This window comes from Gordonia liuliyuniae (assembly GCF_021738805.1).
Classification (GTDB): Bacteria; Actinomycetota; Actinomycetes; order Mycobacteriales; family Mycobacteriaceae; genus Gordonia; species Gordonia liuliyuniae.
The window spans coordinates 1-55,756 of record NZ_JAKKOR010000011.1 but is presented as its reverse complement, the minus strand read 5'-3'; the positions used below and the strand labels follow the sequence as shown (position 1 = coordinate 55,756).

Sequence of the window (55,756 nt, the reverse complement as noted above, 5' to 3'; positions counted from 1 at the left end):
CGGTCAGGAACGCGCTGTCGGTCACGATCCGGCCCATCACCCACGACGGCGAGCCGAGCGCCCGGTCGGCCACCTCGACGTACTCGTCGAGGACCTTCGGGTTCGCTTTGGCCGACAACACCAGCCAGGCGTCGCCGACGCGACCCATGATCGGCATCATCAGACCGAGGCCGACGGCCTTCAACGTCGCCGACTTCTCCGAGCCGTGCAGCTTCCAGAATGCGTAGAGACCGGTGCCGACGAGCCCGAACAGGATGCCGTTGCCGACGGTCCCCGGGTTCCCGACGATCACCCGCTGCAGATTCCAGACGCCTTCGAGCAGGACGACCGCGCCAAGCATCCACCAGCGCAGGCGAGCGGGCATGCAGACGAGGGCGAGCACCAGACCCGCCAACTTGATCTCACCGATGCCCGGGCGACCGACGAAGTCGTGCGCCAGCAGATCGACCGGCCCCCGGATGTCGTACACCTGCGCGACGATCTCGATGACCACGACGAATGCGACGAGTGCGAGCACGACGAGAGACCATCCGCGCGTACCGAGTTCGACACGTCGCGACGTCAGGCGACGTACACGATCGAAGAACCCCGGCTGAAGTTCTTGCAACACGGCTTACAGGTTAATGAACAAACGCTGAATTTCCAGAATCGTGTGACCTGATTGTCATTCGGCCGTGTCGTCTTCGTCGATTCACCGGCGATCACCTCATCGATGCCCGGCGTGCGCGCGGACGCGAGATGATAGTCGCATGAACCTGTGGCAGGGCGAGACCGCCTTCGCGTCGAGACCGGGCAAGATCGTCACGATCGACGGTGCGACCCAACGGAAGACGGTCGGGCGCCGTGCTCTCGGCCGCTGGGATCCGGCACAACGCGGCCATGCCCCGCTCGCGACCGTCCTCGCGCAGAACACCATCCGCGACGCGGGACTCCTCCCCCTGCGGCACGGCCGGATGGCCGCGACCGGGTGGACCTACTACCGCGGGGCGGCAGCGGTGATGGCCGCCGATCTCGCGTCCGCCGCGCACACCGGGATCATGGTGCAGCTGTGCGGCGACGCGCACGTCCTCAACTTCGGCCTCTGGAACACACCGGAACGCAACCTCGCGTTCGACCTCCGCGACTTCGACGAGACTCTGCAGGGCCCCTTCGAGTGGGACGTCAAACGATTCTTGACCAGCCTGGTGGTCCTGGCCAGAGCAGACGGCGTCGCCGACAGCGCGCATACCGCCGTCGCCGCCGGATACTCCGGGTACCGCGAACAGATCAAGAAGTACGCGACCTGGCCCGAGCTCGACATCTGGTACGACTCCGTCAACGCCGGGCAGCTCGTCGACTACACGGCGATCGACGACGACCACCGCCTCGACGCGATCATCGAGAAACGAGCCGCGAAACGATCGAGCAGGGGCGTCTACCAGAAGTTGACCGACGTCGTCGACGGCGAGCGGCGGATCGTCGAAGATCCGCCGTACCGTACGCACGCCCTCGCGAACCATCACGGCGAGCTCGAATCGATCATCCGCCAGTACCAGGAGTCCGTCCCCGACCACATCTCGTCGTTGTGGTCGCGGTACGACCTGGTCGACGCCGTCCAGCAGGTAGTGGGGGTCGGCAGCGTCGGCATGCGCGTGTTTCTGACCCTCAGCGAGGAACGCCGCACCGGCGACCCGATATTCCTGCAGGTGAAGCAGGCCGGGCCGTCGGTGTACGAGCAGTTCCTCGACCCGAGCCCGTACGACAACCACGGATCACGCGTGATTCACGGCCAGCGGTTGATCCAGAGCGCCACCGACGTGTTCGTCGGATGGACGTCGATCTCCGCCCACGACCAGGCCGAGCAGCCGATGGACTTCTACGTCCGCCAGTTCCGCGACGGCAAGGTGATCCCCAAAGGGGAGATCATCGCGCCACGTCTGGCGCAGTTCGCCACCGCGTGCGGACACGTCCTGGCTCGCGCGCACTCACGCGGCGGCGACCCGAAGGCCATCGACGACTACCTCGGATCGTCGCCGAAGGCAGGCGAATCGTTTGCTGCGTTCGCGTTCGCGTACGCCGATCAGAACTACGCCGACCACGCGCAGTTCGCGAGAGCCGTCGACGACGGCGACGTGCCCGCCGTCGAGGGATGGCCGTGACGGTGCTGCCGTCGCCGGCGCGGCCGAGACCTACGAGCTGAGACGACGTTGACGCGCGAACTCGCCGAGCACGACTCCGGCGGCGACCGACGCGTTGAGACTCTCGACGTCACCTGCCATCGGAACTGACAGGATCGAGTCGCAGGTCTCACGGACCAGCCGTGACAGCCCCTTACCTTCGGAGCCGACCACGACGACCACTGGTCCGGTGCCGTCGTACTCGTCGAGGCTGACGTCACCGCCCGCGTCGAGCCCGACGATCTGCGCCCCCGACTTGGCCCAGTCGACCAGCGTGCGCGTCAGATTCGGCGCCTGAGCCACGGGCAGCCGCGCGGCTGCACCCGCACTCGTCCGCCACGCGACAGCCGTCACGCCGGCACTGCGACGCTGCGGGATCAACACCCCGTGCCCGCCGAAGGCGGCCACCGAGCGGATCACCGCACCCAGGTTGCGCGGATCGGTGATGTTATCGAGAGCCACGAGCAGCGGCTGCGTCGACGACGCCCGCGCGTCGGCCATCAGATCGTCCGGGTGCGCGTACCGGTATTCGGGCACCTGCAGCGCGAGACCCTGGTGCAGGCCGTTCGGCGACATCCGGTCGAGTTCGCCCCTGCCGACTTCGAGGATCGAGATGCCGCGGTCGCCCGCGGTGTGCACGGCCTCGCGTACACGATCGTCGGCTTCGACGCCGAGTTGCACGTATAGCGCCGTCGCCGGAACGTCTGCGCGGAGGCATTCGACGACCGGATTGCGGCCGAGCACGTACTCGGGTCCGCCATCGTCCGACTTGCGCGTGTTGCGCGGGCGCCCGCTCGACGCCTTCGCCGCGACCTTCGCCTTCTTGTGTTTCGCGTGGTAGACGCGGTCCTCAGCTTTCGGGGTTGCACCGCGGCCTTCGAGGCCACGGCGACGCTGGCCACCGGAACCGGTGGTCTGCCCCTTCTTGCTGCCCGACTTCCGGACAGCTCCCTTGCGTTGCGAGTTGCCGGCCATCTGCTAGTCCTTCGTCTTGAGCGCCCACTGGGCGCCGTCGGGGGTATCGGTCACTTCGACGCCTGCCTCCGCGAGTCGGTCGCGGACTTCGTCGGCGACCGCCCAGTCCTTCGCCGCGCGTGCAGCGGCACGGCGTTCCAGTTCGGCGCCGATCAGCACGTCCAGTGCCGCGGTCGACGCGTCGTCTGTCCCGTCCGACGTCCAATGCTCGTCGAGCGGGTCAGTGCCGAGGATCGCGGTCATCGCTCGCACCTTCTCCGCGATCGCCAGCGCTGTAGCCGAGTCTCCGGATTCGAGAGCGGTATTGCCTTCGCGGACAGCGTTGTGGACGGCGGCGAGCGCGGCGGGCACGGCGAGATCGTCGTCGAGGGCCGCCGCGAAGTCCGTCGACACCTCGCCGACCGCGACATCGCCGACGCGCTCAGCCACTCGGTGCACGAACGACTCGATGCGTCGGTAACCCGCCGCGGCCTCCGACAGCGCGCCGTCGGAGTACTCGAGCATCGAACGGTAGTGCGCGCTGCCGAGGTAGTAGCGCAGTTCCACTGCGCGCACCTTCTCCAGCATCGCGGGGATCGCGACGACGTTGCCGAGTGATTTGCTCATCTTCTCGCCACTCATCGTCACCCAGCCGTTGTGCAGCCAGTATCGAGCGAACGCGTCGCCGGCACCGTGGCTCTGAGCGATCTCGTTCTCGTGATGCGGGAACACCAGATCCATACCGCCACAATGGATGTCGAACTCGCTACCGAGTAGTGACGTCGCCATCGCCGAGCACTCCAGATGCCAGCCGGGCCGACCGTCGCCCCACGGCGTCGGCCACGACGGCTCCTCAGGCTTGGCCGCCTTCCACAGTGTGAAGTCACGCGGATCGCGTTTACCGGTCCCCGCGCTCTCGCCCTGATGGACGTCGTCGAGTTTGTGTCCGGACAGGCTGCCGTATTCGGGAAGACTCTGCACGTCGAAGTAGACGTTGCCGTCTGCAACGTACGCGTGGCCGCGGTCGATCAGCCGCTGCATGTACTCGACCATCTGGGTGATGAAGCCGGTCGCCCGCGGTTCCACGGACGGCGGCAGGACCCCGAGCGCGGTATACGCCTTGGTGAACGCTCGCTCATGGGTCGCCGCCCACTCCCACCAGGGGCGGCCCGCGTCGGCGGCTTTGCGGAGGATCTTGTCGTCGATGTCGGTGACATTGCGGACGAAGAGCACGTCATAGCCGCGGTAAGCGAGCCAGCGGCGGAGGACGTCGAATGCGATACCGCTGCGGACGTGACCTATGTGCGGAACGCCCTGCACCGTGGCGCCACACAGGTACACGCCGACCGTCCCGGGTTGCAGGGGAACGAATTCGCGGACCTCGCGCGATGCGGTGTCGTACAGGTTGAGCGTCACGGCCTGAAATTCTACTTGAGGCCCAGCAGGGCCGTGGCCACTGCGGCGACACCCTCGCCCCGGCCGGTGAGGCCGAGACCGTCTGTGGTCGTCGCAGATACGGACACGGGTGCGCCGAGCAGTCCCGACAGCACGTCCTGTGCCTGCGCCCGACGCGGACCGATCTTAGGCCGATTCCCGATGACCTGGACGGCGGCGTTGATCGGAGTGAAACCTGCGTCGTCGAGCAGGGACGCGACGTGGGTGAGCATGGCGGCGCCGGTCACGTGCTCCCATTCGGGTCGGTCGACGCCGAACACGACGCCGAGGTCGCCCAATCCACCCGCCGACAGCAACGCGTCACAGAGCGCATGGACGCCGACGTCACCGTCGGAGTGACCGGAGCAGCCATCCGCATCGTCGAAGAGGAGCCCGACCATCCAACAGTCACGGCCCAGTTCTATCGGGTGGACGTCGGTACCGATACCCACGCGCATGAGTTGCGTCCCCTCTTCGTTCTTCTGCCAGCTGCTGTCTCGTGTCAGTTGCCTGCTCGTGCCCGCCACTCAGGCGAGCAACCGCGCCAACCGCAGGTCGAACGGTGTGGTCACCTTGAACGCCATCGCGTCGCCGGGGATCACCTTCACGGTGACACCCGCGGCTTCGACGAGTCCGGCGTCGTCGGTCGCGTCTGCGGACTCCGCGTGCGCGGCCCGCAGCACGTCTGCGGCGAATCCCTGCGGAGTCTGGATGGCGCGCAACACGTTTCGGTCAGGAGTGTCGACAACGCAGTCGCCGGAATCGACCCGTTTGAGCGTGTCGGCGACCGGTATGCCGGGCACTACTGCGCGTGCCCCACTGTGCAATTCCGCTGCGACCGCAGCGAACAGCGCAGGCGGGGTCAACGCGCGGGCCGCGTCGTGTACGAGAATCAATTCGGCGTCGGCGACCGCGAGCGCAGCCCGTACCGAATCGCTGCGCTGCGTCCCGCCCACCACTACACGCGCATCCGGGACGAGCCGTTGCGCGCTGCCTACGAGCGCTTCAGGGACGGCGACGACGATGTCGTCGACCGCCCCGGATTCGCGGGCGGCGGCGACGCTGCGTTCCAGCAGCGTCACTCCGCCGACCTCTACGAACGCCTTGGGCTGGTCTTCACCCAAACGGGTGCCCATACCTGCGGCGGGAATCAATGCGGCCACGCGTGGCCGCCCGTGCTCCGTCAGGACGCTGCAGCCAAGATCTCGTCGAGGATGCTGTCCGCCTTCTTGTCGTCGGTGTTCCGAGCGAGCGAGAGTTCGTCGACCAGTACGCGTCGCGCACGGGTCAGCATCCGCTTCTCACCTGCCGACAATCCGCGATCCTGTTCACGACGCCACAGGTCACGGACGATCTCCGCGACCTTGATGATGTCGCCGGAGTTCAACTTCTCCTGGTTCGCCTTGAAACGACGGGCCCAGTTCGTGGGCTCTTCGACGTTCGGAGCACGCAGAACCTGGAATACCTCACCGAGCCCCTCCTCGCCCACTACGTCACGGACTCCGACGTAATCGAGCTTGCTGGAGGGGATCTGCACCGTCATGTCGCCGTCTGCGACTTTCAGGACCAGGTATTCGACTTCTTCACCCTTGATGGTCCGAACGACGATGTCGTCAATCCGAGCAGCACCATGATGGGGGTACACAACGGTGTCGCCAACTTTGAAATTCAATGTTCCATGCCCCTTCCGAGTGTTACCAGTGTAACACCCACCCACTGACAGCTTTTCCAACGGTGCAGGTCAACACCTATTCGCGGCGGTCGCGCTATAATTCGGAAGATTATCTGCGGACCCGGGGGAACTTTTCCGGGTCGGCACCACTACGCTGCGTAGTGAGCGTTCGCATCCGGCGGACAGCGCGACGACCACCCGGAGGAAAAGGTGTCAGTGCTCAATCGGACCACCGGCCGTCTGGCCAAGGCTGCCGTCGTCGGTGCGCTCGGCGCCGCGATTGCCCTCGGCTCCACGGCCTGCGGCGCAGGCAAGATCTCGCAGACCACCAACCAGCTGCCGGCAGTGAACGGCGCGGGCGGTTCAGTGGCTCTCGACCCGGACGTGCTCGACGGCGATGAACTGCGGAACGGGCAGATCACGGTGCGCAACGCGCAGATCGTGTACCCGGTCGAGAACACGGACAAGACGTTCGCAGACGGTGGCCCGTTCGACATCTCGTTCCTGATCTCCAACGACAGCGTGACCCGCAAGGTCAAGTTCGTCGAAATCATCGGACCCGATGGGTCGTCGGTGTCGCTCACCGACCCGAAGCCTCAGACCGGCGGGACCAAGGCCGATCCGCGCGTGCTCGCCCCCGGCGAGAACCTGCTCGCAGGCGTTCCCGCGAACGTCGACACCTCGGCAGCACAGGCCGCCGACATCGAGCGCTTCACCGTCACGCTGACCAACGCGAAGGCGGTGCGCGCAGGCCTGACCACGCCGCTGACGTTCAAGTTCGACGTGCTCGACCTGGGCGGGAAGAAGATCGGCGAGAAGAGCCTGACGATCACCACCCCGGTCGACGCCGGAGGGCTCAAGCAGCGCGCCGACGTCATCGCTGACGCCGAGGGCGAAGGCGGGGGCCACTGACCTCCCATCTCGACCACCACGAGCGCCTCCCCCGTCTTCTCGGGGGAGGCGCTCGTTCTTCATCCACGGGCTGAGACTGACCGTGGGTATCGATTGACCGTGGGTATCGATTGACCGTGGGTATCGATTGTCAGGGGCTGCACATAGAGTCGGGGCGTGGCGAAAGCGAAGGCGGTCTTCCGGTGTACGGCTTGCGGGCACCAGGTGTCCAAGTGGGTCGGTCGTTGCCCGGAGTGCGGCGAGTGGGGTTCCATCGAGGAGGGCGCTCCGGCGGCCGCCGCCGCAGGCACCACATCGGTCGTCCCGCGAAGTCCGGCACGGCGTATCACCGAGGTCGATGCGGGTACGTCGAGCGCGACGCCCATCGGCATCGCTGAGTTCGACCGGGTACTCGGGAGAGGCATCGTCCCGGGGTCGGTCGTCCTGCTCGCGGGCGAACCGGGTGTCGGCAAGTCGACGCTGTTGTTGGAGACCGTGAAACAGTGGGCTGCCCAGGGGCGCACCGCGCTGTACGTGACCGGCGAGGAGTCAGCGGGGCAGGTCCGGTTGCGGGCCGAACGCACGGGAGCGGTGCACCAGAACGTCTTCCTCGCGGCGGAGACCGATCTGGCGACCGTCCTCGGCCACGTCGACGAGGTGCGTCCCAGCCTGCTGATCGTCGATTCGGTGCAGACGCTCGTCGCGACCGGGGTCGACGGAGTGACCGGCGGCGTAACCCAGATCCGTGCGGTCACCACCGCGCTGGTCTCGCTTGCGAAGACGAGCGGCGTCGCGGTGATCCTGGTCGGTCACGTGACGAAGGACGGGAACGTAGCCGGTCCCCGGTCGTTGGAGCATCTGGTTGACGTGGTCCTCGCCTTCGAGGGCGACAGGCACTCGTCCCTGCGCATGGTGCGCGGAATCAAGAATCGCTTCGGACCGTCCGACGAGGTCGGCTGCTTCGAGCAACGCTCCGACGGAATCCACGAGGTGTCGGATCCGTCCGGCATCTTCGTCCACGAGCATCCGACCGATGTCGCGGGCAGCGTGGCGCTGGTAGCGATGGACGGTCGCCGCGCGATGGTCGGACAGATTCAAGCGCTGCTCAACAAGAGCGAGATGCCGTCGCCGCGCCGAGCCGTATCCGGACTCGACGGCGCCCGCGTCGCGATGATGCTGGCGGTAGCGGAAAAGCATGCGAAAATCTCGACCGGCAAACACGAGGTCTACGCCTCCACTGTCGGCGGCATGAAAGTGACCGAACCCGCCGCCGACCTGGCGATCTTCCTCGCTATCGGCTCATCGGCGTCGGACCGCCCTGTCGCCTCCACGACGGTCGCGATCGGTGAGGTCGGGCTGGCCGGCGAGATCCGTCGCGTCTCGTCGACGGCGCGCCGCGTCGCTGAGGCGAAGCGGCTCGGTTTCCGGCACGCGATCATTCCGGCTGGCACAGACGAGGAACTGCCCACGGGCATCCGCATCACGAAGGTGTCCAACCTCGCCGACGCCGTCGACGCCCTTGAGCGCCGACGCTTGCAACCCGTCGACGCCCCCTTCTGATCCGCAGCCCCGGGTCGGGCCCCTTACAACACCACGCGCTTGTCGAAATGCTCCGCGAAATGCTTCTCGACGTCGATGACGACGAACACCGAGTGCGCGCCGGCAACCGGCGCGTTCGGGTCTCCGAGGTGGGCGATCGCGTCGATGTAGATCTTGCGACGCTCACTGCCGAGGATTCGTGCGTGGAACTGAAGGTCGGAACCGAGTGGGATCGGTTTCGCGAAGTCGACTTCGAGGTGGACGGTGACGACCGGCGCGCCGACGAGAAGCGGGGACGTGCCCATCACCTCGTCGAACGCCGCCGACAGGACGCCGCCGTGGATGACGCCCGGGCCGCCCTGCATCCAGTCTTGGACGGGCATCTGTGCGTCGACGGTGAGTCCTTCGCCCGCCATGACCTTGAGGTGCAATCCGAGCGGGACGTCGTCACCACACCCGAAGCAGGTGCTGTGGTGCAGAGCGATGTGACGCCCGGGCGCCGCGGCCTTCGGGTGGCGAGTCAACGGCTCGAGGTCTGCGGGCGGGACGAAAGCGTGCTTCACGCACAGCTACGCTAGTCGTGGTCCGGTGCCCACCGGTAGCCGACTTCCGCCGACAAATGCGAGGTGCGATGAACGACACATCGGCAAACGATGCGGTCCGTGCCGACATGACGCGGGAGACGTTGCGTCGCGTCGCACCGGGAACGGCACTCCGTGACGGCCTGGAGCGGATCCTGCGCGGCGGCACGGGTGCCCTCGTAGTCCTCGGTTACGACGACGACATGGAGCGGATCTGTGACGGCGGCTTCGACCTGGACGTCGAGTTTGCGCCGACCCGCTTGCGTGAGCTCGCGAAGATGGACGGCGCCGTCGTGCTCTCCGCCGACGGTCGACGGATCGTCCGGGCGAACGTCCAGCTGGTCTCTGACCCGTCGATCCCGACCGAGGAGTCGGGTACGAGGCACCGCGCGGCCGAGCGCACCGCGATCCAGATGAGGGTGCCGGTGATCGCAGTGAGCGCGTCGATGTCCATCGTGAGCGTCTACGCGGACGGTCAGCGTCGAGTGGTCGAGAATCCCGATGCGATCCTCTCGCGCGCGAACGTCGCGTTGTCGACGTTGGAGCGGTACAAGTCGAGGTTGGATGAGGTGAGCGCCCAACTCTCGCGCGCCGAGATCGAAGACTACGTGCTGTTGCGTGACGCGATGAGTGCCGCGCAGCGCATGGAGATGGTGCGCCGAGTGTCGGTGGAGATCGAGGAGTACGTGCTCGAACTCGGCGTGAACGGCCGCCAGGTGGCGCTGCAGTTGGAAGAGTTGATCAGTGACAACGACACGATGCGGGAACTGCTCGTCCGCGACTATCACGCGAGTCCCGAGCCCGCGGGGCCCGAACAGGTCCGTCAGATCTTGGAGACCGTCGAATCGCTTTCGGACGCAGATCTTCTCGATCTCACGATGCTCGCCGGAGCGTTCGGTTATCCGACGACTCTCGAGGCCCAGGACACGTCGATGAGTCCGCGCGGCTACCGTCTGCTCGCCCGGATCTCGCGTCTGCAGTTCGCACACGTCGACCGCCTGGTCCGGCACTTCGGGACCCTGCAGTCGCTGTTGGCCAGCAGCGCCGCCGACCTGGAATCGGTCGAAGGCATCGGCAGCATCTGGGCTCGTCACATCCGTGAAGGACTGTCGAGGCTGGCCGAGAGCAGCCTCGAGCGCTTCGACTGAGATCCCCCTGTCGGCGGGTACGTCGGTCTGCGAGTACGTCGGTCGTTACTGTTGCGCGGGTTTCACCACGTTGAACGTGATGGGCGCGGACTCTTTCTCGCCGACCTTGGCGACCGCCTGGTAGGCCCCTGCCGGGATCTGCACACGCGGTTTCTTGCAGCCGGGGTTGCTCGTGGTGCCCGACCACGTCGTGTCGTCGCTGACCTGCTGGCCCGGTGCGAGCAGCTGGACGTTGACGGCCTTGTCCGGTGCGCAGTCCTGGGCCGACCAGAGAGTGCGGGCTCCGTCGAGCGAGCGAACGATCACGTTCTGTGCATTCTTTCCGACGTCGCGGTTGCAGGCGGCGAGGCTGCCGTTGGTGGTCACGATGGTGAACACCGGCTGGTCGCCTTGCGTGTACGTCGGCTTGTCCGTGTACAGGACCACGGAGAGGCCCTGGTCCGAACAGGGGTTCTCGATCGGCGCGGTCACATCGCTGGTCGGTGCGGGCTCGGACGCCGGGGCGCTGGGGTCGCCGCCTGCGCCGTGTTCGCCGCCCCCGCTGGGCGCTTCACTGCTCGGCGCAGCACTCGTCGACGATTCGGCGGGTGCCGGAGCCTTCGGGGTCGTCGACGCCGACGAGGTCGCGGCGGCGTTCGCCGGATTGCCTTCGTCGTCGGACGAATTCCCCGCCCACACGATGAGTGCGATCACCACAGCGACGGCTACGACCCCGCCGACGATCGCGACGAGTCGACGTCGCCAATACACCTCGGGGGGCAGAGGACCCTGTGGTTCGATCACAGGTGCAACGGTATCGCCGCCACCACGGGATGGACGACGACGTCGTCGGCGTGTCGGAAGTTTATTCTCGCGGGAACCGAGCTATTGTGCTCGCCCGCCGATGTGCGACGTCAGCTCTGCGGCTGCTCGCCGATGTCGCCCACCACCTCGACGAGTTTCACCCGCCCGTCGTCCAGGCGGTAACTGAGGCCGACAATCGCGAGCTCGCCCGCGTCGACTCGGCTGGCGATGATCCGGCTGCGCTGCATGAGGACGTGCACCGTCTCCTGCACGTGGCGGGTGACGAACTCGAAGTACTCGGTGAGTCCTTCGCTGCGGCCGGCGAGGACGCTCGGCGTGACCTTCTCGACGATGTCACGCACGTAACCGCCGGGCAGGTTGAGATTGTCGAGCGCGTCGAGCGTCGCACCGACGGCTCCGCACTGGTCGTGCCCGAGGACGACGATCAACGGGACGTTGAGGAGGTCGGCACCGTATTCGATGGTGCCCATGACGGCCGAGTCGAGGACGTGGCCCGCGGTTCGGACGACGAACATGTCGCCGAGCCCCTGGTCGAAGATGATCTCGGCGGCCAGTCGTGAGTCGCCGCAACCGAACAGGACGACGTGGGGTGTCTGCCCGTTGACGAGTGCCTCACGGTCGGCGATACCCTGGCTCGGGTGAATGGGCTGGCTGTCAACGAAACGCTGATTGCCTTCCTTGAGAACTGTCCACGCTTGAGCCGGGGTGAGATTTTCCATGACTGATATTGTGCCACCGGACACAGTCCTCACCTGGTTCGGGGTCAACCACAGAGAGCTGCCGTGGCGCGAACCCGGCATCAGCGGATGGCAGATTCTGATCAGCGAGATCATGCTGCAGCAGACGCCTGTCTCGCGTGTCGTCGAACCGTGGACCCGCTGGGTGGAGCGTTGGCCGGTGCCATCGAAGATGGCCGCGGAGTCGGCAGGCGAAGTGGTCCGAGCTTGGGGGAAGCTCGGCTATCCGCGACGGGCGATGCGCTTGCACGAATGCTCCAAGGTGCTCGCCGAACAGTTCGACGACGTCGTCCCGCAGAACATCGACACCCTCCTGACACTGCCTGGAATCGGCGATTACACGGCTCGCGCCGTCGCATGTTTCGCGTATGGGCAGTCTGTGCCCGTGGTGGACGTCAACGTGCGTCGCGTCGTCGCGCGTGCCGTCCACGGCCGCCAACATCCGGGCAATCCGGCACGTCGAGACCTCGACGAGACGCAGGCGTTGTTCCCCCTCGCCGCCGACGGCTCACCCGCGCCCGAGACGCCGACGTTCAGCGCCGCGTTGATGGAGTTGGGCGCCCTCGTCTGCACAGCTCGCGAAGCACGCTGCGACGCCTGCCCCCTGGAGTCGACGTGCGAGTGGGTGCGGCTCGGCAAGCCGCCGCACGACGGCCCATCCCGACGTGTCCAGAAGTTCGAAGGCACCGATCGCCAAGCGCGCGGCCGGCTGCTCGATGTGCTCCGCGGCAGGCACGGGCCGGTCGAACGCACCGCTCTCGACCTGGCGTGGGAACGCGATCCCGGCCAGCGGGCTCGCGCCCTCGACTCACTGCTGGTCGACGGCCTCGTCGAAGTCACCGATGACGGACTGTTCTGCCTTGCCGGAGAAGCGAACTGAGCGCTCGGCCCGGACGTGACCGCACTAGACATACTCGCTGAGGAAGGCTTCGACGGCGCCACGGAAGACGCCCGGGGCGTCGTCGTGCAGGAGATGCCCGGCACCGTCCACACGAAGGTGCACCGATCCCTGTCGACGACGGGCCATCTCGGCCATCTGCCCGGGCGGCGTCACCGAGAAACCGGCCTCCAGCAGCAGCGCAGGCACCTCGACGGCATCCCACTCGTCCCAGAAGTGGCGGCCACCCCACTCTTCGGCGATGTCGGCCCACACAGGGATCGAACCGTGCAGACGGCCGTCGTCGAACGCCTCGTAGAAGTACCGGCCGGCGATCTCGCCGAACATCTCCACCGCGGCGGACTCATCGGGGAACTGGTCGGGCCACGTACTGAACCACGGCGTCCACGCGCCCGTCGTCCGACCACGGAAGTCCGGAGCCATGTCTTCGACGACGAGAGCCGACACCAGTTCCGGATACGCCGCCGCCGTGCACCACGAATGCAGCCCGCCCATCGAGTGCCCGATGAGGACTGCGGGCCCCCGGTCGATCCAGGTGATCGTCTCGGCGAGGTCGGCGACGAAGCGCTCGGTCGACACGTCGGAGGGGTCGACCGCGTCGGCCCCCTGATGGTTCGCCGCGTCGAAAGTGAACACGCGGCCGTATCGACGTAGCCACGGCACCTGTCGCCGCCACGTGCGTCCGCGACCCATCAGCCCGTGCACCAGGACGATCGCGCCGAATCCACCGTCCGCGACATCGAGGCCGCCGTGATCGAGAAGCCCGACGTCTGAGGTCGGCGACGAGTCGATCGGGTCCGGAGTCACAACGAACGACCCTATCGGCTTCCCGCCGTGCGCGCGTAGCCTCGGGTTCATGGCAATTGTGAAGATCAACGCAATCAGTGTCCCCGAAGGCGCAGGCGCCGAGCTCGAGAAGCGCTTCGGTGCTCGCGCGGGCACCGTCGACGGCGCCGCAGGATTCCTCGGCTTCCAGCTTCTACGTCCGACGAAGGGCGACGACCGGTACTTCGTCGTCACTCAGTGGGAGGACGAGGAGAGCTTCAACGCGTGGGCCGGCGGCGACGCGCGCGCTGCGCACAAGAGTGAGAAGAAGCCCGTCGCGACGGGTGCCGACCTTCTCGAGTTCGACGTCGTGATCGACGTCAAACCGAGCGCCTGAGGCAATCCGTAGCGACAACTTCTAGAACGTGTTCTACATCGTGCTCTAGTATCGAGGAAAACCCTCGATACCTCAGGAGCACGCATGACCGACCCGATCGAGACCACCAAGCTGTACATCGGCGGGAAGTGGGTGGACCCGCACTCCACGGAAGTGCTCGACGTCTTCTCGCCCGCAACGGGCGACAAGGTCGGGTCGGTCCCGAACTCCGACGCGACGGACGTCGACCGCGCGGTCCGCGCCGCCCGCGAATCCTTCGACTCCGGGGTCTGGCGCAATACTCCGCCTGCGCAACGAGCTGCGGTTATCCGGCGCGCCGTCGAGTTGATCAACGAGCGCGGTACTGAGCTGGCGACGCTCCTCTCAGCCGAGATGGGCGCCACTCCGGGCGATGTCGCGACCATCCAGCAGTTCGCGGGCACCGCGTGCCTGTCGGCATACGCGGACGCCGCCGACCAGTACACGTGGGAGGAGACCCGACCCGGGATTTTCGGCGAGACCCGGGTCATCCACGAGCCCGTCGGGGTCGTCGGCGCCATCATCGCGTGGAACGTTCCACTCTTCCTGTTCTGTAACAAGTTCGGCCCCGCTCTCGCGGCCGGCTGCTCCATCGTCCTCAAGCCTGCGCCCGAGACACCGCTCAACGCGAACGTCCTCGCCGAGATCTTCACCGAGGCGGGCGTCCCCGAAGGCGTCATCTCGATCGTTCCGGGCGGAGTCGAGACCGGGCAGGCGCTCGTCGAGCATCCGGAGATCGACAAGATCACGTTCACCGGATCGACGCGGGCCGGCCAGCAGATCGCATCGCGCTGCGGCGAACAGCTCAAGCGTTACTCGCTGGAGCTCGGCGGCAAGTCGGCGGCCATCGTCCTCGACGACGCCGACATCGAAGCCAGTGCCCCCATGTTGATCTTCTCCGGACTGCTCAACGCGGGACAGGCATGCGTCGCGCAGACTCGCGTGCTCGTCCCCCGCGCGCGCCACGACGAGATCGTGGACGCCATGGTCGCCGTCGCGTCCACCTTCACCCCCGGCATGCCGGACGATCCGGAGACCAAGGTCGGCCCGATCATCAACAACAAGCAGCACGAGAAGGTGTCCGGGTACATCGCCAAGGGGAAAGCGGAAGGCGCCACCGCGGTCCTTGAAGTCCCCGCACCCGCAGGCAACTTCATCGGACCGACGATCTTCACCGGAGTCACCAACGACATGACGATCGCTCGCGAGGAGATCTTCGGGCCGGTCATCAGCGTCATCGCCTACGACGACGTCGATGAGGCGATCGCCATCGCCAACGACTCCGATTACGGGCTCGCCGGTTCGGTGTGGACGCAGGACATCGACAAGGGCCTCGACGTCGCCCGACAGGTGCGTACCGGCACCTTCGGCATCAACTGGTACTCGATCGACCCAGCGTCGCCGTTCGGCGGCTACAAGAAGTCCGGCATCGGACGCGAGAACGGCAAGGAAGGCCTCGAGAGCTACCTCGAGCACAAGGCCGTCGTCATGCCGATGGGCTACACGAGCAGTTAGCCTCCCGGCCCGAAAACACCTCCGGGCCGGAAGACACCGGGAGCGTATCGAGACCGTCGGTCTCGATACGCTCCCTTTCGCGGTGCGCCCACCGCCTGCTGCGTCAGCCCGTGGGCTGTGGACTCACGGGGCCGCTGGGGCCTGGGACGTCTGGGGCGCCGGGCTGGACGGCGCCGGAATCGGGACCGCGCCTGACGGGGCCGCCCCGTCGGACTGCTGTACCCGGGAGGACAGCGAGTCGTCAGTGAGGATATCGATGGCCGAGATCAACCACTTGCCGTCCCGTTTGACCATGTCGTAGACGATCCGACTCTGGTCGATCTGGACTTCTTCCTCGTTCGTGTTCCGCGACGTCGACAGGTTCAGATAGACCAAGACCTTCGCCGTGTCGCGTGTGTTCTCCATGACGCCTGCGCCCTCGACCTTGGCGACGGCGACAATCTTGTCCTTCTTCACGCCGTCGACGATCTTGTACTCGGTGACGTTCTTCTGCATCTCCTGCTTGGCCGAACCCGTCAGGAATCCCATCGTCTCGTTGATGTTGTCCGACACCGTCTTCGGGTCGCGGCCGAACATCGTGACGGTGTACTCCTGCGCAGACGCGACCGCGGACTCGCGCGCATCCTCTTCGGCGTTCATGGTCCAGTAGCGGACACCGGTGAAGACGGCTGCGGCGACGGCAGCCACGAGCAGCACCCCGGCACCTGCCAGGAGCAATCGCAACTTCCCGCTCATCAGCCCACCCACTCGTAGTTCGTCAGTTTCATGTCATCGTTGATCTGCGTGATGTCGATACGCGATCGGAACGTCTCGATGACAGGCTTATCCGGAGCTTCGGGTGCCGTGCTCTCCCACACGAATACGACCAGTACCGAGCCCGTGTCCTCGTCGGCCTTCTCCACTGCCGACGCGACGACCGTGGTCTTGGTCTTCATGTCGTCTTCCCGGATCAGGTCGGTCGCTTGTTTCATCGACTCACGCATCTCCTGCAGCGCGCGACCACTCGTGTGCTTGTTCATGAAGTCGAGCATGCTGTCGGCATTGTCTTTGTTGAGGGTGGTCAGTTTGACGACCACCTCCTGTGCGAACTGGTCGTATTCGGCTCGTAGTTCGCGCTTGTCGTCGATGCGCGCCGAGGCCGTTGCGAAGACAACGCTCAAGACGACGGCCGCGACGAGAACGATCACACCGAGCGCTCCGGCTACGGCAATGATCACCGTGCTCGACGACGACCTTCCCGACCCGACCGGAGCCTTGACAGACGGTCGGCGGTCCCGGTACGAGACGCCCCGAGTCCGGTCGTCGGCCGACACAGCGGGTTCATCGGCGGCATCTTCCGGTTGCGGCGCCTCGTCTGTCTCGGACGCTCCAGCGTCTGCGGGCGTCTGGTCGGCACCCGCCGTCTGGTCGGGTTCGGCAGCGTCCTTCTTGCCGGGCTTCCGCCGACGAGCGAGTGGACTCGTCCGTTTGACCGCGGCCTTCTGCGCGTCCTCGTCTGGGCCTGGGCCCCCGTCTGGACCTGAGCCTGGGGACCTCAGGACTCCACCGTCTTCGTGATCAGTTCGTACCATTTCTTCTTCTGGTTGCTGTTGTCGGTGCCGTACTGCGTCGAGTACTGCTTACCGTCGGGTCCGATGAACTTGCCCGTCTCCGGATCGTACGTCGTGCCGTAGGTGGCGGGCGTCGGGTCATGATCGGTAGGTGTGCCGGGAACGACATAGCCGGCCGGCTGCTTCGGCAGGTCCGTCCCGGGGAAGCCGTTCGGGAGTGCGACGTTGTCGCGATCGGACGGCACGTACCCGGTCCGGCACTCCTCCGGAGTCGGTGCACGACGACCGGGGAACTCCACGCACGGGAAGTTTCGGGCGCCGCGGACCGAGTTCTGCGCGTCCTGCGGCAACCGGCAGAGCATGCCCGGCGGCAAATCCTGTGCCGTGGTCGCGGAGGGGAAACGCCATTCGGACGGCGGCAGGAAGCCGACGGTGCACGTCGGCGGATCCTGGAATCCGAGTCCGAAGCTCACGTTCGGTCCGTGCCTGCTGGAACCGGTGTTGATCGCGGTGATCAGCGCCGACAGCACACGCGGATACAGCACGACGGTCTGTTGCAGATTCGGCAGATAAATGCGCAGAGTCTGCGCGGAGACCTTCAGGTTCGCCATGCCGGAGATGAAGCTCGGGCCCATGTCATCGAACAGATCCTGCGCTTGGTTCGCGACGCCGGGCCCCTTCGCGAGGATGTCGGTGATATCCGGCTTGCTGGCCCGCAACTGGTCGGTGACCGTCGTGAGGTCGGCCGTCCACCCGCGGATCTGTGACGCGGTTCGGTTCTGCGTCGCGAGCAGCGGGCCGGCCTGCTTCACCAGGTCGACGGCGACATCGATGTTCTTGTGGAACGCACCGACGAACAGGACCATCGAATCCATCAGTCGAGACAGATCGTCGGCCGTTCCGTTGAACGCGGTGAACGCCTCGTCCATCACTTCGCGGATCCGGGTATCCCCGACCTCGGCAAGCAATGCGTCGGCCTGATCGAGCATCGTCGAGATCTCGACCGGCACATCGTCGGTCTTGACCTTCGAGCCGCCAGCCAACACCGTGCTCGACGGATCCTCCGGCGGAGTGAATTCGACGAACTGCTCGCCGATCGCGGACACGCTGCGGACAGCGGCCACCGAATTCTCCGGAATCTCGGTACCCGAGTCGATCGTCAAGTCAGCGACGACGCCGTCGCTCGTCAGTTTCACGCTGCTGACCTTGCCGACGTTGACGCCACGGAAGCTGACATTCGCATTCTGGTACAGCCCGCCCGTCGTCGGCATCGCCACCGACACGTCGAACGAGCCGAGGCCGAACATCTGCGGAATGCGGATGTAGAACACCGCGACAGCCACCAGCGAGACGATGGAGACGATGCTGAAGACGATGAGCTGCATGCGGACGAAGCCGGTGATCTTCATCAGTTGGCCCCGCTCTTCTTCGTCGTGCTGCTCGGCGTCTTCTTCGTCGTGCCCCGGTTGAGTTCAGCTGGAGTCGGGTTGTCCGGGTCCTTACGCTTGGGCGTCATGAGCCCCGGTGTCAGCGGCGATGTGAACGGGTTCGTTCCCCGCTTCGCGCCCGCCGCAGGCTTGCCGACTACGCCTTCGGGACCGGTGGTCACGGACGCGACCATCGTCTTGTTGAGTCGGCTCCAGGTTAGGTCGAGGACGAGGTCGGAGTTGACGTAGTCACCCTTGACGATCTCTGGAATCTTCTCCTCCACGAACGGGAACGTCAGCAAGATCCGCAGCGAGTTCGTCAGTGCGGGACCGGTCTGCGCCAACTGCTCGAGCAGCTTGCGCAGATTCGGCACGATCGTCTTGATGTCCTTGCTGTTCTCGTCGAGGATCCCGTTGACGGTCGACGAAAGGTTTCCGACGTTGTCGAGTGCCGTCGTCAGATTCTTCCGCTGGTCGACGAGGAGTTGAAGGATCTCCGGCGCCGAATCGAGAGCGCGTTCCACGGTGGGCGTCTGATCGTTGATCGCGGTGGTCAGCCGATCCATCCCCTCCATGGCCGAGATGATATTGCCGGTCTGCCCGTTCAAGTCCTTGACCAGGGTGTTCAACCGCGGAACCAGGGTTCGCAATTCGTCGTCGTTGTCGCCGAACACCTGGCTCAGCTCGTGCACCACGTCGCCGACCTGCGAGAGGCCGCCGCCGTTGAGGACGACCGACAGCGAACTCAGTACCTGCTCGGTGGTCGGGTACATGCAGGGATCCACCTGCTGAGCCGAGTTGATGTCGGCGACCGCCTTACCCTTCGGCGCGGCGATGTTGTCCTGGTCGGGACAGTTCGGCAAGGAGAGACGTCCGCCTGCCGAGAGATACTTGCCGGTCGGCTTGTCCGGCTCGACGATCGCGATGTGCGAGGAGCCGAGCACACTCGTCATCCCGATCATCGCGTGCGACCCCGTCTGGACTTTTACGCCCTTCTGCAGGCGCAGCGTGATCTCGGCGCTCCAGTCCTTGAGCTCGATGTCGCTGACGCTGCCGACCGTCGCATCCTTGATCATGACGGGTGCATTGCGGACCAGTCCCGCCGCCGTCGGAATCAGCGCGGTGATCGTGTACGCGCCGTCGCCGGTGCCGGCGGCTCCGATCGACGAGAGTGTCGTGACCGGTTCCATCCCACACGCGGTGACGGGGGCGAGCATGAGGACGCCTGCGATCAGCGCAGTGACCCGTGTACGAGAGCGCGTCATCTCTCACCTCCGAACGGTACGAGCAGATTCGCCAGCGGGTCGGGGGCAGCCTTGCGGCTGATCTCGTCACGATCGATGACGCCTTGCCGCGCCCTGGCCCGAACACTCGGGTTCTGATAGGTGATCTGGTCCGGCGTCGCAGCCCGACCGATCACCGGGTTGGCCATGAACGGAGGAAAGTTGACGACGACCTCCTTCATGATCGGCGCGACGAGATCGACACACTCCTCGACGTCGGCCTCGGTGTCACCGGGACGCTTGGTCGCTGCCATGCTGCCGCACAGCAGGGTGATCAGGTTGTTGCCCATGCCGAGGCCGAACACGCCGTCGAGCGCGCCGGTCAACGGGTTGTAGATGTTGTAAAAGTTCGCCAACTGGGTCGGAGCCGAATGCAGCAGGCCTTGTACCTGCTCGTCCTTCTTCTTGAGAGTCGCGGTCAGCTGGGACAGCCTGTCCACGGTCGAGACCACGGCCGAGCTGTTCTCGCCGAGGAAGCCTTCGAGTTCACCGATGGCCTCGTTGAGGTTGGTCATCGCGTCGCCCATCGCCTGGCTGCTGCCCGCGATCACCTGGCTCACCGATTCCATTCGGCCGTTGAACTGCACGATCTGCTCGTGGCTCGTCGACAGTTCCTCAGTCAACTTCTGCAAGCTCTTGACCGCGCTGAACACGTCGCCCCGGTTCTCCGAAAGGGTGCCCATCACCGACGACATCTGCTTGATCGACTCTGCGATGGCCGCGCCGTTGCCGTCGAGATTGTCTCCGATCACGTCGACGGCACGCGCCGCGGTCCCCTTGTCGGCGCCCTCCGGGCCGATCGCCTTGGTGAGCTCGGACAGTTGCTTCTTCACGTCGTCCCACTCCATCGGGACAGCGGTCCGCTCCATCGGGATGTCTGCGTCGTCGTTCAACTCGGGCCCCGTCGAATATCCCGGGCTGAGTTGAACGAACCGCCCCGACACCAACGACTGCGCGACGATGACCGCGCGCACGTCCGCCGGCAACGGCACGTCGTTGTCCACACGCATGACGACCTTGACGTCGCCCGACCGCGGTTCGATGGAGGCGACCTTTCCGATCGGGACACCGATGACACGCACCGAGTCGCCCTCGAACAGGCTGGACACCGTCTGGAAGTAGGCGGTCACGGTGCGCGTGGTCGCGCGCTGCACGCCGAACCAGACACCGCCCGCGATCAGGGCCAGAACGACGATCGCGGCAACGATCGCCCATACACGACGGGGGATACCCATGTCAGCGGCCTCCGTTCGGCTTCGGCGTCGACGTCGTCGGCGCTGCCGGAGTCGGGTATGTGCGTTTGGGCGTCTCGCGCGGGATGTCGGGCGCTCCCGCGTTCGGTCCCTGCTTCCAGTTCTTCAAGAAGATCGGGTTTCCAGAGAAGTCGTAGAAGTACTTGGCGGCCTCCGGGTACTTGCGCTGCATCACCTTCATGAACGTGCCCATGTAGTCACCGAACGTCGGCAGGCCGACCAGCGACGAGAAGTACGGTCCGGAGCTGACCGCCTCACCAAGGATGTTCGCGTACGGTCCCAGGTTGTCGATGGCTTTGCCGAAGTTCTCCTCGTTGTCGTTGAGAATGTCGAGGACACCGTTGAACTTGTCAAGCACCGGGCGCAACTGTTCCTCGTTGTCGTTGACGAACCCGGTGATCTCGGCCGCCACGTCCCGGGTGCCGCTGATCAACTCTCGGATCGCTGCCCGACGCATCTGCAGTTCGCCGAGCAGTGAATTGGCGTCGAGCAGCATCTGTCGGATCTGCTTGCTGCGCTTGCCCACGATGTCGGTGACGCCGCGAGCCCGATCGAGCAGTTCGTTGAGCGCATTATCGCGATCGGCGATCGCCTTGGACAGTCGACCGACTCCCTCGACGGCGCCCTGCACGTTGTCGGGAGTCTTGGCGAACGTGTCCGACATGGTCGATAGCGCCTTGTTGAGCTGGTCGGTGTCGGTCTCCTGCAGGGTGCTCGTCGCCTCGTCGAGAGCGTCGGTCAGCGTGTATGGCGACTCGGTGGCCTCCACGGGGATCGACTCGCCCGGTTCGATGCGCCCTTCGCCGAGCGGGGTCAAGGTCAGGTTGCGACGTCCCAGCACCGTCTCAGTCTTGATCGCGGCGCGCGACCGCTCGCCGAGCACCACGGTGTCGTTGAGACGGAACTTGATGCGCGCGCGCATTCCCTCGTCGGTGTGTTCCAGGGACAGACCTTCGACCTTGCCGACCTCGATGCCCGCGACCATCACCACGTCGCCGGATCCCAGCCCGCCGGCATCCTCGAAGTACACGTCGTAGGTGCTGATCTGCGACAGGAACGGAAGGCGGTCCAGTTGGAGTGCGCTGATGACGAGCATCGCGGTGACCAGCACACCGATCACGCCGACCGATGCCTTCGACCGCTTGGTTCGACGATCCGGAGTCTGCGCTTCACTCATTGCGAACACCTCCCGCCCTGCGACTTGTCGCCCATCGCGTCGATGGCGGTGAAGTAGTACTGGGTATTGCCGGGCCCGGGCATCAGCAGTCGGATCCGGCAGAAGTAGATCTGCAGCCACGAACCGTAGCTGCCCAGGTTCGACAGCTTCTTGAAGTCGCCGGGCAGGCGGGACAGCAGGTCCCGGATGAACGGTTCGGCCTTCAACGCGTTCCCCGACGTCGTGCCGAGTGCGCTCAGGGCCTTCTGTGTGTCGGGTCGGATGGCCCCCATTAGATCGGCGAGACCGGTGGTGGCGGAGGCGCTCTCGTCGATCGCCCGACCGATCACGCTCTTGTCGTCCGCCAGGCCGCTGATCAACTGTTGCATCCGGTCGACGCTCTGGTCGAGCCCCTGGTGGTCGGCTTCGAGCGTGCCGAGCGTCGTATTCAAGTTGTCGATGACGCTGCCGATCAGCTTGTCGCGGTCGGCGATCTCGTTGGTGAACGACGCCGTGTTCGCAAGCAGCGTGTTGAGCGAGCCACCCTGTCCTTGGAACACCGCGATGAGAGCCGAGGAAAGCTTGTTGACCTCGTCTGCGTTCATCGTGCGGAACAGCGGCTTGAAGCCACCCAGCAGTTTGTCGAGGTCGAGCGCCGGCTGCGTCCGTTCGATCGGGATCTCACCCCCGGGAGCCATCGCCGTGTTGAGATCGCCGCCGCCCGGTTGAATCTCGAGGTATCGGTCGCCGGTGAGGTTCTCGTATCGGACGAGTGCCCGCGCCGATTCGGGAAGCCGGTAGTTCTCGTTGACGGTGAACTCGACGTGAGCCAGGTTGTCTTCGGTCAGGTCGATGCCCTGCACCGTGCCGACGTCGATGCCCGCGATCTTCACGGCACTGCCCGACTTCATGGCTGACGCACTCGTGAACATCGCCGAGTACGTGTTGGTTCCACCGCTCTGATACTTGCTGAACACGATCACCAGGCCGGCCATCACCAGCAGCATGACCACCACGAACGTACCGAGTTTGATGATTGTTGCGCGGAATGCGCGTGCGCGTTTATCCACGAGGCGTACCCCCGAAAAGCAGGCTGAAAAGCTTCGCCGACTGCACCTTGGGAGTGGTGCGCGGCTGGTAGGGCTGCTCAGCGTTATCGATCACGTAGAAGCCGACCTTCTCCTTGTCGGTGATGTCGGAGAGTCCGCCCTGACAGGTCGGCGGCCCGTTGCCGCCCACTTCGGGCAGATCCTGCGGATACCGGTACGGGTCTTGGCCTGGAATGAGCCCCGCGTCGAGCAGGAGCATCCCGTTGCGGCCGCCGAGGAACGGCACCGCCACATCGGCGGCGTCGCTGCCCGCGGTGATGAAGCATCGCAGACCCGGAGCCTGATAACCGAGCAGCTTGGTGACCGGGTTCAGGTCGCTGAGCGTGCTCATCAAGTCCTTCTTGCTCTTGCTGAGCACACCGTTGCCGCTGCGGGCCATACCGGTGACGTTGATCAGCAGACTGTCCAGGTTCGACGAGTTCTCCACCAGGGTGTTGCCGACGACGGTCGCATTGTCGACCGTCCGCATCAGGTCGGGCATCACGTCTGCGTACACGTTCGTCACGCCGGCCGCCTCGTCGAACAGGCGGTTCAGTTCGGGCAAATTCTCGTTGGTCTTGCCGAGGACCTGGTTCAGCTGGACGAGTGCGTCGCCGATCTGTTTGCCGCGTCCGGACAGGGCATCGTCGACCGCACCGAGGACCACATTCATCTTGTCTGGCTCGGTCTTAGCGAGCAGTCCGACGAGTTGCTGGTACACGGTGTTGAGTTCGACCACCACGTGGTCGGCTTTGATCTCAGTGCCTGCGGTGAGGGTTCCGCGCGGGCCGTCCGCGGGGACCACCAGGTTGACCGCCTTGGCTCCGAAGACGGTGTTCGACTTGATGTCGGCGCGAACGTTCGCCGGGATCGACGACAACTGCCCAGCGTCCATGTTGAGTTTGAGCTCGGCCTGGTCGCCGACCTCCCGGACGCTCGCGACGCGGCCCACGGTGACGCCCCGAAGCTTCACCTTCGCGTCGGGGTTCATCACGAGCCCGGCGCGCGGCGCGAACAACGTCACCGACTTCGTGTCCTGGAACCAACCGAGGAACTGTCCGGCGGCGAGCGCGACGATGACGACGAGAGAACCGACCATGATCGTCGCGGCGAGCTTGCGCACACCGTTTCCACGAGCTTTATAGGCCATATCTACTCACCCGGCCAAGTTGAAGTTGCCGTCGGAGCCGTAGATGGCGAGCGACGTGAGGAGGGTGATGACGACGACTACGACCAGCGACGCGCGGACCGCGTTGCCCACGGCGACGCCGACGCCGACGGGGCCGCCGGACGCATTGAAGCCGTAGTAGGTGTGGATCAACATGACCGCGACGGCCATACAGATGGCCTGTACGAACGACCAGAGGATGTCCGACGGGATCAAGAATGTCGAGAAGTAGTGGTCGTAGACGCCGCCGGACTGTCCGTACAGGAACACGGTCGCGAACCGGCTCGCGATGAACGACGCGAGTGCGGCGAGCGAGTACAGCGGGATGATCGCGACGAGGCCCGCGACGATTCGGGTACTGACCAGGAACGGGATGGACGAAATGGCCATCACTTCCAGCGCGTCGATCTCCTCGCTCACCCGCATCGCACCTAGCTGCGCTGTCGCACCGGCGCCGATGGTGGCCGCCAACCCGATGCCTGCGATGACGGGAACCGCGATGCGGACGTTGATGAACGCGGAGAAGAAGCCGGTCAACGCCTCCACGCCGATGTTCGCGAGCGAGCTGTAGCCCTGGACGGCGATGGTGCCGCCGGTGAACAGCGTCAGGAAGCCGACGACGACGACGGTGCCGCCGATCATGGCGAGCGCGCCGGTGCCCATCGAGATCTCGGCGATCAGGCGCAGCGTCTCCTTCTTGTACAGCCGCAGTGCCCGCGGGATCGAGATGATCGAATCCCAGTAGAAGAGGGCCTGGTCGCCGATCTTGTTCCAGTCCTCGCCCGCACGCTTGATCGCGACACGAGCGGTGAGGAGTCGTGTAGTTCCCGGAAGTACCATCGTCAGCCCATCGTCACTTTCAGTCCGACCGCGGTCACAACCACGTTGACGACGAACAACGCCATGAACGAGTAGACGACCGTCTCGTTCACCGCGTCGCCGACACCCTTGGCTCCGCCCTTCACATTCAGTCCGCGATAGCAGCCCACGAGGCCCGCGAACAGGCCGAACAGCGCGGCTTTGATCATTGAGATGACGAGTTCGCCGAGTCCGGTGAGCAGAGTCAGGTTGGCGATGAACGCACCCGGGTTCACGTCTTGCAGGTACACCGAGAACACGAAGCCGCCTGCGATGCCGATCGTGCAGACCAGGCTGTTGAGCAGCAGCGCGACACCGGTCGAGGCGACCACACGTGGCACGACGAGCCTGTGGATCGGATTGATGCCGAGTACGCGCATCGCGTCGATCTCTTCGCGAATGGTCCGCGCACCGAGGTCGGCACAGATCGCGGTCGCACCGGCGCCCGCAACGATGAGCACAGTCACGATCGGCCCGATCTGGGTGATGGTGCCGAGTGCTGCGCCCGCGCCGGACAAGTCCTGGGCCCCGATTTCGCGAAGCAGGATGTTCAACGTGAAACTGACAAGAACGGTGAACGGGATGGCCACGAGAAGTGTCGGCACCAACGAGACCCGGGCGATCGCCCACGACTGCTCGACCGTCTCGCGGAATTGGAACGGTCGCCGGAAGAGCTCTCTAGCAGCTTCGACAGCCAGCGCCACGAAGTCGCCGACGCCGTTCATCGGAGCAGCCAGCCTGGTCAGCAAGTCCCCTCCTCCCACCGGTGAAGGCAACCTATCATGGGCAGCCGACACTTCAGTGGCACTATTCGACATCGACGATTCACCGGACTATCCGCCCTAATCCATCAACTCGGACGCCGAGAATGTCTCTTTCCCTGCGGGCGAGGCGAAGTACGGCGACAACGATCCGGCGAGCGTCTCGGGAGTCCACTCGTCACCGTCGGCCTCGAACACTTCGCGGATCGTCGGCGCGGCCATCAGAGTGACTTTCGGTCCGTAAACGACGAAGACCTGCCCCGAGACGTTCTGTGCTTCCGGGCTCGCAAGGTATCGCACCAGTGCGACGACATGCTCGGGCGACAGCGGATCGACTCCCCCGTCTGGCGCGTCGCCGAAGACGCTCGCCGTCATGGCGGTACGCGCGCGCGGGCAGATTGCGTTGGCCGTGACCCCGTACCGCGACAGCGCCCGCGAGGCCGACAGAGTCAACGCGGTGATACCCGCTTTCGCCGCACCGTAGTTCGCCTGGCCGGCCGGACCGAGAAGACCAGCCTCCGATGACGTGTTGACGATTCGCCCGTAGACGGGCGCACCCGCGGCCTTCGACGTCGCGCGCCAATGCGCCGCTGCGTTCCGGTTGAGCAGGAAGTGGCCGCGCAGGTGGACGTTCAGCACGAGGTCCCACTCGTCGTCGGACATATTGAAAAGCATCGTGTCGCGGGTGATCCCGGCATTGCTCATCACGACGTCTAGCCCACCGAGATCATCAGTGGCTGTACGCATGATCTCCCGCGCTGTCGCCGCGTCGGAGATATCACCCGCCACACGGACCGCCGAGCCGCCCGCCGACGAGATGATGTCGAAGACGTCGCTCGCATCCAGTGCGCGGTCGAGGTCATTGACGATGACCGTCGCCCCGTCCGCCGCCAACCCGATAGCTTCGGCCCGTCCGAGACCACCTCCGGCGCCGGTGACGACAGCCACCTTGCCCTCTAACGTTCCACCCACTCTGCAAACCCTTCTCCGCGTCGCGCCTGACGGCGCCGATCGTCTTACACCGCGACTCACACTAGAACATGTTCTAACAAATCGGCCAGCATCTCTTGAAATACCTTGACGCAGACCGGACTTCGATCACTCGATCGACAGCGCCGAGCGCGGACACGACGCGACAACCTGACGCATCTCCTCCGCTCGGGACTCAGGCAGATCTTCATCGAGAATCACCAGGTAATCATTATCGTCCAGGTCGAACACGTCGGGCGCCATGCCCACACACACCGCGTTCGACTCGCACAGGTCGAAATCGCACTTCACTCGCATTGCATCCTCCTCGAGGTCCCCTGCCCGCTGGTTGACGGGCTCGGCACTTTCACGTTAGAACGTGTTTCAGAAGTAGCCAACCATACCGGCGCGCAAGCGTCTCGAGGATCGCAGGAGAACCACCCATGCGCATCGCGTACACAGCCGAGCAGGAGGAGCTGCGCCGCGAGTTGCGCTCCTACTTTAGCGACCTCATGACTCCGGACCGCCGTGCGGCCCTGACCGGCGGAGACGGGGAGATCGGCGAAGGAGACGCCTACCGCGACGTCGTCCGCCAGATGGGCGCCGACGGGTGGCTCGCACTCGGCTGGCCGACCGAGTTCGGCGGTGCGAACCGGTCGATGATGGACCAGTTGATCTTCACCGACGAAGCGGCGATCGCGGGTGCGCCGGTCCCGTTCCTCACGATCAATTCGGTGGCGCCGACGATCATGCACTACGGGACGCCCGAGCAGAAGGAGTTCTTCCTGCCGAAGATCGCTGCGGGGGAACTGCACTTCTCGATCGGATACTCGGAGCCGGGCGCGGGCACTGATCTCGCGTCACTGCGCACCACCGCGGTGCGCGACGGTGACGAGTACGTGATCAACGGCCAGAAGATGTGGACGAGCCTCATTCCCTACGCCGACTACGTGTGGCTGGCCTGCCGAACCGATTCGGGCGCCGATGCGAACGCGGACAGCGAGTCGGGGAAGCGCCCCAGCAAGCACAAGAGCATCTCGATGCTGGTGGTCCCGACTGCGGCACAGGGGTTCTCGTACACACCGGTCCACACGATGTCCGGTGTCGACACGAGCGCCACCTACTACCAGGACGTGCGCGTTCCGACGAGTTCGATCGTCGGCGAGGAAGGCGGAGGCTGGTCGCTCATCACCAACCAGCTCAACCACGAGCGGGTCGCACTGTGCAGCGCGGCTCCGATCCAGACCGCGCTCAACGAGACCCTGGCGTTCGCGCGGCAGCAACCGTACGGCGGCGGCAAGCTCATCGACGTCAGTTGGGTTCAGGCAAACCTGGCGCGCGTGCATGCGAAGGTCGAGTTCCTCAAGCTCGTCAACTGGAAGATCGCTTCGATCGCCGCGCAGGGCGGCTCGCCCTCGCCCGCGGACGCATCGGCAACGAAGGTGTTCGGCACGGAGTTCGCCACCGAGGCGTACCGCCAGCTGATGGAGGTGACCGGCCCGGCGGCCACTCTGCGCCAGGGCTCGGCCGGCGCACATCTGCAAGGCCGCCTGGAACGCTTCGCGCGGACGTCGCTGATCCTCACGTTCGGCGGCGGAACCAACGAGATCCAACGCGACATCATCGGCATGCTCGCCCTCGGCCTTCCGCCCGCCCGACGCTGACCCCTCTAAGGAACATCGACATGGACTTCACTCTCACCGAGGCCGCGAGCGACCTGACCGGCCTCACCACCGACATCACCACACGACTCGCGACCGGCGAGCACACCGCAGAACTCGAGACCGCTCACGCGGCGATCGACGCCGACCTGTGGCGTGAGATCGCGAATGCGGGCCTGCTCGGACTGGCGGCGCCGTCCGACCTCGTCGGAGACGGCGGAGCCGATCTGACGACGATGGAGACCACCGCGGTCGCCACCGCTCTCGGCCGCGCCCTGGCCCGGGTGCCGTACCCGCAGCACGCGGTGGCAGCGGTGCCGCTGCTGGCCGCGTATGGCGGCGACGCCGTGCACGATCTGCTCGGCAAGGCGGTCACCGGCGACGCGGTGATCTCAGCGGCCGTCGAAGAGGATCTGGGCTTCGACCTGCTCGCACCGTCGACCACTGTGTCCGCGGATGGCGCGGTGACCGGAACCAAGCTGAACGTGCCGTACGCGGAGGCCGCCGATGCTCTCCTGGTGACCGCGGCGGGCGCGGACGGCACGGTCGTGGTCGTGGTCGACGGCACGGCAGGCGTCACTGTCACCGAGACCCCGACGACCGGTCTGACCCCGGTGTACACGGTGGTCTTCGACGGCGCGGCAGGCACCGTCCTCGACGGTGGTTCGACCACCGCGGCGCGTGCTCGGGACCTGCTGCGTCTCGGGCTGGCGGCAGACCAGGCTGGTGTGGTGGCGGGTGCACTCGCCGCGACCGCCGAGTACGCACGCGAACGCGAACAGTTCGGACGCAAGATCGGTTCGTTCCAGGCGGTCGCGCAACGCCTGGCCGACGACTACATCGACGTGCAGGCACTCTCGTTGACCGTCACCCAGGCCGCGTGGCTGCTGTCCGGCGCAGCCGAGACGGACAACGCCGAGGCGACCGCCGCGGTCGACACAGCGGCCTTCTGGACCGCGGACGCGGGCCACCGCGTCGCACATACGACGGTGCACGTGCATGGCGGCGTCGGACTCGACACCTCCCACCCTGTTCACCGATTCTTCTTGCGCGCCAAGCAGAACGAGTTCACCTACGGCGCGGCTCCGGTGGTACTCGGCGAGCTCGGCGCAATGCTGGCCGCGCGGTGACTGCGCCGTCGGTCACCGATGCGGTCACGCTCGGACGGTTGCTCGCGCCGTTGGCGGAGGTCGACGACCAGGGCGTCTGGTTTCAGGGCGAGTTCACGTCATGGCGTGACCATCTCGCCGACGCCCGCCGGTACGCCGCGGTCGCCGATTCGATACTCGACGATGAGCGGCCGCGCCACGTCGGCGTCCTGCTGGGCAACGGCATCGACTTCTCGAGGCTGTTCGCCGCGGCCGCGCTCGGCGGATTCGTACTCGTCGGCCTCAACTCGACGCGACGAGGCGAGCCTCTCGTCGCGGACGCGGAGCGTGCGGACTGCCAACTGATCCTGGTCTCTCCCGAGACCGCGCCACTGCTGGGCCATGTTCCCGACGCCCGCGTGATCGACGTGTCCTCGGCCGAATGGACGTCCGCGGTTGCTGCTGCCGCACCGGACGACTTCGTACCGGTCGAGACCCGCCCGCAGGACCTGGTGATGCTCATCTTCACTTCGGGCACCACCGGCGACCCGAAGGCGGTCCGATGCAGTCAACGGAAGTTCGCGGCACCAGGCGCCATGCTCGCCCACCGGTTCACGATGGGCCCCGAGGACGTCGCCTACGTGTCGATGCCGATGTTCCACTCGAACGCACTGATCGCCGGATGGTCGGTCGCCGCGGCGGCGCGATGCTCGCTCGCGATAGCGCCGCGCTTCTCCGCACGCGGGTTCGGCGACGACGTCCGCCGCTACGGTGTCACCTTCGCCAACTATGTCGGCCAGCCGCTGCACTACATTCTCGCCACTGCCGAGCGCCCCGACGACGCGACGACGTCGCTGCGCATCATGTACGGCAACGAGGCGTCGGCCGTCGACCGCACCGAGTTCGCGCGCCGTTTCGGTGTGCGCGTCGTCGACGGCTTCGGGTCGACGGAATCCGGTGTCTCGATCTCGCGGACACCGGACACCCCGGACGATGCGCTCGGCCCGCTGACCGCTCCGGTCGCGGTGGTCGACCCCGACACGCTCGACCCGGTCGCCCCCGGCGTGGTCGGCGAGATCGTGAACACGTCGGGGCCCGGCCTGTTCGACGGCTACTACGGTGACGATGCGGCGACCGCCGAACGCATGCGCGGCGGCGTGTACCGCACCGGAGACCTCGGCTGGGTGGACGACGGCGGCTACGTTCACTTCGCCGGACGCATCGGCGACTGGCTGCGCGTCGACGGCGAGAATCTCGGCACGCGTCCGATCGAAACGATCCTCCGCAGGCATCCGCGCGTCTGCGATGCCGTCGTGATCGGTGTCCCCACGGAGATCGGCGACGCCGTCGGAGCCGTCCTCGTCGCCGACGGACTCGACCGTGCCGAGTTCGAGTCGTTCCTCGACGCTCAAACCGATCTCGGCCCCAAACAGCGGCCGACCCGCGTCTGGCTCGTCGCCACCCTCCCGCAGACCGCGACCTTCAAGACCGCCCGCTCGGCCCTGGTCACATCGCTGGGCGACCCGACCTGGCACGCCTGACCAGCCGCGCCGCACCGCTCGGTCAGAATGGGAGCAGAGCCATCTCCCGCGCATTCCGGACGGCCGTGGCGAGCTGTCGTTGCTGCTGCGGTGTCAGCCCGGTGACGGCACGCGCACGGATGCGGCCGCGTTCAGTGAGGAAGCGGCGCAGCGTCGCGGTGTCTTTGTAGTCGAACGTCAGAGTCGGATCGGCCGTGCGGCGCTTGACTCCAACCCTGCTCGCTTTACCGACCCTGTTCGGCTTACCAGTACTGTTCGACTTCTTCGGTTTCGCCATCACCAGCTCGCCTTCGTGATGCCCGGGAGTTCACCGCGGTGGGCCATGGACCGGAATCGAACACGGGAGACTCCGGCCTTGCCGATGTATCCGCGCGGTCGCCCGTCGACGGCGTCACGGTTTCGTAGCCGGGTGGCACTGGCGTCGCGCGGTTGGCTCGCCAGTTCGGCGCGCGCCTGCGCGACCGCGTCCGCGGAACTGGTCGGCGATGCGATGATCGCCTTCAGTTCCGCGCGTCGTTCGGCGTACCGCGCGACGATCTCACGGCGGCGTTGCTCTTTCACGATCTTGGACTTCTTGGCCATCAGCGCTCCTCCTTGAATTCGACGTGGCGGCGGACCACCGGGTCGTACTTGCGCAACACGAGTCGGTCCGGGTCGTTCCGACGGTTCTTGCGGGTCACATACGTGTAGCCGGTCCCGGCAGTGGACTTGAGCTTCACGATGGGCCGTATGTCGGTGCTCTTGCTCATCTAGAGCCGCCCCGCAGCTTTGACGCGTGCGACGACGGCGTCGATCCCATCGCGGTCGATCGTCTTGATTCCGGCCGCGGACACTCGCAGCGTGACGCGCCGTCCGAGCGACGGAACCCAGTACGTCTTGCGCTGGATGTTCGGCCGCCACTGCCGTGACGTGCGTCGATGCGAGTGCGAGACCTGCTTCCCGAACCCGGGAACCTTCCCGGTGACTTGGCATTCGGCGGACACATGCACTCCTTCTTATCGAAAACGATTCGCATTAAATGCGTTCGCCAGGCTACAGTCGGAATTATTCAAACGGAAATCGTGTTCATTAGTACGAGATCGAAACGAAGGAGTCCACATGTCCGACGCGACGCACCGCACCCCGGTGACGCTGGTCGCAGGCCTGGACCGGACCATCAGCGCACGCATCGCCTACACGTTGTTGAGCGCAGGTACGACGGTCGTCTCGCACGACTTGCGTGACGTCGCAGCGGGGCGAGTGACACGCGTCGAGCACCGCATGTCACTCGACGGCGTCGACACGCTCAGCATCGACGACGTCGACCTCGAGCACGGTTGTGTGTCGTGCACGCTGCGCTTGGATCTGCTGCCGATGTTGCGCACCCTGCACCGCGACCCCGACGTTCGACAGATCGTCGTCCTGCTCGATCCCATGGTCGAACCCGAGCGGTTGGCCGTCGAGATCGACAGTACCGTCGTCGAGGCGCCCGACGTCGCCCCCGGCCCGGCGTCTGCGGACGTAGAGATATCTGCGACGCTGTGCGGGATCGACGCGAGGAGTTGGCTCGACGACGCGACCGGCGACGCGACACTCGCCGAAGCGGGTGTGATCGAGGAGGGTGCGACCGAACCCGACGATGAGCGGACGCTGTCCCAGATCGCCGTCGCACAGGTCCGATTCGCGGACGCGATCGTCATCGACGGCGCCGACGGAGTCGAGAGCGCATACGATCTCGCGCGTCTGCACGCCGTGCTGCTGCGGCTCGCACCTGCGGCGGGCATGCGCACACTCAACAGCCAGCAGGCACTCACGCGGGCAGTCGTCGACGGATCGATCGACTCCATGACGCCGGGCACGCCGCATGGTCGTCCGACGCAGCCTTTCGACCCGTTGCTCGCCGGCGGACCCGACCTCGACGAGGACTGCGGCGTACAGCTCGTGTCGTTCGAGGCCGACCGTCCGTTCCATCCCGAACGGCTCCACGACAGCCTCGACGTACTGCTCGAGGGGGTCGTGACCGCCCGCGGACGGATGTGGTTCGCGTCCGACCCGGACGACGTCATGTGGCTCGAGTCAGCGGGCGGCGGACTGTCGATCCTGCACGTCGGCACCTGGTTGGCGTGCGTCGACGACCATTCGAACATCGACCCCGCGCACCAGGTCCTGGCCTCGCTGCGGTGGGATCGTGAGCATGGCGACCGACACACCGCGCTGACCGTCCTGTGCCACCGCGCCGATCCTGGCGACGTTCGTCGCGCACTCGCAGATGCGCTGGTGACCGACGACGAACTCGCACGCGGCCAGGACTACATCACGTCACTGCCCTCGCCGTTCGGGCACGCCCACCGCGACCCGTGCGACGACATGGAATCCCCGACCGACCGAACCGAATCGTCATCCGCCTCTCGAGCGGAGTCGAGACCAGAAGGAGAGCAACTATGAAATCTGGAATCCACCCCGATTACCACCCGGTCGTCTTCCGTGACGCGGCGACCGGCAAAGAGTTCCTGACCCGGTCGACGGCGACCTCGGAGAACACCGTCGACTGGTCGGATGGAAACACCTATCCGCTCATCGTCGTCGATGTGACGAGCGATTCGCACCCGTTCTGGACAGGCGCGCAGCGCGTCATGGACTCGGAGGGCCGCGTCGAGCGGTTCAAGCGCCGCTACGGCATGCAGTAGTCGAGTTCGCTCAACTGTCGGACAGCGTCGCCGCGATCCTGGCCGCCGCCCCCTTGTACTCGGAGACCAGCCCGTCGATCAGTTCGTCGACCGGTGTGATCGCATTGCACCGTCCGACGATTTGGCCGGCGGGCATCGCGACGACACCGGGATCGTCGGCCAGAGAGATGCGGGCGTGTGCCTCTCCCACGAGCAGGTTCTGCAGCGGCATCGGCAGCGGCTCGGGCGCGTTCGCCGCGTCCCACGCATCGGTCCACTTGGTCTTGAGGAGACGTGCGGGCTTCCCCGAGTAGATGCGACGTCGAACGGTGTCGCGCGAGGTCGCGGCGAGCAGCGCCTGTTGAACCGTCGACGGGCCGTCGCCGGTCGCGCCCAAGTCGTACTCGGCCGCCGTCAGCCAGTAGGTGCCCATCCACACGCCCTGCGCGCCGAGCGCGATGGCAGCGGCCATCTGCCTCCCGCTGCCGACGCCGCCCGCAGCGAGGACCGGCGCCCGATCGCCGAGCGCGTCGACGAGTTCGGGCCACAGGATCATCGACGTGACCTCCCCGGTGTGGCCGCCGCCCTCGTAGCCCTGCGCGATCACGATGTCGACGCCCGCGTTCACATGACTGAGTGCATGCTCCTTCGCACCCGCCAGCGCCGCGACCTGCACACCGTTCTCGTGCGCGATCGCGATGACGTCGTCCGGCGGCGACCCGAGCGCGTTCGCGATCAACTTGATCTGTCCGTACTTACGGGTGTGCTCCATCGCGATGTCGACGTGCGAGCGCGCGACCGAGTGCAACCAGCCGAGAACCCCCGTGTTGACGCGGTCGCCCCCGCCGGGGAGGGGCGGCACCCCGAGATCGTCGAGCGTCCGCTCCACGAACGCGCGATGCTCGGGCGGAATCATCGAGTCCAGGTCGACTTTGGAGCCTTCGGTCGGGATCTTGGCGGGCATCACGACATCGACGCCGAACGGCTTGCCATCGGTGTTCTCGTGCATCCATTCGAGGACTTCGTCGAGCTCGTCGGCTTCGTTGAACCGCACGCACCCGAGCACCCCGAGGCCACCTGCGCGGCTGATCGCGGCGGCTACATGCTGGCTCGGAGTGAACCCGAAGATCGGGTATTCGATACCGAACTTCTCACTGAGATCCGTCTTCATTTCTGTCCTTGTCCGTTCTTGGGCTGCGTCTGCAGGGTCTAGAGGGATTCGTCGGGCTCGCGCGAGGACGCGACGTCTGCCGCCCAGCGGTAGTCCGGCTTCCCGGCGGGTGAACGCTTCAACTCGTCGACGAACCAGATGCTGCGCGGAGCCTTGTATCCGGCCAGGACGACGCGGACGACCTCGCCTAGCTCAGGCAGCGTCGGCCGCGCGCCGTTGCGAGCGGCCACCACGGCGGCGACACGTTGACCGAACCGCTCGTCGGGCACGCCGACGACACTCACGTCGAAGACGTCGGGATGCGACTTCAACGCGGCCTCGACCTCTTCCGGGAACACCTTCTCGCCGCCCGTGTTGATCGACATCGACCCGCGACCGAGCATGGTGATGGTCCCGTCGGCCTCGAGGCGCGCGAAGTCGCCGGGCAGCGAGTACCTAACTCCGTCGTACTCGACGAACGTCTCGGCGCTCTTGGCTGGCGCATTGTGATAGCGCAGCGGAATGTGGCCGCTGCGGGCGAGCCGGCCGGTCTCGTCGTCGCCCGGCTGGATCCGGGTGCCGTCCGCACGCAGCACGTGGGTGTTCGGGTCCGCTTTCACGGTGGGCGCTCCCACTCGGCTCTGGCCCTTCACCGCCATGCCCATCCCGCCGAATCCGGTCTCGGAGGAGCCGATGGCATCGACAACGACCGCGTTCGGGAACTTGTCCAGATACCGCTCTTTGACCGCGGGCGAGAACAGCGCGGCCGACGAGGCCACGGACACGATCGACGAGGTGTCGTACTCACCGGCTTCGAGCGCTTCGATCATCGGTCGCCCCATGGCGTCGCCGGTGATGAAGATGACGTTCACCTTGTGCTTGTCGACGGCCTCCCACACGGCGGCGGGGTCGAAGTCCGGGTAGACGACGGACTTTCCGCCGGCGAACAACGATTGGAAGATGGCCCACTGGCTGCCGCCGTGGATGAACGGCGGGATCGGGAAGCGGACGAGTTGTCCGCCTTCGGCTCCGGTCCTGGCGTGCTCCCACTCGTCGGCGACGGGTGTGCCCGTGTACCAGTCGATGCCGCCGCCGAGGACGCGCCACACGTCCTCTTGACGCCAGACGACGCCTTTCGGCTTTCCGGTGGTCCCGCCGGTGTAGACGATGTAGAGATCGTCGTCGCTGCGTTGATCGAAGTCTCGCTCGTGCGACGAGTCGGCGATCGCGTCCTCGTAGTCGACGACGGCGACACCGGGCACCGGTGTACCTGGCTGGTCGACCGCAGCCGCCTGCTGGTCGAACGGGGTCGAGATCACTATCCGAGCCGTGACGTCGAATGCCGATTTCGATAACACGTTGCACACCCGGCCGGTGTACCGCTCCTCGTGAATGAGGACCTTCATCCCGGAGTCGGCGATGATGTGTTCCAGCTCGGATTCCACGTACCGGTAGTTGACGTTGACCATGACCGCTCGAATCTTGAAGATCGCGATCATGGCCTCGACGGACTCGATGGTGTTCCTGCTGTACAGACCCACTCTGTCACCCGGTCGAACGCCGAGTTCGGCGAGTGTGTGAGCGATCGCGTTGGATCGCTCCTCCATCTGCGCGTAGGTCCGACTCTCGTCTCCCGATTCGAGAGCGATTCGGTCGGGCATCAGGTCGACCGCATGCTCGATGAGGTCGGCTATTGTGAAGGCCATACGTCAAAACTAGAACGTGTTACTGTTCGTGGCAAGGGATTCGCCAGACCGGAGGAAACATGCCCGAACAGAGCACAGTCGACGCCGCCGCACCGGAGTGCCTCGTCGAGAAGCGCGGCCACGTCCTGATCGTCACAATGAACCGTCCCGAGGCACGCAATGCGCTCTCCACGGAGATGATGTCGATCATGGAGCAGGCGTGGGATCAGGTGGACGCCGATCCGGACATCCGCGTCGCGATCCTGACCGGCGCGGGCGGCTACTTCTGCGCGGGCGCCGACCTCAAGTCGATGAACAAGAAGGCCCCCGGCGACAAGTTCGCCGAAGGCGGCTGGGACCTGACACGGCTGCCCGCACTCCTCAAGGGCCGCCGCCTCACCAAACCGCTGATCGCCGCGGTCGAGGGCCCCGCTATCGCGGGGGGCACCGAGATCCTGCAGGGCACCGACATTCGAGTGGCCGCCGAGAGTGCGAAGTTCGGTGTGTCAGAAGCCAAGTGGGGCCTGTTCCCGCTGGGCGGCAGCGCAGTGCGCCTGGTCCGACAGATCCCGTACACCGTCGCCGCCGACATCCTGCTGACCGGCCGCCACATCACCGCGACCGAAGCCGAACGGTACGGGCTGGTCGGCTACGTGGTGCCCGACGGCACCGCACTCGAGAAGGCCCTCGAGATCGCCGAGCAGATCGCGGCGAACGGACCGCTCGCCGTCCAGGCGATCCTCAAGACCATCCGAGACTCCGAAGGACTGCACGAGGAGGAGGCATTCAAGATCGACGCCGACCTCGGTGCGTCCGTCTTCAAATCGGCCGACGCGAAGATCGGACCGCGTGCGTTCGCCAACAAGGAGAAGCCCCAGTTCACCGGCGAATGATAGCGAGACCCACGAGGTCGGCCCCCGCCGGCTGAGCATCGACCCTTGACTCCAGAATTATTAGAGACAATCCTCTATTACATGGAGTTCGAACTCGCACGTCAGGTCCTCGAGGCCCAACCGTTCAGCGCACTGCTCGACGCACGGTTGGCATCCTTCGGGGACGGTATCGCCGTCCTGGAGGTGCCGGTGAACGATCGCTTGCGCCAGCAGTTCGGCCTCATCCACGGAGGCGTGCTGGCCTACCTTGCCGACAACAGCCTCACGTACGCGGCCGCGCTCGGTCTCGGCCCGAACGTACTGACCAGCGGATTCAGCATCGATTACGTATCAGCAGGCCGTGACGGCGCGGTCGTACGGTCGACGGCCGAACTCGTCCACTCGAGTCGCCGCAAGGCTACGACCCGCTGCCGCATCGAAATGGTCGATAACGAGGGCACAGTGAAGCTGTGCGCGGTCGCACAGGGCACCGTCCTGGCCACCGAGCCGGCCTCCTGACCGAGCGGACAGGCTGAAATGGGGCGCCGCCCGAAGTTCTCCACCGACGACCTGCTCGACACCGCCATGCAGATCGCACTCGACGACGGCCCGGCCGCAGTCACCGCCACCGCCGTCGCGCGAGTCAGCGGGGCACCGTCCGGCTCGGTGTACCACCGTTTCGCGGGCAGCGACGAGATCCTCGCACGACTCTGGCTCCGCACGATCGTCGAGTTCCAGTCGGGCCTTGTCGACGCCCTGGCACACGACGACACCGCTGCCGCAGCCGACGATGCGATCGCGTACATCTTCGATTGGTGTGCCGCGAACCCCGACAGTGCACGACTGCTGCTGACCTTTAACGAGGGCGAGATCGGCCGCCGTGCAACACAACCCGTCATCGACGAACTTCGTGAACACAACGCCGCAGCGCGGGCCGCACTGGCCGACTGGACTCGGCGCCACTTCGGCGAGGCGGGCCGAGAACAGTTCGACCGCGCGATGTACGCGTTGGTCGATCTGCCGTACGGGGCAGTGCGCAGGCATCTGCCCGACGGGACGCCACGACGGTGGCTGCGTGATTCGGTCGCCGCGACCGCACGGGAGGTGATCTCGCCGCCGGAGCCCCGCTGACGGGTCAGACGAGCAAGGCCAGCTCGCCGATCGTGTCCACGTCCCGGGCGGTGACCATCAGGGTCGTGACGCCCGCGGCCTCCCACACGCGAATCTGGTCTCGGACCTCCCCCCGGGTGCCGACGAGCATGGTCTCGCGGACCATCTCGTCGGGCACCGCGGCGACCGCCTCGGCCTTCCGGCCGGATCGGAACAGACGTCCGACCTCGTCGACGACATCGCCGTATCCCATGCGGCGGTATAGATCTGCGTGGAAGTTCTTCTCCGCCGCACCCATGCCGCCGACGTACAGCGCGGTCGACGGCCGGTATCGTTCGATGGCGGCCGGGACGTCGTCGGTGATGACGCACTGCGCGTTGGCGGCGATCTCGAAGTCTCCCCTCCTCCGGCGAGCGCCCGCCCGCGCGAACCCTTCGTCGAGCCAGCCGTTGAACATGTCGGCCAGACGCGGCGTGTAGAAGACGGCGAGCCACCCGTCGGCGATCTCGGCGGTCTGCGCGACGTTGCGCGGCCCCTCGGCGCCCAACCAGATCGGGATGTCGGCGCGCAGCGGGTGCGTGATCGGCTTCAACGCCTTGCCCAGACCGGTGACGCCGTCCCCGCCGACGAGCGGGAGCCGATAATGCGGCCCGTCACTGGTCACCGGCGCTTCCCGGGCCAGAACCTCACGCACTACGCGAACGTATTCGCGCGTGCGGGCGAGGGGCTTCCCAAAGGGCTGGCCGTACCAGCCTTCGACCACCTGCGGACCCGAGACGCCGAGGCCAATCACATGACGTCCACCGGAGAGGTGGTCGATCGTCAACGCGGCCATCGCCAACGACGTCGGAGGCCGCGCCGACAGTTGGGCCACCGCGGTGCCGAGCCGCACACGCGAAGTCTGTGAACCCCACCAGGCCAGCGGGGTGTAGCAGTCCGATCCCCACGACTCCGCAGTGAACACGGAGTCGAAGCCCGCACGCTCGGCTGCGACCACGAGTTCGGCAGCGTTCTCGATGGGACCGGCTCCCCAATAACCGAGCTGTAGTCCGAGTCTCACTCGCGCACCTTTCGTCAGAACCCTTGCCGTCAATACTAGAACGTGTTCTATTTGATGGGTGACTATTAGTGCCCAACATTCGAGCCCCGAAGTGTCGGTGCCCGTTCCGGAGTCGCCAATCCTCTCCGCGGACCTGACCAATTCCTTCGACTACACGCGGTCCCTCGGGCCCGTTCTGTCCCAGTTCGCCCTCGCGTTGCGCGACGGCCGCATCGTCGGCAGCCGCGGATCCGACGGCCGGGTGACGGTGCCACCCGCCGAGTACGACCCGACCACCGGCGCCGCCACGACCGACATCGTCGAGGTCGCGTCGGTCGGCACGATCGAGACCTGGTCGTGGCAGCCGCATCCGGCCCAGACCCAACCACTCGACGAACCGTTCGCATGGGCGTTGGTCCGCCTCGACGGCGCCGACACTGCGATGCTGCACGCGGTCGCGGCCGACTCCCCCGACCAGGTGAGCACCGGCGCCCGGGTACACGCCGTCTGGCGCGAGGTCCGCACCGGACGGATCGACGACATCGATCACTTCGCGCTCGGCGACACCCCCGTCGCGGCGTCCCCGGCCGACGGGGACTCGATCGCCGACGAGACAGGCAACGTCGTCATCACCACCCCGATCGGCATGACCGTCGTGCACGTCGCGACCGAGAACGAGTCCTGGTACTTGGAGGGACTCAAGGCGGGCAAGCTGTACGGCGGCCGGGTCGAGACCGGCGAAGTCTACTTCCCGCCGCGCGTCGTGAGCCCCGCCGACGGTTCGCGAACGGTCGAGCGCGTCGAACTCGCCGACACCGGCACCATCACGACGTTCTGCATCGTCAACGTGCCATTCCTCGGGCAGCAGATCAAACCCCCGTACGTCGCCGCCTACGTCCTCCTCGACGGCTCCGACATCCCGTTCCTGCATCTGATCCTCGACACCCCCGCTGAGGACGTTCGAATGGGCATGCGCGTCAAAGCGGTCTGGCGGCCGGAAGCCGAATGGGACCACACCCTGCGCAACATCAGCCATTTCGCTCCGAGCGGCGAGGCCGACGCCGACTTCGAGTCGTACCGAAACCACCTGTGACCAGAGAGAGGAGTCGACACATGAGCACGAGTCTTCCGCGGATCGCCGTGGTCGGGTTCGCCCACAGCGCGAATGTCCCCGAAAGCACCGGCACCACAAACGGCGTCGAGATGCTGATCCCCTGCTTCCAGAAGGTGTACGCCGACCTGGGCCTCACCCGCACCGACGTCGATTTCTGGTGCAGCGGGTCGTCCGACTACCTCGCCGGACGAGCGTTCTCGTTCATCTCGGCGATCGACGCCATCGGCGCAGTCCCCCCGATCCACGAGTCGCACGTCGAGATGGACGCGGCGTGGGCCCTGTACGAGGCCTGGGTCAAGATCGCGACCGGCGAGGTCGACATCGCGCTCGCCTACGGTTTCGGCAAGTCGTCCGCCGGCGACATGGACCAGGTCCTCGCGCTGCAGACCGACCCGTACACGGTGGCGCCCCTCTGGCCGGACGCGCCGTCGCTTGCCGGCCTCCAAGCCCGCGCCGGGATCGACTCCGGTGCATGGACCGAAGCGGACATGGCCGCCGTCGCGGCGCGCGCGGGCGGGTCGTCGGTCGACGATCTGCTGGCCGCCGACTACGTCCGTGATCCGCTGCGCCAGAGCGACATCGCCCCGTACGCCGACGCCGGAGCCGCAGTCGTCCTCGCCAGTGAGGAACGCGCACGTGAGCTCGTCGAGAATCCCGCATGGGTCACCGGGTGGGATCACCGCATCGACACCCCCAACTTCGGCTCCCGCGACCTGACTCGGTCCCCGTCCACGAAGCTGGCGGCAGACACCGCATTCGGCGACCGCGACCGCAACGTCGACGTCGCCGAGATCCACGCGCCGTACACCCATCAGGAGCTGATCGTGCGCCGCGAACTCGGCATCGGCGAGGACACGCAGATCAACCCGTCCGGCGGAGTGATGGGCGGCCACGCACTGTTCTCCGCAGGACTGCAGCGCATCGGCTACGCCGCGCACTCGATCCTCACCGGGCAGGCGCGCACAGCGCTGGCGCACGCGACGAGCGGGCCACTGCTGCAACAGAACATGGTGCTCACATTGGAAGGCGAGAACTGATGGGCCGCAATCGCGCCGCCGTGCTGGGCACGGGGCAGACGAAGTACGTCGCCAAACGACACGACGTCACGATGGCCGGGATGTGCCGCGAAGCGATCGACCGGGCGCTCGACGACGCACAAGTCAGTCTGGACGACATCGACGCGATCGTCATCGGCAAGGCTCCCGACCTGTTCGAGGGATCGATGATGCCCGAGCTCGCGATGGCCGAGGCGATCGGAGCCGTCGGGAAGCGACTCATCCGCGTGCACACCGCCGGATCGGTCGGCGCGTCCACAGCCGTCGTCGGGTCATCGCTGGTCACCAGCGGCGTGCACCGACGAGTGTTGGCGCTGTCGTGGGAGAAGCAGTCCGAGTCGAACGCCATGTGGGCGCTGTCGATCCCGGTTCCGTTCACGATGCCGGTCGGAGCGGGCGCGGGTGGATTCTTCGCTCCGCACGTCCGCGCGTACATCAACAACTCGCAGGCGCCGGATCACATCGGCGCGATGGTCGCTACCAAGGATCGTCTCAACGGCTCACGCAACCCGTTGGCGCACTTGCAGCAGCCCGACATCACCGTCGACAAGGTCCTCGCCTCGCAGATGCTGTGGGATCCGATCCGGTTCGACGAGACGTGTCCGTCGTCGGACGGGGCCTGCGCAGTCGTGATCGGCGACGAGGCCGCGGCCGACGACGCCGTCGCCGACGGCCGCCCGGTCGCGTGGATTCATGCGACGGCGATGCGCACCGAACCGCTCTCGTACTCGCACCGCAACGTCGTGAGTCCGCAGGCAGGTCGCGACGCGTCCGCCGCACTCTGGAAGGCCGCAGGAATCACGAATCCGCTCGAGGAGATCGACACCGCCGAAATCTACGTCCCGTTCTCCTGGTTCGAGCCGATGTGGCTGGAGAACCTCGGCTTCATGCCCGAATACGAGGGCTGGAAGCTCACCGAGGCAGGCGAGACCGCGATCGGCGGCAAGCTGCCGGTCAATGCGTCCGGCGGCGTGCTCTCGTCCAACCCGATCGGCGCCTCTGGCATGATTCGCTGCGCCGAGGCCGCGATCCAGGTGATGGGCAAGGCTGGAGACCACCAGGTCCCGGACGCCCGCAAGGCGTTCGGCCACGCCTACGGTGGCGGTTCGCAGTACTTCTCGATGTGGGTCGTGGGGTCCGACAAGCCGTAAGGCCCTTCATACGAGGAGAGCGGAGCGCAGACCTGGTCTCGCCTCCGCTCTTCTCGTCTGGGTTCTTCTCGTCTGGGCTCTTCTCGTCTGGGCTTCTAGGCGCCCGCACCGCTGGTCATCGCGGCTTCTACCGCGACGATCAGCGTCCGAACGGCGTCGGCGACGACTTGCCCCGCATCGGTCAGTTGGTAGACGGGGTGTGCGGGCGACGCCGTGGCCCGCAAGGCGAGTCCGTCGTCGCACAGAGTGCGCAGGGTCTGGGTGAGCATTCGGTCGCTGATGCCCTCGACCTGCGCCCGGATCTCGCCGAAACGCTGCGGGCCGGTTCCGAGCGTTCCGAGCACGAGCGCGCCCCACTTGCCGGTGACGTGCTCGAAGACCTGCCGCGACGGGCACTTCTTGGCGAACACGTCGTAGGGCAGCACGGAGGATTCGGACACAGCATCAATGTACGCCCCCGCTTGCACTTACGAAAGGTAAGTGGTTCGATCATGTAGTCCGTTCACCCGAGCGTTCTACGCCGAACGCCCATCCTCCAGGAGCCGCACATGAACCCGCTCAAGCACGCGCAGGGCTTGTCGACGACCGTCGCCCGCGTCATTCTCGGCATCATCTTTCTCGCGCACGGCTGCCAGAAGTTGTTCGTCAACGGCATGGACGCGACGTCCGCGGGCTTCGAGATGATGGGCGCTCCGGCTCCGACCCTGTCGGCCTGGGTCGCCGCGATCCTCGAGTTCGCGGGCGGTATCGCCTTGATCGCGGGCATCGCCGTACCGCTCGTCGCGCTGCTGTTGATCTTCGACATGATCGGAGCGATCTTCATCGCCCACATCGATGCCGGATTCTGGGCGTCTGACGGCGGCTACGAACTCCCCCTCGCCCTCATCGCGGGCTTGATCGCCATCGCCATCGCCGACCAGGGCGTGGCCTCTGTCGACTCTCACGTCGCCAAACGCTTCAAGAAGTAGACCAACGACGACGAGCCCGGCGACCTGGAAGGTCGCCGGGCTCGTTGTCGTAGAGCGGATCTCACGCGGGGCGGAGAGATGACACCTCACGCGGGGCGGAGAGATGACACCGTCTCCCCGACCTCCCAGAATGCCCGCAACGCCACCAGGTCGCCGTTGCTGTCGGCCTTGTACGTGAAGACCCCGTTCGCTTCGGAGATGTGCCCTGCGATGTGGGTGACGATCTTGCCCACATACGCCACTTCGTTGCCGCAGATGATCTCTTTGTCGAACACGAAGTCGAGCTTCTCCGTGGTACCGATGGTCTTGTCCCAGAATGCGGACAGCCCTTCGACTCCGCGGTGTCCGACACCCTCTTCGTCGAACATCGATGGACCGACCGGGTCTTCGACTACGGCGTCGGCAGCGAAGTTGGCGAGCCACGCTTGCTTGTCGCGCGCTTGCACAGCGTCGCGGGAACGCCGTCCGGCGAGTACTGCCGGATGATTCTCCCGGTCGAGGTCGAGATACGACGGTACCTCGTCAGCCATCGTCCCTCACTTCGTTCCGTAGTCGACCTGAAGTTCCTTGATGCCGTTGATCCAGCCGTGGCGGAGACGGTCGGGGGCACCCAGCTTGGTGATGTCCGGCACGAGGTCCGCAATGGCGTTGAACATCAGATTGATCTCCATGCGGGCCAGGTTGGCGCCGATGCAGAAGTGCGTGCCGTTTCCGCCGAACCCGACGTGCGGGTTGGGGTCGCGCATGATGTTGAACGTGTACGGGTCGTCGAAGATGTCTTCGTCGTAGTTGGCTGAGCCATAGAACATGCCGACCCGCTGCCCCTGCTTGATCTCTACGCCGCCGATAGTGGTGTCTCGCTTGGCGGTTCGCTGGAAGCAGTTGACGGGAGTCGCCCAGCGGACGATCTCGTCGACGGCCGTTGCAGGCCGCTCCTTCTTGAACAGTTCCCACTGATCGGGGTTGTCGAGGAAGGCGTTCATGCCGTGCGAGATCGCGTTCCGGGTGGTCTCGTTGCCCGCGACGGTTAGCAGGATGAAGAAGAACCCGAACTCGGTCTCATCGAGGGCCTGGCCGTCGATGTCGGCTTCGGTGAGCGTGGTGATGATGTCGTCGGCCGGGCACTTACGACGCTGTTCAGCGATGTTGTACCCGTAACCGAGGATCTCCATGTTCGCGGTCAGCGGGTCCGGTTCGAAGTCCGGGTCGTCGTAGTTCATCATCGCGTTGGACCAGTGGAACAGTTTGGCGCGATCCTCCTCGGGGACGCCGAGCAGGTCGGCGATCGCGAGCAGCGGTAGGTCAACGGCGACCTGTTCGACGAAGTCGCCCTTGCCCGCTGCGGCGGCCTCGGAGACGATGCGCCGTGCCGCCTCGTCGAGCTTCTCCTCCAGAGCGTGGACCGCCTTCGGGGTGAAGGCCCGCGAGACGATCTTGCGCATGCGGGTGTGCTCCGGCGGATCGTGGTTGATCAGGAGCGCTTTGGTGACGTCGAGTTGCTCCTGGTTCATGTCGTCTTCGAACCGCATGATGACGCCGTTCTCGTTCGCCGACCAATCATCGGCGTTCTTCGAGATTTCGCGGATGTCGTCGAGCTTCGACACCACCCAGTAGCCACCGTCATGGAAGCCGCCACCCTTGCCGGGGAGCTGTGCGTTCCACCAGACAGGAGCGGTCTTGCGGAGTTCGGCGAACTCCTTCATCGGGATTCCATGCACCAACAGGTCTGGGCTCGTGAAATCCCAGCCCTCCTGATGCATGAACGGGCAACTGCCCGCAGATTCCTGCGACGCACCTGCCTCAACGCTCTGCGCTTGGGTCACGTCATCACCTCATTTCAAAGGTCGCGGGCTTCGCCTCAAAACGAGAACCCGTTACAATTTGTCGTAGATCACACTCTGCCACACTGGATAGACGTGAACAAGAACTTGTTCTAGTTTCAATGAAATTGATCATCGAGAGGACTGTGGCATGGGTGTACCGGTAATCGTCGAAGCGGCTCGCACGCCGATCGGCAAGCGGAACGGGTGGCTGTCGGGTCTGCACGCGGCCGAGATCCTGGGCGCCGCCCAGGTAGGGGTGCTCGAACGGGCAGGCATCGATCCGACTCTCGTCGAGCAGGTGGTCGGCGGCGCGGTGATGCAGGTCGGCGAACAGAGCAACAACGTCACACGCACCGCATGGCTGCACGCGGGACTGCCGTGGCAGACCGGCGCGACCACCATCGACTGCCAGTGCGGGTCCGCGCAGCAAGCGAACCATCTCGTGGCGGGACTGATCGCGTCGGGCGCGATCGACATCGGAGTCGCGTGCGGCATCGAGGCGATGTCTCATGTGCCCCTCGGCGCGAACGTCGGCACCGACGCGGGGCCCCGCCGACCCGAGTCGTGGGACATCGACATGCCCAACCAGTTCGACGCGGCAGAACGCATCGCGAAGCGGCGCGGCATCACCCGCGCCGACGTCGACGCGCTCGGCGTGCGGTCGCAGGCAAACGCGAAGCGCGCGTGGGAGGAGGGTCGTTTCGACCGCGAGATCCTCTCGGTCAAGGCGCCCGAACGCACCCGCGAGGGCGAGCTGACCGGGCAGATCCTCGACGTGAATCGTGACCAGGGCCTGCGCGACACGACCCTGGAGTCGCTTGCGGGACTCAAACCCGTCATCGAGGGCGGCATCCACACGGCCGGGACCTCGTCGCAGGTCTCCGACGGTGCCGCTGCCGTGCTGATCATGGACGAGGACAAGGCGCGCGAACTCGGCCTCCGCCCGCGCGCGCGCATCAAGAGCCAGGCACTCGTCGGGGCCGAGCCGTATTACCACCTCGACGGTCCGGTGCAGTCCACCGAGCGCGTGCTCGCCAAGACCGGGATGAGCCTGAGCGACATCGACGTCGTCGAGATCAATGAGGCGTTCGCGTCCGTGGTACTCAGCTGGGCGCAGGTGCACGGCGCAGACATGGACAAGGTGAACGTCAACGGCGGCGCGATCGCACTCGGCCACCCGGTGGGCAGCACCGGTTCGCGGCTGATCACGACCGCGTTGCACGAACTCGAGCGCACCGACTCTCAGCACGCTCTGGTCACGATGTGCGCGGGAGGCGCCTTGTCGACGGCGACCATCCTCGAGCGGATCTGACCCGATGGATCCGAACAACCGTCCGGCGCAACTCGATTCGCCGGCCGTCGGGCGAGTCATCAAGTACGGGTCGCGGCTGAACACGAGGCTGTATCGACTGACCGGCGGACGCCTGGGCAACCGGTGGCGGGTCGGTGCAGCCATGCGCAAACCCGTGCCGGTCTGCCTCTTGACGACCACCGGGCGCAAGTCCGGCGAGGCGCGCACCGTTCCGCTGCTGTACCTGCGACACGGCGAGTCCATCGTGCTCGTCGCGTCACAGGGCGGCCTGCCTGCGAATCCCGCCTGGTACCACAATCTGAAGGCCGACCCGGCGGTGAGGATCCAGATCGATTCGGACGCGGGAGACTACGCGGCCCGGATCGCGGACGATGCCGAGCGGACCCAGCTGTGGCCGAGCCTCGTCGAGCTCTACGCGGATTTCGACACCTACGCGGCCTGGACGGAGCGCACCATCCCGGTCATCATCTGCGAACCCGCCTGACAGACGGATCGTGTTGCACAACGGCCGTGAGGCGACCGTTGTGCAACACGATTCTTCTTGTGATCTCGCGATCACCCCACTGAGCGCTCGAGACCCTCCCAGAACTGAGCGCGCAGAGCCTTCTTGTCCGGCTTACCGAGAGCCGTGAGCGGCAGCGAATCGACGAAGACGACTCGCTTCGGCGACTGTACGCCGCCCTTGCGCTCCTTGACCGACGCTTGGATCTCCTCGATGATCCGATCCCTCGTGTCGTCGGACTCACCGGTGCCGGACCGCAGCACGACGACGGCGGTGACCGCTTCGCCCCACTTCTCGTCGGGCACCCCGATCACACCGACCTGAGCGACGGCCGGATGCTCGGCGACGACGTCCTCGACCTCACGGGGAAACACGTTGAACCCACCGGTCACGATCATGTCCTTGGTGCGGTCGACGATGAACCAGAATCCATCCTCGTCCTCCCGCGCGACGTCGCCGGTATGCAGCCATCCGTCCGCGAACGTCTCGGCGGTCTGCTCGGGCAGCCCGAGGTAGCCGCCGGCCAGGAGTGGCCCGGACACGCAGATCTCTCCGGGTTCGCCCTGTGCGACGGGCTCGCCGTCCGGCCCGGCGAGCTTGGTCCGCAGGAACGCCGACGGCCTGCCGCAGCTGCCGAGCCTGGCCGCGTCGTGCTCGTCCTTTCGGAGGTAGGAGATCACCATCGGCGACTCGGACTGGCCGTAGTACTGCGCGAAGATCGGTCCGAACCGGTCGATCGCCTCGGCGAGCCGGACCGGGTTGATCGCGGACGCACCGTAGTAGACGGTCTCCAGCGACGACAGGTCACGCGTACGTGAGTCCGGGTGGTCCATGAGCGCGTAGATCATCGACGGAACCAGCATGGTCGCGGTGATCCTCTCGCGTTCGATGGTCTCGAGCACTTCTGCCGGATCGAACTTGCCGAGCACCAGCATGGTGCCGCCCTTGATCAGCGTCGGCACGAAGAACGCCGCGCCCGCGTGCGAGAGCGGCGTGCACATGAGGAAGCGGGGGCGCTCGGGCCATTCCCACTCGGCGAGCTGGATCTGCGTCATCGTCGACATCGCTCGCGCGGTGCCGATCACGCCCTTCGGCTTGCCTGTCGTGCCGCCGGTGTACGTGATCGAGACGACATGCTCGGGGTCGAGCACCTTCGCCGACAGCGGCCGCGGCGCACGGCGGTCGGCGGCCGCGATCAGGTCGACTCCGACGTCGGCCAACTCGGGCGGCACCGGACCGAGCGTGAGGACCTGGGTGAGACAGTCGACCTTCTCCAGCAACGTGACGGCCCGCTCGACGAACATCGGAACCGGGTCGATGATTAGCGTGCTGACACCGGCGTCGGACAAGACGTACGCGTGGTCGTCGGCCGAACCGAGCGGATGCAATGCCGTCCGGCGCCACCCCTGGGTCTGGCCGGCACCGACGACGAACAACACTTCGGGGCGATTCAGGGCGAGCAATCCGACGGCAGTCCCGGTGCCCGACCCCAGACCTTCGCACGCCTGGACATAACGCGTGATGGCATCGGCCATCTCGCGGCCGGTCAGTTCAGTTCCACCGATCTGCAGCACCGGGCTGTTCGCGTGACGCTTGAGCGCCGCGACCATCAGATCACCGAGGTGCACCGGGTTGTGCAGCAGTCGTTCGGCGGACAGGACAGTCTCATCTCCACTCATACGACAACACTAGAACGTGTTCTAGATTTGCGGAAGGGGCTCCGTGAAACCCGTTGCCGCACACGGCAGAAACGGGCGCAGAAGATTACCGATCGGTAGACCTGCCGGTAACCGGAAAGTCGTGCCACGATCGGTTCATGACTGATTTGGACCAGGCCACCACCCGCCGTGACATCACTGACGCACTGCTCACCGCTCTCGAGCGGCGACACGAGGTTCTGGACACGATCGTCGACGCCGACGACCGCGACTCCGCCGCCACTGCGATCGCCGAGCTGCTCGGCAAATCGAAGCTCGGAGCCGAAGCCGTCCTCAACATGTCCCTGCATCAATTGACCAAGGCCGAGCGCCGCAAGAACCAGGGCGAACTCGACGACCTCAACAAGGCCATCACGTTCACCCTTGCCGAACGGCCCGCCAGCACCGGCGAGACGCTCGACCTGCGCCCCTTCTCCGCGGACGACGACGCCGACATCTTCGCCGAGCGCACCGCCGAGCAGGGCGTCGCGGGCGACGGCTCGGGTGCCCCTGCAGGCGAGATCGGCGACGAGATCGCCCAGGGAGTCGGCCGCGTCGACAACGAGGACGCGGTCTGGCTGGTCGCTGTCGAGAACGACGAGAAGGTCGGCATCGTCTTCGGTGAACTCACCGGCGGCGAAGTGGACGTCCGCATCTGGATCCGGCCCGAGAACCGGAAGCACGGATACGGCGTCGCCGCACTCCGCCGTTCACGCTCGGAGATCGCCGCGTACTTCCCCGGCGTTCCGATGGTCGTCCGAGCCCCCGGCGCGACCGCCTGAGGTTGGGGCCCTAGTTGGGCATCACGCCTGGCTCAGCGCGCCCCGTACGCCTTGACCTGCTCGGGCGAGTCGACGAGGAGCCCGCGCACCACAGGGCCGAGTTCACTCGGCTCCCAGCGGGCGCCCTTGTCGGTGCTGGCGGCGCGCTGCCAGGCGTCGAGCACCGTGACTGTGCCGCCCTCCACCTCGAAGAGCCGCCCGGTGACGTCGCCGGCTTCGGCGGATGCCAGCCATACGACGAGCGGCGAGATGTTGGCCGGATCCATCGCGTCGAACGAACCGTCGTCGGGTGCGGCCATCTGCGCGGCCATCGCATCGCCCGCGCCCATCGTCATCTGAGTCCGAGCCGAGGGCGCGATCGCGTTCACGACGATCCCGTATCCGCCGAGTTCGGCGGCGGCCTGAATCGTCAGTTCGGCGATCGCTGCCTTCGCGGCGGCATAGTTACCCTGGCCGACCGACCCGAAGATGCCCGCACCCGACGAGGTGTTGACGATGCGCGCCCGCGGAGTCCGGCCGGCCTTCGCCTCACCGCGCCAATAGGCGGCCGCGTGGCGAAGCATCACGAAATGCCCCTTGAGGTGCACACGCACCACTGAGTCCCATTCCTCTTCGCTGAACGACACCAGCATGCGGTCACGGAGGAAGCCCGCGTTGTTGACGAGCGCGTCGAGGCGCCCAAACGAGTCGACCGCGGTCTGCACGATCGCCGCACCGGTCTCCCAGTCGGCGACGTCGCCCGCCGCTACGACGGCCTCGCCGCCTGCCGCGACGATCTCGTCGACCACCGCCGAGGCCGAGTCGGCCGCGTAGTCGTTCACAACGACCTTCGCCCCGTCGGCGGCGAACGCCAACGCGTGCGCGCGTCCGATCCCCTGACCTGCGCCGGTCACGATGACGACGCGGCCTTCATTCGTCTTGCTCACTTGTTCCATCACTTTCTTCTCAGAGGTCCAATCACATCGATCTCGGTCACGTCGCGTTGGCAGCGTTCGCCGCCGCGAGGAACGCGGGCTTCTCACCGCCACCGTCGACCGTGAGGGTCGATCCGGTGACGTACGACGCCAATGGCGACAGAAGGAACGCGACCGCGCGTCCCACATCCGCCGGAAGCGCCAACCGTCCCATCGGGATGGTCTGACCGACGGCGTCGAGGCCAGCGTCGTCGCCGTAGTGCAGGTGAGACAGTTCGGTCTGGACCGGCCCGCAGACGACCGAGTTGACCCGGACGGACGGCGCCCATTCGACGGCCAACGATCGCGTCAGGTTGTCCAGGCCGGCCTTCGCCGCGCCGTAGGCCGCGGTTCCCGGCGACGGCCGGTGTCCGCTGACGCTCGACACGTTGACGATTGCGCCGCCCTCGCCGCGCGCGGTCATCGCCGTACGCGCCGCGCGCGCGACGATCATCGGGGCCAGAAGGTTCAGTTCGAGGATCTTCTGTGTGAAGCGATCCGACGCCTCGGCAGCGAGGGCGAACGGCGATCCGCCCGCATTGTTGACCAGCCCGTCGATCCGGCCGTGCTCGTCGACGATCTGCGCGATCATCTGCGCGACCGCGTCGGAGTCACGAACGTCGCACGAATAGAAGCTGCGGCCGTCGACCGGTTCGTCCGGCTCACGGCGGGCACAGACCACGACCGTCGCACCCAGGCTCTCCAACACGTCCGAGATTCCCGCCCCGACACCCCGTGCGCCTCCGGTCACCAGGATCGTCGAGCCGGCGATCCCCAGATCGACAGGCACATGCACTGTTTCACTCATGGGTGCTAGTCTACCGGACAAGCAAGCATTTGCTTGGGTACTGCGGAACGTAAGGAGCAGGTGTGCCGATCACCACCAACCGCACCGAGTCAGGCATCGTCACCGTCACCGTCGACTTCCCGCCGGTCAACGCGCTGCCGAGCGCCGCCTGGTTCCAACTGGCGGACGAGATCCTCGCTGCCGGCGACGATCCGGAGACGACCGTCGTGATCCTCCGCGCCGAAGGCCGGGGATTCAATGCGGGCGTCGACATCAAGGAGATGCAGGCCACGTCGGGATTCGACGCTCTCGTCGCCGCCAACAAGGGGTGCGCGGCCGCGTTCTCCGCCGTCTACGACTGCGCGGTCCCGGTGATCGTCGCGGTCAACGGCTTCTGTGTGGGCGGCGGCATCGGTCTCGTCGGCAACGCCGATGTGATCGTCGCGTCCGACGACGCGGTGTTCGGGCTTCCTGAGGTCGACCGCGGAGCGCTCGGCGCGGCGACCCACCTCTCCCGTCTGGTTCCACAGCACATGATGCGCACGCTGTACTACACCGCGCAGAACGTCACGGCGCAGCAACTCGTCCACTTCGGCTCCGTGTATCGTGCCGTCCCCCGCGATGAACTGCTCGACGCGGCGCTCGAAGTCGCCGACATGATCGCGGCCAAGGACACCCGGGTGATCCGGGCCGCGAAGGCCGCGATCAACGGCATCGACCCGGTCGATGTGAAGACCAGCTACCTGCTCGAACAGCGGTACACCTACGAACTGAATCTGGCCGGCGTGGCCGACGAGCATCGCGATGCGTTCGTCGACACCGGCAAGCCGAAAGGGAACTGAGGAATGGGTTTTCGAGACAAGACGAGCTCACTCGACGACGTCGTCGCTGAGCTCAGCGATGGAATGACCATCGGCATCGGCGGATGGGGTTCTCGGCGTAAGCCGATGGCTCTGGTCCGGGCGCTCGCACGCAGCGAAGTCAAGGATCTCACGGTCGTCACCTACGGAGGAGCCGATCTCGGACTGCTCTGCGCGGCGAACAAGGTCCGCCGCGCCTACTACGGTTTCGTCTCCCTCGATTCGGCACCGTTCTACGACCCGTGGTTCGCGAAGGCCCGCACCGCGGGCGCGATCGAATCGCGCGAGATGGACGAGGGCATGGTCAAGTGCGGCCTGCAGGCCGCGGGCGCCCGGCTGCCGTTCATGCCGATCCGAGCCGGGCTCGGATCAGCGGTCTTCGACTTCTGGGAGGGCGAACTCAAGACCGTCGAATCGCCGTACGCGGACGCGGACGGTCGCACTCAGACGCTGGTCGCGATGCCCGCGCTGACATTGGACGCCGCGTTCGTGCACCTCGACGTCGCCGATGCGCACGGCAACGCAGGCTACACCGGAATCGACCCGTACTTCGACGACATGTACATGGCGGCCGCGCAACGCCGCTACTTGGAGACCGACCGCATCGTCTCGACCGAAGAGTTGGTCGCCGAGGTGCCCAACGAGCGTCTGCTGCTGAATCGGATGGACGTCGACCGCGTAGTGCATACCCCGAACGGCGCCCACTTCACCTTCGCCGGAGATTACGGGCGGGACGAGTCGTTCCAGCGCTTCTACGCCGAGTCCGCCGCCGACGACGAGTCGTGGACGGCGTTCCGCGAGCGCTTCCTCGACGTCGACGAGGCGACGTACCAGAACGAAGTGACCCGCTGGCACGCCGAGCAAGAGGAGAACAAGTGAGCATCACCGACATCACCCGCGCCGAGTACTGCGTCACCTCGTGCGCCGACATCTTCACCGGTGCCGGTGAGATCATGGCGTCACCGATGGCCACGACTCCGTTGATCGGTGCGCGTCTGGCCCGGTTGACGACCGAACCCGATCTTCTCATCACCGACGGCGAAGCCGTCATCCTCGCGGACACCCCCGCGGTCGGGAAGACGGGACCGGCGGAGGGTTGGATGCCGTTCCGGAAGGTCTTCGACGTCATCGGCGGCGGACGCCGCCACGTCGTCATGGGCGCCAACCAGATCGACCGTTTCGGCAATCAGAACCTGTCGGCGTTCGGCCCGCTCCAGAAGCCGACCCGACAGATGTTCGGCCTACGCGGAGCACCGGGCAACACGCTCGGTCATCCGACCAGCTACTGGGTCGCTCGTCACTCGAAGCGCGTGTTCGTCGACGCCGTCGACATCGTGTGCGGGGTCGGCTTCGATAAGGGCGACACCGCCAACCCTGCATTCGATTCGCTGAACATCCACCGCGTGGTCACCAACCTCGGAGTCTTCGACTTCGGCGGCCCCGAGCACACAATGCGCGCCCTCTCCCTGCACCCCGGCGTCACGGCCGACGAAGTCACCGAAAACACGAGCTTCGCCGTCGCGGAGCTCGACTCCGCTCCGGTCACCGCAGAGCCCACCACCGAGCAACTCCAGATCATCCGCGAGGTCATCGATCCTAAGGGCACCCGTGACCGCGAGGTGAAGTCGTGACCGCTCCGACCTTGAGCACCCGCTTCACCGAGATGGTCGGCGTCGAGTATCCGATCGTGCAGACCGGTATGGGCTGGGTGTCCGGGCCGTCGCTGACCGCGGCGACCGCGAACGCCGGCGGGCTCGGAATCCTCGCGTCGGCGACGATGACCTACGACGAGCTCGAGTTCGCGATCAAGAAGACGAAGTCGTTGACCGACAGGCCGTTCGGGGTCAACCTCCGCGCGGACGCCACCGACGCCGCAGAGCGAGTCGACCTGCTGATTCGTGAAGGCGTCAAAGTCGCGTCGTTCGCTCTCGCGCCGAAACAGGAGCTCATCGCCAAGCTCAAGGACCACGGTCTCGTCGTGGTGCCGTCGATCGGCGCAGCCAAGCACGCGGTCAAGGTCGCGTCGTGGGGTGCCGACGCGGTCATCGTGCAGGGCGGCGAGGGCGGCGGCCACACGGGGCCGGTCGCGACGACGCTTCTGTTGCCGTCCGTCGTAGATGCTCTCGGCGGCGCCGGAAACACGTCGATACCGGTCATCGCGGCGGGTGGGTTCTTCGACGGGCGCGGTCTCGTCGCGGCACTGGGCTACGGCGCAGACGGGGTCGCGATGGGCACGCGTTTCCTGCTGACGTCCGACTCGGCTGTTCCGGACAGCGTCAAGCAGGAGTATTTGGAACGCACGTTGAACGACACGGTCGTCTCCACCAAGGTCGACGGTATGCCGCACCGTGTGCTCCGCACCCAGCTGGTGGATGCTCTCGAGAGCGGGTCCCGGGCCAAGGCGTTGGTCGCCGCAGCCCGCAACGCCAACGAGTTCAAGCAGATGACCGGCATGCGCTGGACGACGATGCTCCGCGACGGTGTGTCGATGCGTAAGTCCGGCGAGCGGACCTGGCAGCAGATCATCATGGCAGGCAATACCCCGATGTTGTTGAAAGCCGGCCTCGTCGAGGGAAACACGGACGCGGGCGTCCTCGCGTCGGGTCAGGTCGTCGGCATGATCGACGATCTACCGTCGTGCGCCGAGCTGATGCAGTCGATCATGACTCAGGCGCACGAACGACTGGCGGCGCTGTCAGCTCTCACCTGACCCGCATCGACACTCACAAACACGAGCGGCCCGCCGGAAGGCGGGCCGCTCGTCGTGCCACCGCCTCCAGGCATATAGATGGAGGTCGAGTCGAGATAGAGTTAGAGCCCCCAACACGTGGTGTTGGGGGCTCTAACTCGGGTTTAGTTCGGCGGTGTCCTACTCTCCCACACTGGTTAGGGTGCAGTACCATCGGCGCTGGAGGGCTTAGCTTCCGGGTTCGGAATGG

Annotated in this window: 61 protein-coding genes and 1 rRNA gene (1 of these 62 cut by a window edge); 26 read left to right on the top strand and 36 right to left on the bottom strand. The window is 66.0% G+C overall.

All coding sequences use genetic code 11. The features are described 5' to 3' along the window. Nucleotides 1-610, bottom strand: partial view of a phosphatase PAP2 family protein gene (locus L5G33_RS14265; protein WP_236998861.1) — the beginning only. 746 nt of this gene lie to the left of the window's left edge; only the first 610 of its 1,356 coding nucleotides appear in the window; it begins with the start codon at nt 608-610; the stop codon falls past the left edge of the window. Nucleotides 611-749: 139 nt separating this feature from the next. Between L5G33_RS14265 and L5G33_RS14260 the strand changes: the two genes are divergently transcribed. Further along, on the top strand, nt 750-2,138 hold the full coding sequence (locus tag L5G33_RS14260; protein ID WP_236998860.1) for a DUF2252 domain-containing protein: 1,389 nt from the start codon (nt 750-752) through the stop codon (nt 2,136-2,138). A 30-nt stretch (nt 2,139-2,168) separates the two neighbouring features. Here the strand turns inward: L5G33_RS14260 and rlmB are convergent, their stop codons facing one another. From rlmB to L5G33_RS14235, 5 genes are all read right to left on the bottom strand, one after another. After that, nucleotides 2,169-3,131, bottom strand: coding sequence for a 23S rRNA (guanosine(2251)-2'-O)-methyltransferase RlmB (rlmB, locus tag L5G33_RS14255; protein WP_236998859.1), 963 nt, complete (start codon nt 3,129-3,131; stop codon nt 2,169-2,171). 3 nt (nt 3,132-3,134) lie between these two features. Next, nucleotides 3,135-4,526, bottom strand: coding sequence for a cysteine--tRNA ligase (cysS, locus tag L5G33_RS14250; protein ID WP_236998858.1), 1,392 nt, complete (start codon nt 4,524-4,526; stop codon nt 3,135-3,137). An 11-nt stretch (nt 4,527-4,537) separates the two neighbouring features. Then, a complete protein-coding gene (ispF, locus tag L5G33_RS14245) occupies nt 4,538-5,002 on the bottom strand; it encodes a 2-C-methyl-D-erythritol 2,4-cyclodiphosphate synthase (RefSeq protein WP_236998857.1) in 465 nt (154 codons plus the stop codon). 69 nt (nt 5,003-5,071) lie between these two features. Then, entirely contained in the window at nt 5,072-5,707 is a 636-nt protein-coding gene (ispD, locus tag L5G33_RS14240; RefSeq protein WP_308191580.1) for a 2-C-methyl-D-erythritol 4-phosphate cytidylyltransferase, read from the bottom strand. Nucleotides 5,708-5,727: 20 nt separating this feature from the next. Further along, on the bottom strand, nt 5,728-6,216 hold the full coding sequence (locus L5G33_RS14235) for a CarD family transcriptional regulator (RefSeq protein WP_236998856.1): 489 nt from the start codon (nt 6,214-6,216) through the stop codon (nt 5,728-5,730). Nucleotides 6,217-6,426: 210 nt separating this feature from the next. On the opposite strand from L5G33_RS14235, the gene L5G33_RS14230 reads away from it, so the two are divergent. Next, nucleotides 6,427-7,128 (top strand): copper-binding protein, encoded by a 702-nt coding sequence (locus L5G33_RS14230; protein ID WP_236998855.1) that lies wholly within the window; start codon nt 6,427-6,429, stop codon nt 7,126-7,128. Nucleotides 7,129-7,284: 156 nt separating this feature from the next. After that, nucleotides 7,285-8,667, top strand: a complete 1,383-nt coding sequence (gene radA, locus L5G33_RS14225; RefSeq protein ID WP_236998854.1) for a DNA repair protein RadA — start codon at nt 7,285-7,287, stop codon at nt 8,665-8,667. A gap of 23 nt (nt 8,668-8,690) precedes the next feature. Here radA and L5G33_RS14220 read toward each other — a convergent pair whose 3' ends face one another. Then, nucleotides 8,691-9,209 carry a PaaI family thioesterase gene (locus L5G33_RS14220; RefSeq protein ID WP_236998853.1) on the bottom strand — a complete coding sequence of 173 codons (519 nt, stop codon included), beginning with the start codon at nt 9,207-9,209 and terminating at the stop codon, nt 8,691-8,693. A gap of 68 nt (nt 9,210-9,277) precedes the next feature. Here L5G33_RS14220 and disA point away from each other — a divergent pair, with 68 nt between their 5' ends. Beyond that, complete coding sequence (gene disA, locus L5G33_RS14215) at nt 9,278-10,375, top strand: DNA integrity scanning diadenylate cyclase DisA (RefSeq protein WP_236998852.1); 1,098 nt, start codon at nt 9,278-9,280, stop codon at nt 10,373-10,375. A gap of 45 nt (nt 10,376-10,420) precedes the next feature. Here the strand turns inward: disA and L5G33_RS14210 are convergent, their stop codons facing one another. Together L5G33_RS14210 and L5G33_RS14205 are read right to left on the bottom strand one after the other, a co-directional pair. After that, nucleotides 10,421-11,158 carry a hypothetical protein gene (locus L5G33_RS14210; protein WP_236998851.1) on the bottom strand — a complete coding sequence of 246 codons (738 nt, stop codon included), beginning with the start codon at nt 11,156-11,158 and terminating at the stop codon, nt 10,421-10,423. A gap of 110 nt (nt 11,159-11,268) precedes the next feature. Continuing rightward, nucleotides 11,269-11,898 (bottom strand): carbonic anhydrase, encoded by a 630-nt coding sequence (locus L5G33_RS14205; RefSeq protein ID WP_236998850.1) that lies wholly within the window; start codon nt 11,896-11,898, stop codon nt 11,269-11,271. Between L5G33_RS14205 and L5G33_RS14200 the strand changes: the two genes are divergently transcribed. Beyond that, on the top strand, nt 11,897-12,796 hold the full coding sequence (locus L5G33_RS14200) for an HhH-GPD family protein (RefSeq protein ID WP_236998849.1): 900 nt from the start codon (nt 11,897-11,899) through the stop codon (nt 12,794-12,796). The genes L5G33_RS14205 and L5G33_RS14200 overlap by 2 nt on opposite strands. A 24-nt stretch (nt 12,797-12,820) precedes the next feature. Here L5G33_RS14200 and L5G33_RS14195 read toward each other — a convergent pair whose 3' ends face one another. After that, the gene (locus L5G33_RS14195; RefSeq protein WP_236998848.1) at nt 12,821-13,621 is read right to left on the bottom strand and encodes an alpha/beta fold hydrolase; all 801 of its coding nucleotides are present in this window, start codon (nt 13,619-13,621) and stop codon (nt 12,821-12,823) included. Nucleotides 13,622-13,670: 49 nt separating this feature from the next. Here L5G33_RS14195 and L5G33_RS14190 point away from each other — a divergent pair, with 49 nt between their 5' ends. Continuing rightward, a complete protein-coding gene (locus L5G33_RS14190) occupies nt 13,671-13,976 on the top strand; it encodes an antibiotic biosynthesis monooxygenase family protein (RefSeq protein WP_236998847.1) in 306 nt (101 codons plus the stop codon). Between the two features lie 84 nt (nt 13,977-14,060). Continuing rightward, nucleotides 14,061-15,509, top strand: a complete 1,449-nt coding sequence (locus tag L5G33_RS14185) for an aldehyde dehydrogenase (protein WP_236998846.1) — start codon at nt 14,061-14,063, stop codon at nt 15,507-15,509. A 123-nt stretch (nt 15,510-15,632) separates the two neighbouring features. Here L5G33_RS14185 and L5G33_RS14180 read toward each other — a convergent pair whose 3' ends face one another. From L5G33_RS14180 to L5G33_RS14125, 12 genes are all read right to left on the bottom strand, one after another. After that, on the bottom strand, nt 15,633-16,244 hold the full coding sequence (locus L5G33_RS14180) for a hypothetical protein (protein WP_236998845.1): 612 nt from the start codon (nt 16,242-16,244) through the stop codon (nt 15,633-15,635). Continuing rightward, nucleotides 16,244-17,080, bottom strand: coding sequence for an Rv1363c family protein (locus L5G33_RS14175; protein ID WP_236998844.1), 837 nt, complete (start codon nt 17,078-17,080; stop codon nt 16,244-16,246). Before L5G33_RS14175 ends, L5G33_RS14180 begins: the two co-directional genes overlap by 1 nt. Beyond that, nucleotides 17,044-18,468: an MCE family protein gene (locus L5G33_RS14170; RefSeq protein WP_236998843.1), complete on the bottom strand. Its 1,425-nt coding sequence runs from the start codon at nt 18,466-18,468 to the stop codon at nt 17,044-17,046. Before L5G33_RS14170 ends, L5G33_RS14175 begins: the two co-directional genes overlap by 37 nt. Continuing rightward, entirely contained in the window at nt 18,468-19,751 is a 1,284-nt protein-coding gene (locus L5G33_RS14165) for an MlaD family protein (protein WP_236998842.1), read from the bottom strand. Before L5G33_RS14165 ends, L5G33_RS14170 begins: the two co-directional genes overlap by 1 nt. After that, nucleotides 19,748-21,004, bottom strand: a complete 1,257-nt coding sequence (locus tag L5G33_RS14160) for an MCE family protein (RefSeq protein WP_236998841.1) — start codon at nt 21,002-21,004, stop codon at nt 19,748-19,750. The genes L5G33_RS14165 and L5G33_RS14160 overlap by 4 nt, the downstream gene beginning before the upstream one ends. A 1-nt stretch (nt 21,005) precedes the next feature. Beyond that, complete coding sequence (locus tag L5G33_RS14155) at nt 21,006-22,199, bottom strand: MCE family protein (RefSeq protein WP_236998840.1); 1,194 nt, start codon at nt 22,197-22,199, stop codon at nt 21,006-21,008. Beyond that, nucleotides 22,196-23,248, bottom strand: a complete 1,053-nt coding sequence (locus tag L5G33_RS14150) for an MCE family protein (protein ID WP_236998839.1) — start codon at nt 23,246-23,248, stop codon at nt 22,196-22,198. Before L5G33_RS14150 ends, L5G33_RS14155 begins: the two co-directional genes overlap by 4 nt. Next, entirely contained in the window at nt 23,241-24,416 is a 1,176-nt protein-coding gene (locus L5G33_RS14145) for an MCE family protein (RefSeq protein WP_236998838.1), read from the bottom strand. Before L5G33_RS14145 ends, L5G33_RS14150 begins: the two co-directional genes overlap by 8 nt. A gap of 6 nt (nt 24,417-24,422) precedes the next feature. After that, nucleotides 24,423-25,274 (bottom strand): MlaE family ABC transporter permease, encoded by an 852-nt coding sequence (locus tag L5G33_RS14140; RefSeq protein WP_236998837.1) that lies wholly within the window; start codon nt 25,272-25,274, stop codon nt 24,423-24,425. Nucleotides 25,275-25,276: 2 nt separating this feature from the next. After that, the gene (locus tag L5G33_RS14135) at nt 25,277-26,041 is read right to left on the bottom strand and encodes an MlaE family ABC transporter permease (protein ID WP_236998836.1); all 765 of its coding nucleotides are present in this window, start codon (nt 26,039-26,041) and stop codon (nt 25,277-25,279) included. Between the two features lie 93 nt (nt 26,042-26,134). Further along, nucleotides 26,135-27,025: a 3-oxoacyl-ACP reductase gene (locus tag L5G33_RS14130; RefSeq protein ID WP_236998835.1), complete on the bottom strand. Its 891-nt coding sequence runs from the start codon at nt 27,023-27,025 to the stop codon at nt 26,135-26,137. Between the two features lie 126 nt (nt 27,026-27,151). Then, nucleotides 27,152-27,340, bottom strand: coding sequence for a ferredoxin (locus L5G33_RS14125; protein WP_236998834.1), 189 nt, complete (start codon nt 27,338-27,340; stop codon nt 27,152-27,154). Nucleotides 27,341-27,465: 125 nt separating this feature from the next. On the opposite strand from L5G33_RS14125, the gene L5G33_RS14120 reads away from it, so the two are divergent. Genes L5G33_RS14120 through L5G33_RS14110 form a run of 3 tightly spaced genes read left to right on the top strand, consistent with a single transcriptional unit; the run spans nt 27,466 to nt 31,312 of the window. After that, entirely contained in the window at nt 27,466-28,686 is a 1,221-nt protein-coding gene (locus tag L5G33_RS14120; protein ID WP_236998833.1) for an acyl-CoA dehydrogenase family protein, read from the top strand. 20 nt (nt 28,687-28,706) lie between these two features. Then, nucleotides 28,707-29,813, top strand: coding sequence for an acyl-CoA dehydrogenase family protein (locus L5G33_RS14115; protein WP_236998832.1), 1,107 nt, complete (start codon nt 28,707-28,709; stop codon nt 29,811-29,813). After that, a complete protein-coding gene (locus L5G33_RS14110; protein WP_236998831.1) occupies nt 29,810-31,312 on the top strand; it encodes an AMP-binding protein in 1,503 nt (500 codons plus the stop codon). Before L5G33_RS14115 ends, L5G33_RS14110 begins: the two co-directional genes overlap by 4 nt. 22 nt (nt 31,313-31,334) lie before the next feature. Here L5G33_RS14110 and rpsR read toward each other — a convergent pair whose 3' ends face one another. The 4 genes from rpsR to rpmB are packed head-to-tail and all read right to left on the bottom strand — an operon-like array spanning nt 31,335 to nt 32,295. Then, a complete protein-coding gene (gene rpsR, locus L5G33_RS14105) occupies nt 31,335-31,589 on the bottom strand; it encodes a 30S ribosomal protein S18 (protein WP_265742972.1) in 255 nt (84 codons plus the stop codon). After that, nucleotides 31,589-31,894: a 30S ribosomal protein S14 gene (gene rpsN / locus L5G33_RS14100; protein WP_236998829.1), complete on the bottom strand. Its 306-nt coding sequence runs from the start codon at nt 31,892-31,894 to the stop codon at nt 31,589-31,591. The genes rpsR and rpsN overlap by 1 nt, the downstream gene beginning before the upstream one ends. Continuing rightward, the gene (gene rpmG, locus L5G33_RS14095) at nt 31,894-32,061 is read right to left on the bottom strand and encodes a 50S ribosomal protein L33 (protein WP_236998828.1); all 168 of its coding nucleotides are present in this window, start codon (nt 32,059-32,061) and stop codon (nt 31,894-31,896) included. The genes rpsN and rpmG overlap by 1 nt, the downstream gene beginning before the upstream one ends. After that, nucleotides 32,062-32,295: a 50S ribosomal protein L28 gene (rpmB, locus tag L5G33_RS14090; RefSeq protein ID WP_236998827.1), complete on the bottom strand. Its 234-nt coding sequence runs from the start codon at nt 32,293-32,295 to the stop codon at nt 32,062-32,064. 115 nt (nt 32,296-32,410) lie between these two features. Between rpmB and mrf the strand changes: the two genes are divergently transcribed. Together mrf and L5G33_RS14080 are read left to right on the top strand one after the other, a co-directional pair. After that, the gene (gene mrf / locus L5G33_RS14085) at nt 32,411-33,736 is read left to right on the top strand and encodes a ribosome hibernation factor-recruiting GTPase MRF (RefSeq protein ID WP_236998826.1); all 1,326 of its coding nucleotides are present in this window, start codon (nt 32,411-32,413) and stop codon (nt 33,734-33,736) included. Next, a complete protein-coding gene (locus L5G33_RS14080) occupies nt 33,733-33,978 on the top strand; it encodes a type B 50S ribosomal protein L31 (RefSeq protein ID WP_236998825.1) in 246 nt (81 codons plus the stop codon). The genes mrf and L5G33_RS14080 overlap by 4 nt, the downstream gene beginning before the upstream one ends. A 10-nt stretch (nt 33,979-33,988) precedes the next feature. On the opposite strand, the gene L5G33_RS14075 is transcribed toward L5G33_RS14080, so the two are convergent. Then, nucleotides 33,989-35,128, bottom strand: coding sequence for an NAD(P)H-dependent flavin oxidoreductase (locus tag L5G33_RS14075; RefSeq protein ID WP_236998824.1), 1,140 nt, complete (start codon nt 35,126-35,128; stop codon nt 33,989-33,991). 38 nt (nt 35,129-35,166) lie between these two features. Beyond that, entirely contained in the window at nt 35,167-36,813 is a 1,647-nt protein-coding gene (locus L5G33_RS14070; RefSeq protein ID WP_236998823.1) for an acyl-CoA synthetase, read from the bottom strand. Between the two features lie 59 nt (nt 36,814-36,872). Here L5G33_RS14070 and L5G33_RS14065 point away from each other — a divergent pair, with 59 nt between their 5' ends. The 3 genes from L5G33_RS14065 (at nt 36,873) to L5G33_RS14055 (ending at nt 38,795) form a co-directional block, all read left to right on the top strand. Beyond that, nucleotides 36,873-37,685, top strand: coding sequence for a crotonase/enoyl-CoA hydratase family protein (locus L5G33_RS14065; protein WP_236998822.1), 813 nt, complete (start codon nt 36,873-36,875; stop codon nt 37,683-37,685). Between the two features lie 81 nt (nt 37,686-37,766). Continuing rightward, nucleotides 37,767-38,183 carry a PaaI family thioesterase gene (locus L5G33_RS14060; protein ID WP_236998821.1) on the top strand — a complete coding sequence of 139 codons (417 nt, stop codon included), beginning with the start codon at nt 37,767-37,769 and terminating at the stop codon, nt 38,181-38,183. Nucleotides 38,184-38,201: 18 nt separating this feature from the next. Further along, nucleotides 38,202-38,795 carry a TetR family transcriptional regulator gene (locus L5G33_RS14055; RefSeq protein WP_236998820.1) on the top strand — a complete coding sequence of 198 codons (594 nt, stop codon included), beginning with the start codon at nt 38,202-38,204 and terminating at the stop codon, nt 38,793-38,795. A 4-nt stretch (nt 38,796-38,799) separates the two neighbouring features. On the opposite strand, the gene L5G33_RS14050 is transcribed toward L5G33_RS14055, so the two are convergent. Beyond that, nucleotides 38,800-39,834 (bottom strand): LLM class F420-dependent oxidoreductase, encoded by a 1,035-nt coding sequence (locus L5G33_RS14050; protein ID WP_236998819.1) that lies wholly within the window; start codon nt 39,832-39,834, stop codon nt 38,800-38,802. Between the two features lie 58 nt (nt 39,835-39,892). Between L5G33_RS14050 and L5G33_RS14045 the strand changes: the two genes are divergently transcribed. Genes L5G33_RS14045 through L5G33_RS14035 form a run of 3 tightly spaced genes read left to right on the top strand, consistent with a single transcriptional unit; the run spans nt 39,893 to nt 43,133 of the window. Next, the gene (locus tag L5G33_RS14045) at nt 39,893-40,906 is read left to right on the top strand and encodes a Zn-ribbon domain-containing OB-fold protein (protein ID WP_236998818.1); all 1,014 of its coding nucleotides are present in this window, start codon (nt 39,893-39,895) and stop codon (nt 40,904-40,906) included. A 20-nt stretch (nt 40,907-40,926) separates the two neighbouring features. Next, nucleotides 40,927-41,964, top strand: a complete 1,038-nt coding sequence (locus L5G33_RS14040) for a thiolase family protein (RefSeq protein ID WP_236998817.1) — start codon at nt 40,927-40,929, stop codon at nt 41,962-41,964. Then, entirely contained in the window at nt 41,964-43,133 is a 1,170-nt protein-coding gene (locus L5G33_RS14035) for a thiolase family protein (protein WP_236998816.1), read from the top strand. The genes L5G33_RS14040 and L5G33_RS14035 overlap by 1 nt, the downstream gene beginning before the upstream one ends. Nucleotides 43,134-43,228: 95 nt before the next feature. Here L5G33_RS14035 and L5G33_RS14030 read toward each other — a convergent pair whose 3' ends face one another. Further along, nucleotides 43,229-43,573 carry a winged helix-turn-helix transcriptional regulator gene (locus L5G33_RS14030; RefSeq protein WP_308191579.1) on the bottom strand — a complete coding sequence of 115 codons (345 nt, stop codon included), beginning with the start codon at nt 43,571-43,573 and terminating at the stop codon, nt 43,229-43,231. Between the two features lie 108 nt (nt 43,574-43,681). On the opposite strand from L5G33_RS14030, the gene L5G33_RS14025 reads away from it, so the two are divergent. Beyond that, on the top strand, nt 43,682-44,101 hold the full coding sequence (locus L5G33_RS14025) for a DoxX family protein (protein ID WP_236998815.1): 420 nt from the start codon (nt 43,682-43,684) through the stop codon (nt 44,099-44,101). A gap of 86 nt (nt 44,102-44,187) precedes the next feature. Here L5G33_RS14025 and L5G33_RS14020 read toward each other — a convergent pair whose 3' ends face one another. Together L5G33_RS14020 and L5G33_RS14015 are read right to left on the bottom strand one after the other, a co-directional pair. Continuing rightward, nucleotides 44,188-44,631 (bottom strand): nuclear transport factor 2 family protein, encoded by a 444-nt coding sequence (locus L5G33_RS14020; RefSeq protein ID WP_236998814.1) that lies wholly within the window; start codon nt 44,629-44,631, stop codon nt 44,188-44,190. Nucleotides 44,632-44,637: 6 nt separating this feature from the next. Further along, entirely contained in the window at nt 44,638-45,924 is a 1,287-nt protein-coding gene (locus tag L5G33_RS14015) for a cytochrome P450 (protein WP_308191578.1), read from the bottom strand. 148 nt (nt 45,925-46,072) lie between these two features. Between L5G33_RS14015 and L5G33_RS14010 the strand changes: the two genes are divergently transcribed. Both L5G33_RS14010 and L5G33_RS14005 read left to right on the top strand, forming a co-directional pair. Beyond that, nucleotides 46,073-47,236 (top strand): steroid 3-ketoacyl-CoA thiolase, encoded by a 1,164-nt coding sequence (locus tag L5G33_RS14010; protein WP_236998813.1) that lies wholly within the window; start codon nt 46,073-46,075, stop codon nt 47,234-47,236. A gap of 4 nt (nt 47,237-47,240) precedes the next feature. Continuing rightward, nucleotides 47,241-47,720, top strand: a complete 480-nt coding sequence (locus L5G33_RS14005; protein ID WP_236998812.1) for a nitroreductase family deazaflavin-dependent oxidoreductase — start codon at nt 47,241-47,243, stop codon at nt 47,718-47,720. 71 nt (nt 47,721-47,791) lie between these two features. Here the strand turns inward: L5G33_RS14005 and fadD8 are convergent, their stop codons facing one another. Next, entirely contained in the window at nt 47,792-49,417 is a 1,626-nt protein-coding gene (gene fadD8 / locus L5G33_RS14000; RefSeq protein WP_236998811.1) for a fatty-acid--CoA ligase FadD8, read from the bottom strand. Nucleotides 49,418-49,554: 137 nt separating this feature from the next. Between fadD8 and L5G33_RS13995 the strand changes: the two genes are divergently transcribed. Next, nucleotides 49,555-50,217, top strand: coding sequence for a GNAT family N-acetyltransferase (locus L5G33_RS13995; protein ID WP_236998810.1), 663 nt, complete (start codon nt 49,555-49,557; stop codon nt 50,215-50,217). 32 nt (nt 50,218-50,249) lie between these two features. On the opposite strand, the gene L5G33_RS13990 is transcribed toward L5G33_RS13995, so the two are convergent. Both L5G33_RS13990 and L5G33_RS13985 read right to left on the bottom strand, forming a co-directional pair. Beyond that, complete coding sequence (locus L5G33_RS13990) at nt 50,250-51,152, bottom strand: SDR family oxidoreductase (protein WP_236998809.1); 903 nt, start codon at nt 51,150-51,152, stop codon at nt 50,250-50,252. Nucleotides 51,153-51,189: 37 nt separating this feature from the next. After that, nucleotides 51,190-51,978 (bottom strand): SDR family oxidoreductase, encoded by a 789-nt coding sequence (locus L5G33_RS13985; protein ID WP_236998808.1) that lies wholly within the window; start codon nt 51,976-51,978, stop codon nt 51,190-51,192. 62 nt (nt 51,979-52,040) lie between these two features. Between L5G33_RS13985 and L5G33_RS13980 the strand changes: the two genes are divergently transcribed. Genes L5G33_RS13980 through L5G33_RS13965 form a run of 4 tightly spaced genes read left to right on the top strand, consistent with a single transcriptional unit; the run spans nt 52,041 to nt 55,527 of the window. Beyond that, a complete protein-coding gene (locus L5G33_RS13980; RefSeq protein ID WP_236998807.1) occupies nt 52,041-52,799 on the top strand; it encodes an enoyl-CoA hydratase family protein in 759 nt (252 codons plus the stop codon). Nucleotides 52,800-52,802: 3 nt separating this feature from the next. Continuing rightward, on the top strand, nt 52,803-53,696 hold the full coding sequence (locus L5G33_RS13975) for a CoA transferase subunit A (protein WP_236998806.1): 894 nt from the start codon (nt 52,803-52,805) through the stop codon (nt 53,694-53,696). Further along, the gene (locus tag L5G33_RS13970; protein WP_236998805.1) at nt 53,693-54,448 is read left to right on the top strand and encodes a CoA-transferase subunit beta; all 756 of its coding nucleotides are present in this window, start codon (nt 53,693-53,695) and stop codon (nt 54,446-54,448) included. The genes L5G33_RS13975 and L5G33_RS13970 overlap by 4 nt, the downstream gene beginning before the upstream one ends. Next, nucleotides 54,445-55,527 carry an NAD(P)H-dependent flavin oxidoreductase gene (locus L5G33_RS13965; RefSeq protein WP_308191577.1) on the top strand — a complete coding sequence of 361 codons (1,083 nt, stop codon included), beginning with the start codon at nt 54,445-54,447 and terminating at the stop codon, nt 55,525-55,527. The genes L5G33_RS13970 and L5G33_RS13965 overlap by 4 nt, the downstream gene beginning before the upstream one ends. A gap of 146 nt (nt 55,528-55,673) precedes the next feature. Here the strand turns inward: L5G33_RS13965 and rrf are convergent. After that, nucleotides 55,674-55,756: ribosomal RNA gene (gene rrf, locus L5G33_RS19525) — 5S ribosomal RNA — on the bottom strand; the annotation flags it as partial.

Excerpts from the sequence above, each read along its gene's own strand:
- L5G33_RS14260 (WP_236998860.1), top strand. The coding sequence starts at position 750 with ATGAACCTGTGGCAGGGCGAGACCGCCTTCGCGTCGAGACCGGGCAAG.
- rlmB (WP_236998859.1), bottom strand. The coding sequence starts at position 3,131 with ATGGCCGGCAACTCGCAACGCAAGGGAGCTGTCCGGAAGTCGGGCAGC.
- ispF (WP_236998857.1), bottom strand. The coding sequence starts at position 5,002 with ATGCGCGTGGGTATCGGTACCGACGTCCACCCGATAGAACTGGGCCGT.
- disA (WP_236998852.1), top strand. The coding sequence starts at position 9,278 with ATGAACGACACATCGGCAAACGATGCGGTCCGTGCCGACATGACGCGG.
- L5G33_RS14200 (WP_236998849.1), top strand. The coding sequence starts at position 11,897 with ATGACTGATATTGTGCCACCGGACACAGTCCTCACCTGGTTCGGGGTC.
- L5G33_RS14205 (WP_236998850.1), bottom strand. The coding sequence starts at position 11,898 with ATGGAAAATCTCACCCCGGCTCAAGCGTGGACAGTTCTCAAGGAAGGC.
- L5G33_RS14190 (WP_236998847.1), top strand. The coding sequence starts at position 13,671 with ATGGCAATTGTGAAGATCAACGCAATCAGTGTCCCCGAAGGCGCAGGC.
- L5G33_RS14185 (WP_236998846.1), top strand. The coding sequence starts at position 14,061 with ATGACCGACCCGATCGAGACCACCAAGCTGTACATCGGCGGGAAGTGG.
- L5G33_RS14180 (WP_236998845.1), bottom strand. The coding sequence starts at position 16,244 with ATGAGCGGGAAGTTGCGATTGCTCCTGGCAGGTGCCGGGGTGCTGCTC.
- L5G33_RS14175 (WP_236998844.1), bottom strand. The coding sequence starts at position 17,080 with ATGGTACGAACTGATCACGAAGACGGTGGAGTCCTGAGGTCCCCAGGC.
- L5G33_RS14170 (WP_236998843.1), bottom strand. The coding sequence starts at position 18,468 with ATGAAGATCACCGGCTTCGTCCGCATGCAGCTCATCGTCTTCAGCATC.
- L5G33_RS14165 (WP_236998842.1), bottom strand. The coding sequence starts at position 19,751 with ATGACGCGCTCTCGTACACGGGTCACTGCGCTGATCGCAGGCGTCCTC.
- L5G33_RS14160 (WP_236998841.1), bottom strand. The coding sequence starts at position 21,004 with ATGGGTATCCCCCGTCGTGTATGGGCGATCGTTGCCGCGATCGTCGTT.
- L5G33_RS14155 (WP_236998840.1), bottom strand. The coding sequence starts at position 22,199 with ATGAGTGAAGCGCAGACTCCGGATCGTCGAACCAAGCGGTCGAAGGCA.
- L5G33_RS14145 (WP_236998838.1), bottom strand. The coding sequence starts at position 24,416 with ATGGCCTATAAAGCTCGTGGAAACGGTGTGCGCAAGCTCGCCGCGACG.
- L5G33_RS14140 (WP_236998837.1), bottom strand. The coding sequence starts at position 25,274 with ATGGTACTTCCGGGAACTACACGACTCCTCACCGCTCGTGTCGCGATC.
- L5G33_RS14125 (WP_236998834.1), bottom strand. The coding sequence starts at position 27,340 with ATGCGAGTGAAGTGCGATTTCGACCTGTGCGAGTCGAACGCGGTGTGT.
- L5G33_RS14120 (WP_236998833.1), top strand. The coding sequence starts at position 27,466 with ATGCGCATCGCGTACACAGCCGAGCAGGAGGAGCTGCGCCGCGAGTTG.
- L5G33_RS14115 (WP_236998832.1), top strand. The coding sequence starts at position 28,707 with ATGGACTTCACTCTCACCGAGGCCGCGAGCGACCTGACCGGCCTCACC.
- rpsR (WP_265742972.1), bottom strand. The coding sequence starts at position 31,589 with ATGGCGAAACCGAAGAAGTCGAACAGTACTGGTAAGCCGAACAGGGTC.
- rpsN (WP_236998829.1), bottom strand. The coding sequence starts at position 31,894 with ATGGCCAAGAAGTCCAAGATCGTGAAAGAGCAACGCCGCCGTGAGATC.
- rpmG (WP_236998828.1), bottom strand. The coding sequence starts at position 32,061 with ATGAGCAAGAGCACCGACATACGGCCCATCGTGAAGCTCAAGTCCACT.
- mrf (WP_236998826.1), top strand. The coding sequence starts at position 32,411 with ATGTCCGACGCGACGCACCGCACCCCGGTGACGCTGGTCGCAGGCCTG.
- L5G33_RS14080 (WP_236998825.1), top strand. The coding sequence starts at position 33,733 with ATGAAATCTGGAATCCACCCCGATTACCACCCGGTCGTCTTCCGTGAC.
- L5G33_RS14075 (WP_236998824.1), bottom strand. The coding sequence starts at position 35,128 with ATGAAGACGGATCTCAGTGAGAAGTTCGGTATCGAATACCCGATCTTC.
- L5G33_RS14070 (WP_236998823.1), bottom strand. The coding sequence starts at position 36,813 with ATGGCCTTCACAATAGCCGACCTCATCGAGCATGCGGTCGACCTGATG.
- L5G33_RS14065 (WP_236998822.1), top strand. The coding sequence starts at position 36,873 with ATGCCCGAACAGAGCACAGTCGACGCCGCCGCACCGGAGTGCCTCGTC.
- L5G33_RS14060 (WP_236998821.1), top strand. The coding sequence starts at position 37,767 with ATGGAGTTCGAACTCGCACGTCAGGTCCTCGAGGCCCAACCGTTCAGC.
- L5G33_RS14055 (WP_236998820.1), top strand. The coding sequence starts at position 38,202 with ATGGGGCGCCGCCCGAAGTTCTCCACCGACGACCTGCTCGACACCGCC.
- L5G33_RS14040 (WP_236998817.1), top strand. The coding sequence starts at position 40,927 with ATGAGCACGAGTCTTCCGCGGATCGCCGTGGTCGGGTTCGCCCACAGC.
- L5G33_RS14035 (WP_236998816.1), top strand. The coding sequence starts at position 41,964 with ATGGGCCGCAATCGCGCCGCCGTGCTGGGCACGGGGCAGACGAAGTAC.
- L5G33_RS14025 (WP_236998815.1), top strand. The coding sequence starts at position 43,682 with ATGAACCCGCTCAAGCACGCGCAGGGCTTGTCGACGACCGTCGCCCGC.
- L5G33_RS14020 (WP_236998814.1), bottom strand. The coding sequence starts at position 44,631 with ATGGCTGACGAGGTACCGTCGTATCTCGACCTCGACCGGGAGAATCAT.
- L5G33_RS14010 (WP_236998813.1), top strand. The coding sequence starts at position 46,073 with ATGGGTGTACCGGTAATCGTCGAAGCGGCTCGCACGCCGATCGGCAAG.
- L5G33_RS14005 (WP_236998812.1), top strand. The coding sequence starts at position 47,241 with ATGGATCCGAACAACCGTCCGGCGCAACTCGATTCGCCGGCCGTCGGG.
- fadD8 (WP_236998811.1), bottom strand. The coding sequence starts at position 49,417 with ATGAGTGGAGATGAGACTGTCCTGTCCGCCGAACGACTGCTGCACAAC.
- L5G33_RS13995 (WP_236998810.1), top strand. The coding sequence starts at position 49,555 with ATGACTGATTTGGACCAGGCCACCACCCGCCGTGACATCACTGACGCA.
- L5G33_RS13990 (WP_236998809.1), bottom strand. The coding sequence starts at position 51,152 with ATGGAACAAGTGAGCAAGACGAATGAAGGCCGCGTCGTCATCGTGACC.
- L5G33_RS13985 (WP_236998808.1), bottom strand. The coding sequence starts at position 51,978 with ATGAGTGAAACAGTGCATGTGCCTGTCGATCTGGGGATCGCCGGCTCG.
- L5G33_RS13975 (WP_236998806.1), top strand. The coding sequence starts at position 52,803 with ATGGGTTTTCGAGACAAGACGAGCTCACTCGACGACGTCGTCGCTGAG.